General features: G+C 65.7%; 54 protein-coding genes (2 of these 54 cut by a window edge). 29 read left to right on the forward strand and 25 right to left on the reverse strand.

Going from position 1 to position 56666, the window contains the following annotated elements; translation table 11 throughout:
• On the forward strand, positions 1 to 216 hold the 3' portion of the coding sequence (locus ACIBJI_RS04530) for a YchJ family protein (RefSeq protein WP_364344069.1). The gene continues 171 nt to the left of window position 1, outside the view; only the last 216 of its 387 coding nucleotides appear in the window; its start codon lies off the left edge, out of view; its stop codon occupies positions 214 to 216.
• 17 nt (positions 217 to 233) lie between these two features.
• On the forward strand, positions 234 to 509 hold the full coding sequence (locus ACIBJI_RS04535; protein WP_364344066.1) for a SelT/SelW/SelH family protein: 276 nt from the start codon (positions 234 to 236) through the stop codon (positions 507 to 509).
• Between the two features lie 32 nt (positions 510 to 541).
• Here ACIBJI_RS04535 and ACIBJI_RS04540 read toward each other — a convergent pair whose 3' ends face one another.
• The gene (locus ACIBJI_RS04540) at positions 542 to 769 is read right to left on the reverse strand and encodes a zinc ribbon domain-containing protein (RefSeq protein ID WP_364344063.1); all 228 of its coding nucleotides are present in this window, start codon (positions 767 to 769) and stop codon (positions 542 to 544) included.
• A gap of 151 nt (positions 770 to 920) precedes the next feature.
• On the opposite strand from ACIBJI_RS04540, the gene ACIBJI_RS04545 reads away from it, so the two are divergent.
• Entirely contained in the window at positions 921 to 2498 is a 1578-nt protein-coding gene (locus ACIBJI_RS04545) for a carboxylesterase/lipase family protein (protein WP_396957118.1), read from the forward strand.
• Positions 2499 to 2711: 213 nt separating this feature from the next.
• Here the strand turns inward: ACIBJI_RS04545 and ACIBJI_RS04550 are convergent, their stop codons facing one another.
• The 3 genes from ACIBJI_RS04550 to rfbD all read right to left on the reverse strand — a co-directional run bounded on the left by ACIBJI_RS04550 (position 2712) and on the right by rfbD (position 5764).
• Positions 2712 to 3791 carry an NDP-sugar synthase gene (locus tag ACIBJI_RS04550; RefSeq protein WP_364344057.1) on the reverse strand — a complete coding sequence of 360 codons (1080 nt, stop codon included), beginning with the start codon at positions 3789 to 3791 and terminating at the stop codon, positions 2712 to 2714.
• A 115-nt stretch (positions 3792 to 3906) separates the two neighbouring features.
• Positions 3907 to 4806 carry a glycosyltransferase family 2 protein gene (locus ACIBJI_RS04555; RefSeq protein WP_364344054.1) on the reverse strand — a complete coding sequence of 300 codons (900 nt, stop codon included), beginning with the start codon at positions 4804 to 4806 and terminating at the stop codon, positions 3907 to 3909.
• A 91-nt stretch (positions 4807 to 4897) separates the two neighbouring features.
• Entirely contained in the window at positions 4898 to 5764 is an 867-nt protein-coding gene (gene rfbD / locus ACIBJI_RS04560; protein ID WP_364344051.1) for a dTDP-4-dehydrorhamnose reductase, read from the reverse strand.
• A gap of 201 nt (positions 5765 to 5965) precedes the next feature.
• On the opposite strand from rfbD, the gene ACIBJI_RS04565 reads away from it, so the two are divergent.
• From ACIBJI_RS04565 to ACIBJI_RS04575, 3 genes are all read left to right on the forward strand, one after another.
• On the forward strand, positions 5966 to 7483 hold the full coding sequence (locus tag ACIBJI_RS04565) for an LCP family protein (RefSeq protein WP_397083000.1): 1518 nt from the start codon (positions 5966 to 5968) through the stop codon (positions 7481 to 7483).
• A gap of 18 nt (positions 7484 to 7501) precedes the next feature.
• Complete coding sequence (locus ACIBJI_RS04570; RefSeq protein WP_364344048.1) at positions 7502 to 8224, forward strand: TIGR03089 family protein; 723 nt, start codon at positions 7502 to 7504, stop codon at positions 8222 to 8224.
• A 103-nt stretch (positions 8225 to 8327) separates the two neighbouring features.
• Positions 8328 to 9641, forward strand: coding sequence for a cytochrome P450 (locus ACIBJI_RS04575; protein WP_397083003.1), 1314 nt, complete (start codon positions 8328 to 8330; stop codon positions 9639 to 9641).
• Between the two features lie 3 nt (positions 9642 to 9644).
• Here ACIBJI_RS04575 and ACIBJI_RS04580 read toward each other — a convergent pair whose 3' ends face one another.
• Positions 9645 to 10667, reverse strand: a complete 1023-nt coding sequence (locus tag ACIBJI_RS04580) for an NAD(P)/FAD-dependent oxidoreductase (RefSeq protein WP_364344042.1) — start codon at positions 10665 to 10667, stop codon at positions 9645 to 9647.
• Positions 10668 to 10826: 159 nt separating this feature from the next.
• Between ACIBJI_RS04580 and ACIBJI_RS04585 the strand changes: the two genes are divergently transcribed.
• Positions 10827 to 11417: an XRE family transcriptional regulator gene (locus ACIBJI_RS04585; RefSeq protein ID WP_364344039.1), complete on the forward strand. Its 591-nt coding sequence runs from the start codon at positions 10827 to 10829 to the stop codon at positions 11415 to 11417.
• Between the two features lie 121 nt (positions 11418 to 11538).
• A complete protein-coding gene (gene bla, locus ACIBJI_RS04590) occupies positions 11539 to 12459 on the forward strand; it encodes a class A beta-lactamase (RefSeq protein WP_364344036.1) in 921 nt (306 codons plus the stop codon).
• Between the two features lie 89 nt (positions 12460 to 12548).
• Here the strand turns inward: bla and ACIBJI_RS04595 are convergent, their stop codons facing one another.
• Both ACIBJI_RS04595 and ACIBJI_RS04600 read right to left on the reverse strand, forming a co-directional pair.
• Positions 12549 to 13250, reverse strand: a complete 702-nt coding sequence (locus ACIBJI_RS04595) for a response regulator (protein WP_364344034.1) — start codon at positions 13248 to 13250, stop codon at positions 12549 to 12551.
• The gene (locus ACIBJI_RS04600; RefSeq protein WP_397083006.1) at positions 13247 to 14935 is read right to left on the reverse strand and encodes an ATP-binding protein; all 1689 of its coding nucleotides are present in this window, start codon (positions 14933 to 14935) and stop codon (positions 13247 to 13249) included. Before ACIBJI_RS04600 ends, ACIBJI_RS04595 begins: the two co-directional genes overlap by 4 nt.
• Before the next feature lie 109 nt (positions 14936 to 15044).
• Here ACIBJI_RS04600 and ACIBJI_RS04605 point away from each other — a divergent pair, with 109 nt between their 5' ends.
• Together ACIBJI_RS04605 and ACIBJI_RS04610 are read left to right on the forward strand one after the other, a co-directional pair.
• A complete protein-coding gene (locus ACIBJI_RS04605; RefSeq protein ID WP_364344028.1) occupies positions 15045 to 16403 on the forward strand; it encodes a cation:dicarboxylate symporter family transporter in 1359 nt (452 codons plus the stop codon).
• 27 nt (positions 16404 to 16430) lie between these two features.
• Positions 16431 to 16652 carry a hypothetical protein gene (locus ACIBJI_RS04610; RefSeq protein WP_364344025.1) on the forward strand — a complete coding sequence of 74 codons (222 nt, stop codon included), beginning with the start codon at positions 16431 to 16433 and terminating at the stop codon, positions 16650 to 16652.
• A gap of 74 nt (positions 16653 to 16726) precedes the next feature.
• On the opposite strand, the gene ACIBJI_RS04615 is transcribed toward ACIBJI_RS04610, so the two are convergent.
• Positions 16727 to 16942 (reverse strand): DUF4287 domain-containing protein, encoded by a 216-nt coding sequence (locus ACIBJI_RS04615; protein ID WP_396957102.1) that lies wholly within the window; start codon positions 16940 to 16942, stop codon positions 16727 to 16729.
• Between the two features lie 183 nt (positions 16943 to 17125).
• A complete protein-coding gene (locus ACIBJI_RS04620) occupies positions 17126 to 17551 on the reverse strand; it encodes a DUF4267 domain-containing protein (protein WP_364344022.1) in 426 nt (141 codons plus the stop codon).
• A 104-nt stretch (positions 17552 to 17655) separates the two neighbouring features.
• On the opposite strand from ACIBJI_RS04620, the gene ACIBJI_RS04625 reads away from it, so the two are divergent.
• Together ACIBJI_RS04625 and ACIBJI_RS04630 are read left to right on the forward strand one after the other, a co-directional pair.
• Positions 17656 to 18240, forward strand: coding sequence for a TetR/AcrR family transcriptional regulator (locus ACIBJI_RS04625; protein WP_364344019.1), 585 nt, complete (start codon positions 17656 to 17658; stop codon positions 18238 to 18240).
• 55 nt (positions 18241 to 18295) lie between these two features.
• On the forward strand, positions 18296 to 19759 hold the full coding sequence (locus ACIBJI_RS04630; RefSeq protein WP_397083009.1) for a phytoene desaturase family protein: 1464 nt from the start codon (positions 18296 to 18298) through the stop codon (positions 19757 to 19759).
• 82 nt (positions 19760 to 19841) lie between these two features.
• On the opposite strand, the gene ACIBJI_RS04635 is transcribed toward ACIBJI_RS04630, so the two are convergent.
• The 7 genes from ACIBJI_RS04635 to ACIBJI_RS04665 all read right to left on the reverse strand — a co-directional run bounded on the left by ACIBJI_RS04635 (position 19842) and on the right by ACIBJI_RS04665 (position 26529).
• Positions 19842 to 20762: a cation diffusion facilitator family transporter gene (locus ACIBJI_RS04635; RefSeq protein ID WP_396957098.1), complete on the reverse strand. Its 921-nt coding sequence runs from the start codon at positions 20760 to 20762 to the stop codon at positions 19842 to 19844.
• Positions 20763 to 21061: 299 nt separating this feature from the next.
• On the reverse strand, positions 21062 to 22282 hold the full coding sequence (gene manA / locus ACIBJI_RS04640; RefSeq protein WP_364344009.1) for a mannose-6-phosphate isomerase, class I: 1221 nt from the start codon (positions 22280 to 22282) through the stop codon (positions 21062 to 21064).
• Positions 22282 to 23505: a tobH protein gene (locus tag ACIBJI_RS04645; protein ID WP_364344006.1), complete on the reverse strand. Its 1224-nt coding sequence runs from the start codon at positions 23503 to 23505 to the stop codon at positions 22282 to 22284. Before ACIBJI_RS04645 ends, manA begins: the two co-directional genes overlap by 1 nt.
• Positions 23506 to 23746: 241 nt before the next feature.
• A complete protein-coding gene (locus tag ACIBJI_RS04650) occupies positions 23747 to 25117 on the reverse strand; it encodes a phosphomannomutase/phosphoglucomutase (RefSeq protein WP_364344581.1) in 1371 nt (456 codons plus the stop codon).
• Between the two features lie 60 nt (positions 25118 to 25177).
• Positions 25178 to 25558: a DUF3499 domain-containing protein gene (locus tag ACIBJI_RS04655; RefSeq protein WP_083898166.1), complete on the reverse strand. Its 381-nt coding sequence runs from the start codon at positions 25556 to 25558 to the stop codon at positions 25178 to 25180.
• 106 nt (positions 25559 to 25664) lie between these two features.
• The gene (locus tag ACIBJI_RS04660; protein WP_330249994.1) at positions 25665 to 26144 is read right to left on the reverse strand and encodes a metallopeptidase family protein; all 480 of its coding nucleotides are present in this window, start codon (positions 26142 to 26144) and stop codon (positions 25665 to 25667) included.
• 151 nt (positions 26145 to 26295) lie between these two features.
• Positions 26296 to 26529, reverse strand: coding sequence for a WhiB family transcriptional regulator (locus tag ACIBJI_RS04665; protein WP_029901515.1), 234 nt, complete (start codon positions 26527 to 26529; stop codon positions 26296 to 26298).
• Between the two features lie 528 nt (positions 26530 to 27057).
• Between ACIBJI_RS04665 and cofD the strand changes: the two genes are divergently transcribed.
• The 15 genes from cofD (at position 27058) to hpf (ending at position 42475) form a co-directional block, all read left to right on the forward strand.
• Positions 27058 to 28056: a 2-phospho-L-lactate transferase gene (gene cofD, locus ACIBJI_RS04670; protein WP_364344001.1), complete on the forward strand. Its 999-nt coding sequence runs from the start codon at positions 27058 to 27060 to the stop codon at positions 28054 to 28056.
• Positions 28053 to 29417, forward strand: a complete 1365-nt coding sequence (locus ACIBJI_RS04675; protein ID WP_364343998.1) for a coenzyme F420-0:L-glutamate ligase — start codon at positions 28053 to 28055, stop codon at positions 29415 to 29417. The genes cofD and ACIBJI_RS04675 overlap by 4 nt, the downstream gene beginning before the upstream one ends.
• Positions 29418 to 29493: 76 nt before the next feature.
• On the forward strand, positions 29494 to 30009 hold the full coding sequence (locus tag ACIBJI_RS04680) for an NUDIX domain-containing protein (protein WP_364343995.1): 516 nt from the start codon (positions 29494 to 29496) through the stop codon (positions 30007 to 30009).
• A 209-nt stretch (positions 30010 to 30218) separates the two neighbouring features.
• Positions 30219 to 31457, forward strand: coding sequence for an alkane 1-monooxygenase (locus tag ACIBJI_RS04685; RefSeq protein ID WP_364343992.1), 1239 nt, complete (start codon positions 30219 to 30221; stop codon positions 31455 to 31457).
• Between the two features lie 2 nt (positions 31458 to 31459).
• The gene (locus tag ACIBJI_RS04690) at positions 31460 to 31633 is read left to right on the forward strand and encodes a rubredoxin (protein WP_040694908.1); all 174 of its coding nucleotides are present in this window, start codon (positions 31460 to 31462) and stop codon (positions 31631 to 31633) included.
• Positions 31630 to 31812, forward strand: coding sequence for a rubredoxin (locus ACIBJI_RS04695; protein WP_364343988.1), 183 nt, complete (start codon positions 31630 to 31632; stop codon positions 31810 to 31812). The genes ACIBJI_RS04690 and ACIBJI_RS04695 overlap by 4 nt, the downstream gene beginning before the upstream one ends.
• A gap of 39 nt (positions 31813 to 31851) precedes the next feature.
• Positions 31852 to 32472, forward strand: a complete 621-nt coding sequence (locus ACIBJI_RS04700; RefSeq protein WP_396957344.1) for a TetR/AcrR family transcriptional regulator — start codon at positions 31852 to 31854, stop codon at positions 32470 to 32472.
• A gap of 278 nt (positions 32473 to 32750) precedes the next feature.
• Positions 32751 to 33821, forward strand: a complete 1071-nt coding sequence (locus ACIBJI_RS04705; protein WP_364343985.1) for an alkane 1-monooxygenase — start codon at positions 32751 to 32753, stop codon at positions 33819 to 33821.
• Positions 33822 to 33890: 69 nt separating this feature from the next.
• Positions 33891 to 35375 (forward strand): adenosylhomocysteinase, encoded by a 1485-nt coding sequence (gene ahcY, locus ACIBJI_RS04710; RefSeq protein WP_364343982.1) that lies wholly within the window; start codon positions 33891 to 33893, stop codon positions 35373 to 35375.
• 100 nt (positions 35376 to 35475) lie between these two features.
• On the forward strand, positions 35476 to 36123 hold the full coding sequence (locus tag ACIBJI_RS04715) for a dTMP kinase (protein ID WP_364343979.1): 648 nt from the start codon (positions 35476 to 35478) through the stop codon (positions 36121 to 36123).
• Between the two features lie 78 nt (positions 36124 to 36201).
• Positions 36202 to 36879 (forward strand): MtrAB system response regulator MtrA, encoded by a 678-nt coding sequence (mtrA, locus tag ACIBJI_RS04720; RefSeq protein WP_397083013.1) that lies wholly within the window; start codon positions 36202 to 36204, stop codon positions 36877 to 36879.
• 229 nt (positions 36880 to 37108) lie between these two features.
• Complete coding sequence (gene mtrB / locus ACIBJI_RS04725; protein ID WP_396957343.1) at positions 37109 to 38989, forward strand: MtrAB system histidine kinase MtrB; 1881 nt, start codon at positions 37109 to 37111, stop codon at positions 38987 to 38989.
• A 2-nt stretch (positions 38990 to 38991) separates the two neighbouring features.
• Positions 38992 to 40809 (forward strand): MtrAB system accessory lipoprotein LpqB, encoded by a 1818-nt coding sequence (gene lpqB / locus ACIBJI_RS04730; protein WP_397083015.1) that lies wholly within the window; start codon positions 38992 to 38994, stop codon positions 40807 to 40809.
• A 74-nt stretch (positions 40810 to 40883) separates the two neighbouring features.
• Positions 40884 to 41528, forward strand: a complete 645-nt coding sequence (locus ACIBJI_RS04735) for a ComF family protein (RefSeq protein WP_397083018.1) — start codon at positions 40884 to 40886, stop codon at positions 41526 to 41528.
• Positions 41529 to 41791: 263 nt separating this feature from the next.
• Entirely contained in the window at positions 41792 to 42475 is a 684-nt protein-coding gene (gene hpf, locus ACIBJI_RS04740; RefSeq protein WP_397083072.1) for a ribosome hibernation-promoting factor, HPF/YfiA family, read from the forward strand.
• A 176-nt stretch (positions 42476 to 42651) separates the two neighbouring features.
• Here hpf and ACIBJI_RS04745 read toward each other — a convergent pair whose 3' ends face one another.
• From ACIBJI_RS04745 to ACIBJI_RS04755, 3 genes are all read right to left on the reverse strand, one after another.
• On the reverse strand, positions 42652 to 43197 hold the full coding sequence (locus tag ACIBJI_RS04745) for a hypothetical protein (protein WP_364343970.1): 546 nt from the start codon (positions 43195 to 43197) through the stop codon (positions 42652 to 42654).
• Between the two features lie 79 nt (positions 43198 to 43276).
• The gene (locus tag ACIBJI_RS04750) at positions 43277 to 43699 is read right to left on the reverse strand and encodes a hypothetical protein (RefSeq protein ID WP_364343967.1); all 423 of its coding nucleotides are present in this window, start codon (positions 43697 to 43699) and stop codon (positions 43277 to 43279) included.
• 12 nt (positions 43700 to 43711) lie between these two features.
• Entirely contained in the window at positions 43712 to 44416 is a 705-nt protein-coding gene (locus tag ACIBJI_RS04755; RefSeq protein WP_397083020.1) for a helix-turn-helix domain-containing protein, read from the reverse strand.
• 417 nt (positions 44417 to 44833) lie between these two features.
• Between ACIBJI_RS04755 and ACIBJI_RS04760 the strand changes: the two genes are divergently transcribed.
• Positions 44834 to 46126, forward strand: a complete 1293-nt coding sequence (locus ACIBJI_RS04760) for an acetyl-CoA C-acyltransferase (protein WP_396957081.1) — start codon at positions 44834 to 44836, stop codon at positions 46124 to 46126.
• Positions 46127 to 46446: 320 nt separating this feature from the next.
• Here the strand turns inward: ACIBJI_RS04760 and bluB are convergent, their stop codons facing one another.
• The 6 genes from bluB to ACIBJI_RS04790 form a co-directional block, all read right to left on the reverse strand.
• Positions 46447 to 47091, reverse strand: coding sequence for a 5,6-dimethylbenzimidazole synthase (gene bluB / locus ACIBJI_RS04765; RefSeq protein WP_396957079.1), 645 nt, complete (start codon positions 47089 to 47091; stop codon positions 46447 to 46449).
• A 248-nt stretch (positions 47092 to 47339) separates the two neighbouring features.
• On the reverse strand, positions 47340 to 48587 hold the full coding sequence (locus ACIBJI_RS04770; protein ID WP_364343955.1) for a fatty acid desaturase: 1248 nt from the start codon (positions 48585 to 48587) through the stop codon (positions 47340 to 47342).
• A gap of 99 nt (positions 48588 to 48686) precedes the next feature.
• Entirely contained in the window at positions 48687 to 50102 is a 1416-nt protein-coding gene (locus ACIBJI_RS04775) for a fatty acid desaturase (RefSeq protein WP_364343952.1), read from the reverse strand.
• Between the two features lie 82 nt (positions 50103 to 50184).
• A complete protein-coding gene (locus ACIBJI_RS04780; protein WP_364343949.1) occupies positions 50185 to 51342 on the reverse strand; it encodes a ferredoxin reductase in 1158 nt (385 codons plus the stop codon).
• A 95-nt stretch (positions 51343 to 51437) separates the two neighbouring features.
• Positions 51438 to 51995, reverse strand: a complete 558-nt coding sequence (locus ACIBJI_RS04785) for a DUF6912 family protein (protein ID WP_364344568.1) — start codon at positions 51993 to 51995, stop codon at positions 51438 to 51440.
• Between the two features lie 7 nt (positions 51996 to 52002).
• Positions 52003 to 53415, reverse strand: a complete 1413-nt coding sequence (locus ACIBJI_RS04790) for a wax ester/triacylglycerol synthase family O-acyltransferase (protein WP_364343946.1) — start codon at positions 53413 to 53415, stop codon at positions 52003 to 52005.
• A 586-nt stretch (positions 53416 to 54001) separates the two neighbouring features.
• Here ACIBJI_RS04790 and secA point away from each other — a divergent pair.
• On the forward strand, positions 54002 to 56666 hold the 5' portion of the coding sequence (secA, locus tag ACIBJI_RS04795) for a preprotein translocase subunit SecA (RefSeq protein ID WP_364343943.1). 164 nt of this gene lie beyond the right edge of the window; the window shows 2665 of its 2829 coding nt (coding positions 1-2665); the start codon lies at positions 54002 to 54004; the stop codon falls past the right edge of the window.

Below are 56666 nucleotides of genomic sequence, written 5' to 3' on the forward strand. Positions count from 1 at the left end.
CGCACCCGACCGAAGACGCTCGACCTGGATCCGGACCAGCGCTGGCTGTTCCTGGAGATCGTGCGTACCGAGCGCGGCGGACCATTCGACGACACCGGCATCGTGGAATTCATCGCCCACTACAAGGCCGATCGACGCGGATCCCTGCACGAGGTCAGCACATTCACACGTGTGGAGGGCGTCTGGGTCTACCTCGACGGCGTCCTCGAACCATGACGGGTAGCGTGCCAACCATGCCACGTGTCGCGATCGAATACTGCACGCAATGTCGCTGGTTGCTGCGCGCGAGCTGGATGGCACAGGAATTGTTGAGCACCTTCGCCACCGAACTCGGTGAGGTGGCACTGATCCCCGGGTCGGGCGGTGTATTCCGCATCACCATCGACGGCGACCAGATCTGGGAGCGCAAGGCGGACGGCGGGTTCCCGGATATTGCGGTACTCAAACAGCGTGTGCGCGATCGCGTCGCGCCCGACCGTGACCTCGGCCACGTCGACAAGCGGCACTGACCCAACCGAGCGTGATATCGACCACGCCGGATTCAGGAACAGCAGCCGCCACCGCAGCATCCACCACCGGCGGGCCGCGGCGCGGGTGCAGGTGACGCGGCACCGCCGCCACCCCTGCTGACCGTGCCAAATGTGGTCAGCAGCTTGACCGTGTCATCGTGACCGTTCGGGCAGGCCGCCGGATTCGACGCCTCCGCCATCGGACGGTTTACCTCGAAAGTGTCGCCACAGCTGCGGCACCGGAAGCTATAACTCGGCATCGGCCCAGCGTAGCGCCAAGGGTGAGTGGTGCGTCCCACCTATCCCACTGTCCAACTGGACGTACTCTCGATAAGAGATCGCTAGGTGCTTGGACCCGGCCGGAGCAAACTCGCAGCGCACTGCCCGGGTCGTAGGCAGGAGGTGCGGAAGATGACCACGCAGTTCGATATCGAACCTGGCTCCGAGGTCGGCGACACCGAGCCGGTCGCGCAAACGACCTGGGGCCGCGTGAGTGGACGCTGGGACGGACCGGTCGCGGTGTGGCGCAGCATTCCGTACGCATCCGCGCCGTCCGGTCCGAACCGGTTCCGGCCGCCACTGCCGCCGCAGCCATGGGACGGCATCCGCGAGTGCACCACTTTCGGCGAGATCGCCCCGCAGACAATGGGCAATATGGTCCCGGTCGACTCCGACCTGCGGATGGGCGAGGACTGCCTGTGGCTCAATGTGTGGTCGCCGCGCAGTTCTGCCGATACCGGTGCGCCGCGCCCGGTGCTGGTGTGGTTGCACGGCGGCGCCTACTGCCTCGGCACGGCGGCCCAGGCGATCTACGACGGTCGCAAGCTTGCCGAAGCCGGTGACGTGGTCGTGGTGACGGTCAATTATCGCCTCGGCGCGCTCGGCTTCCTCGACTTGTCCTCGCTCTCCGACGATTTCACGCCGAATCTCGGTCTGCACGACCAGATCGCCGCGCTCGAGTGGGTCCGGGACAATATCGCCGCATTCGGCGGCGATCCAGGCAATGTGACGCTGTTCGGTGAATCGTCCGGCGCCGGATGCGTGACCGCACTGCTGACCTCACCGCACGCCGCTGGTCTGTTCCACCAGGCAATCGCGCAAAGCCCGCCCGCGACAACGGTTTTCGGCCAGGCGCGCGCTGCCGGTGTGGCTCAACGATTTCTGGAACTGATCGAACTCCCGTATTCGCGCGCAAGCGAATTGCTGGAGTGCCCGATCGAACGGATCGTGACCGCGGCGGGCGTACTGCTGGACGAGATTCCGTTGAAGGAGCCGGGCCGACTGGCAGCCGCGCCGGTGGTCGACGGCGATCTGGTGCCGACCTATCCGATCGACCGCTTCCAACAAGGCCGTTCACATCGTGTGCCGCTGATCATCGGCACCAATAAGGACGAGGCCTCGCTGTTCCGCGTCTTCCGCTCGCCGATCATGCCGGTGACCCCGGATGCGGTGAACGTCATGCTGCGCGATGTGGCCGCAAGCCATCCGGATATGTCGCCCGAGCGTATCGCCGAAATCACCTCGGCCTATCCGGATCTCGCGAAAACACGTGGCGCACTTGCCATGTCCACCGACGCGGCCTTCCGCATGCCCGCCCACTGGGTTGCCGACGGCCACGCTCAACACTCACCGACTTGGATCTACCGCTTCGACCATGCCACCCCCATGTTGAAGGCGGCCCGCGTCGGTGCCGGTCACGCCACCGAATTACCTTATGTATTCGGCAATTTCGGCACTCTGAACCATGACCCCACCTTCTGGCTCGGCGGCCGCAAGGTTGCCTTGGAAGTCTCCGGTCGCATGCAGCGCCGCTGGCTTGCCTTCGCCACCCACGGCGTACCGGCTGCCATCGACGGCTCCAAACACTGGCCCCCCTACCGCCCCGACACCCGCACCACCCTCCTCATCGACAACATCGACCGCGTAATCGACGACCCGGACCGCGACCTGCACACCGCCTGGGGCGAACAAGCCGTCGGCTTCAGCTGAGTCGCCGCACCTTCCGACGGGCAGCCAGGGTGTGGGGTGGCGGCCGTTGCTGCGGGAAACCTAGTGCCATGGTTGCCCCAGAGGCATCCGGTGCGGCAACCGTGCCCACGCCCCATGCGAGCTTGCGGGTGGTTCACCATGTGCTGCGTCGAGCTCGCGCACGGCTCACCGTGCGCCACCTCGCGAACGTCGAATGCCTTGTGCGCCTTACTATTACACGTCCGTGGAGAAGCGGATGCCGCCGTCCGGGATGTCGACGCCGGGCCAGATGCGGGCGCCGCGCAGTAGCTCGCAGCGGGCGCCGATGTTCGCGCCGTCGCCGATGACGGCGTCGCGGACGAGGGCGCGGGGACCGATGCGCGCGCCGAAGCCGATGATGGAGCGCTCCACGGTGGCGCCTGCTTCGATGCGGGCGCCGTCGAAGAGCACCGCGCCGTCGAGGCGAGCGCCTGCGCCTACTTCAGCGCCGCGACCGACGACGGTACCGCCGATGAGCAGCGCGCCGGGAGCGACGCCCGCACCCTCGTGGACCAGGGATTCACCACGCTGACCGGGCAGGGCCGGGGAAGGGGCGATGCCCCGGACCAGGTCGGCCGAGCCGCGGACGAAGTCCTCGGGAGTACCCATATCGCGCCAGTAGGACGAGTCGACATGGCCTTGGACGCGGGCGCCTTCGGCGAGCAGCGCCGGGAACACCTCACGTTCCACCGACACCGGCCGCCCGGCCGGAATCTTCTCGATGTATTCGCGCCGGAAGACATAGCAACCGGCATTGATCTGATCGGTGGGCGGATCCTGCGTCTTCTCCAGGAACGCGGTGACCCGCCCATCCTCGTCGGTCGGCACACAGCCGAATGCGCGCGGGTCGCTCACCCGAACCAGATGCAGGGTCACATCCGCGTTCGTGGACTCGTGGGTGTCCAGGATCGCGCCGAGATCGGTGCCGCCGAGGACGTCGCCGTTGAACACCATGATGTTGTCGGCGCGCAGCTTGGGCAGCACATTGCGGATGCCGCCACCGGTGCCGAGCGGTTCGGTCTCGGTGACGTACTCGAGCTCCAGGCCCAGGTCTGTGCCGTCACCGAAGTGTTCCTCGAAGACCTCCGCCTTGAACGAGGTGCCGAGCACGACGTGGGTGATTCCGGCGTCCGCGATGCGGGCGAGCAGGTGGGTCAGGAACGGCAGTCCGGCGGTAGGCAGCATCGGCTTGGGCGCCGACAGGGTGAGCGGACGTAACCGCGTGCCCTGGCCGCCGACCAGAATCACGGCGTCGGTGCCTACATTTCCTGCCATCATGCTCCCTGTTCACAGTGGATCGTGTGCTCGGTAGGTGCGCGCCTACAGACAGACACCAGTTTCGGTACCCAGCGACACGGGTTCGGCACCGTTGTGTGCCGAACTTGTGACGTTAGCTCTGGGCTTCCCGCGCCTGTTGGCGCAGCGCAGATCGAACCGCAATTCGGGAACGGATCGCAAGTCCGGCCCGCAACGCCAACCGCAACGGCGCCTGCCACCAGTGCGGATGCCGATCGGCCTGGAATCGGTACGCGCTCGCGTGGTGCGCGGGGAGCATCACCTCGGGATGGCGTCCGGCCGCATGCCCCTTGGCGTGGGTGACCTCGGCGTCGGGCACGAAGACGTTGTGCCAACCGGCCTTGCCCATCCGGTCGCCGAAGTCCACGTCCTCCATGTACATGAAGTAGCGCGAGTCGAAGCCGTCGATCGAATCGAAGGCCGCGCGCCGGACCAGCAGGCAGGAACCGGACAACCAGCCGACGGCACGCTCGGAGATCTGCTCGTTGTCCTGGCGGTAGCGCAGGGTCCATGGATTCGACGGCCATACCGTGCCGAGGATGGCGTGTCCGGCGCCATCGAGCAGGCCCGGCACTGAGCGCGCGGACGGGTAGACGCTGCCGTCGGGCTCGCGCACCATCGGTCCGAGCGCGCCCGCCCGCGGCCAGCGCTTGGCGGCGGCGAGCAGTTTGTCGATGGAATCGGTGCCCCAGCGAATATCCGGATTGGCGATGACGATGAATTCGACACTCGGATCGATCTCCGCGACCGCCCGGTTGATCGCGCCGCCGTAACCGATATTTCCGCCGGTCCGCAGCAGTCGCACGTGTGCGTTCGCCTCCGCCGCGAGCTCCGGCGCACCGTCCACCGAGCCATTGTCGGCCAGGATCACCTGCGGTTTTTCGCTGGTGGCAGCGGACAGGGTGGTGATGAAGTGCTCGAGGTGCTCGCCGGGTGAATAAGTCACCGTGACGACGACAAGGCCGCCGGGGGCCAAGGATCCGGAATCGCTCACGACTGCGCCTCGCTGACGCTCGGCTCCGTTGTGCGCGATTGCGCGCTGTGTTGATGGTTCACTCGCTGTGGCTCCCTCACGGGCAAGCAGCCTACTGTGACAACCTCGCCAGCGCGTCCCCGAGTGCGACCTTCCACGGCCGCAATGGCGTCAGCCCGGCATCGGCCCAGGAACGGTTGGCCAACACCGAATACGCCGGGCGCCGTGCGGGTCTCGGAAATGCGGTCGAGTCACACGGGCGCACCCGAGTCGGATCCGCGCCGATTCCGGCGAATATCGCCCGCGCGAATTCGAACCAGCTGACTTGGCCGGAATTAGTGGCGTGCAGCACTCGCGGCGCATCCGGTCGACCCGCCAATTCAAGGAGTCCGGCGGCCAGGTCGGCGGCGTAGGTCGGGGAGCCGAGCTGGTCCTCGACCACGTCGAGGGTGTCGCGTTCGCGTTCCAGCCGCAGCATGGTCGCGACGAAATCGCTTCCGCGCCCGGTGTATACCCATGCCGTGCGCACCACATGAGCGTGCGGCGCGGTTTCCAGCACGGCCTGTTCACCTGCCAATTTCGAGCGGCCGTAGACCGTGGCGGGTTCGGTCGGGTCGTCGGTGTCGTACGGCTTGTCGTGTGTTCCCGCGAACACGTAGTCGGTCGAAATATGGATCAATCGAGCGTCCACCTCCGCACATGCGGCAGCGAGTACGGCCGGTCCGGTCGCATTGACCGTGAAGGCGGCCTCGGGATCGGATTCGGCCTGGTCGACGGCGGTGTAGGCGGCACAGTTCAGCACGACATCGCCCGGTTCGATTGCGGCGCGCACGGCGGCCGCGTCCGTGATGTCCAATTCGTCGCGGGCGAAGGCGTGGGCGTCGGGTGCGCGGCGCAGGAGTTCGCGTCCCAACTGCCCGCCGGCTCCGGTCACGACGAGGCGCGCGGCTACGGTCGACAAGGGCGATATCGCGGTCACGGGCACGAGTCTGGCACGCCGTGGCACCTGCGGTTGAGGTCTGCCGCGGTAGCCGTCGGTTAGCCTCGGGGCGACGGTGACGGGGGCTACCGGAGGCGGGGCGGTCGAGTCAGCGACGCGTCGGCTTCGACGAAACCGGCGCTGCGCAGTCGGAATCAGCTGGGAGCGCGCGGGGCAAGCGCAGCATGGTGCTTGGGCAGGATGCTCGGTTTTTGGCGAGAGGATGCAGTGGTGCCGCAGAAGGTGAGGGCGACAGCGTCGTCGCGACTGTCCGATGCTGCGAGCGGCTTGGGGCCGCTGCGCACGTTCATCGCGGTCGGGGCGGTGCTGGTCCTGCTCATCACCGGATTCGCCTGGCACAGCGTGGACTCGCTGATCTCGAATATCGAACGCATCGGCGGCCTCGGCCTCGGCGGTGGGCACGACGGCGCCGTCGACATCCTGCTGGTCGGTGTGGACAGCCGCACCGACGCGCACGGCAATCCGCTCAGCGGCAATGAGCGCGCCATGCTGCACGCGGGCGATGAGGTCGGCACCAATACCGACACCATCGTGCTGGTTCGTGTACCGAACGACGGTCGCTCCGCCACCGCCCTCTCGATTCCGCGCGACTCCTATGTCGACATTCCGGGTATGGGCAAGGGCAAGATCAACTCGGCTTATGGCGCAACCAAGGAGGCCCAGCGGCTAAAGCTGACCAACCAGGGCGTTTCGGAAGCCGACGCGGACAAGCAGTCCACCCAGGCGGGACGGCAGGCGCTGATCAAGACCGTGGCCAATCTCACCGGCATCACGGTCGACCACTATGCCGAGGTCAGTTTGCTCGGGTTCGTGCTGCTGACCGATGCGGTCGGCGGGGTCGATGTGTGCCTGAACAGTCCGGTGGACGAATGGATGTCCGGCGCCGACTTCCGGGCGGGGCGCCAGAAGCTCGACGGCCCACAGGCTTTGAGTTTCGTGCGCCAGCGCCATGATCTGCCGCGCGGCGACCTGGACCGGATCGTGCGCCAGCAGGTCTTCATGGCGCGGCTGGTCGGCCAGGTGCTCAGCGCCAAGACGCTGAGCAATCCGGGCAAGTTGCATAATCTCAGCGATGCCGTCGGTCGCACCGTGGTGCTGGACGACGATTGGGACGTGCTGGCGTTTCTGCAACAGTTGAAGGACCTTTCGGGCGGTCAGGTCAGTTTCGCGACGATTCCGGTCGCCGATCTCAACGACACGACCAGCGACGGTGAATCGGTCGTGCGGGTGGATTCGAAGACGGTCAAGTCTTATGTGGCATCGCTGGTCGACGGCAAGTCGCAGGATCATGCCGAGCCGACAATCGATCCGGCATCGGTGAGCGTCAGCGTGTTCAATGCGAGCGGGATCGGCGGGCTCGCGGGACAGGTGGCACAGGCGTTGACGGCTAAGGGATTCCAGGAGGGATTGGTCGGCAATTACACCGGGCCCAGTGTCACCGGCAGTCGAGTCCTCGCGATGGATGCCTCCAATCCGAAGGCCAAGGCGGTCGCGCAGGCGCTCGGCGGGTTGACGGTCATCGCGGACAGCACGTTGTCCCCGGATTCGGTCAGCGTCGTGTTGGCAAGCGACTATTCTGGTCCGGGCTCGACCGCGGGCAGCATGTTCGACTTCTCCGGAACGTCGAGCACCGCGACGCCCGTACCACCGGCTCCACCGATCGACGCAGGCCAGAATGGACCGAAATGCGTGAATTGACCATGCGTGAATTGACCTATGCGTGACCACGACCAGGTACTGACCCTCACCGAGGCGGTGCTGGATCCAATCCTCGAGCGCGATCCGGCAGGTCCGCGTGTCACCTACTACGACGATGCCACCGGCGCCCGGATCGAACTATCCGGGCTGACCCTGGCGAACTGGGCGGCCAAGACCGCCAATCTGATCCGCGACGAATTCGGGCTGAGCCCGGGTGCGCGCGTCGCGGTGCTGCTGCCCGCGCACTGGCAGACCGCCGCGGTGCTGCTCGGCTGCTGGTGGGCCGGGACCGAGGTGGTGCTCGGGCCCGATGCGGATGCCGATCTGGCGCTCGCGACCGCCGAACGGTTGGACGAGACCGACAGTATTGCGGAGGTCGCGGCGCTTTCGCTGGATGCCTTCGGCATGCCGGTGCGCGATCTGCCGATCGGCATCACCGATTTCGCCACCTCCGTGCGGGTGCACGGGGACCAGTTCATGCCGCGCGGCGCCGGGGTGGCGCTGGACGGGATGCCGGTCTCCGAGGTTCTCGCCGAGGCGAGGAAATCCGCTGTGCTACAAGGGTTTTCCGAGGGTGACCGGGTGCTGTCGAGCGCGTCGTGGGATACCCCGGCCGAGCTGATCGACGGGTTCGTCTCGGTGCTCGTCGCGGGGGCCTCACTGGTGCAGGTGGTCAATCCGGATCCGGCGCTGCGCGAGCGACGCATCGAATCCGAGCGGGTCACCGCGCAGCGCGGCTGAGCTCCGACCCTGGTATAGGTCGGCGTCCGACCATGGGACGTTCCACCCTGGCCGGGGAGTCCGTACGGTGGAATTGTCGCGCAACGATGGGGTTGGTGAAGTGATGAAGCCGCAGTATTGGTTCCGGTGGTTATCGGTGCAGGGTGCGCCGCGGTTTGCCCTGCGCACCCAGGCGCGACGCGGCGATCCGTTCGCCCAACTCATGGGCGGACCGGACGGTCTCGCCGACCCCTATCCACTGATCGAGCGGCTACGCGGACAGGGCCGGGTGCAGCGCACCTCGATCGCGTGGGCGAGCTTCGACCACGACCTGTGCCGAGCCGTGCTGCGGGACAACCGATTCGGTGTGCGTACCACCGACTCCTTCAATATTCCGAAGCCGCTGCAGTTGCTCGCCAAGCGACTTCCCTTGCCGCCCAATCCGGTTGAGCCGCCATCCATGCTGGTCATCGACCCGCCCGAGCATACGCAGATGCGCAAGCCGGTCGCCGCGGCCTTCACTCCGCGCGCAATCGGACGATTGCGCGAACGGGTCGAGACGGTCACCGAGGAACTGCTCGGTGCGCTGCCCTCGGGCGGTTCGGCCGATCTGATCGAGTCATACGGCGCGCAGGTGCCGATTGCCATCATCTCCGAAATGCTCGGCTTCCCGGAAAGGGACCGAAAGTTATTCCTGGACTGGGGCGATCGGATGACGCCCCTGCTCGACGTCGGGATTTCCTGGCGGGCATTCCGGCGGGCGCTCGGCTCGATGGAGGTGATGAACGATTACCTCGACGGACATATCGCGCGACTGCGCCGCGAACCGGGCGATGACATCCTCAGCAGTCTGGTCACCGCGGGTGAACTCGACGATTACGCCTTGAAGGCGACCGCGAGCCTGTTGATGGGCGCGGGTTTCGAGACCACGGTCAACCTGATCGGCAACGGCGTCGCACAATTGGTCACCCACCCCGAACAATTGGATCGATTGCGGGCCCAACCCGATCTCTGGCCGAATGCGGTCGAAGAGGTGCTGCGCATCGATGCGCCGGTACAGACGACGGCACGAATCGCATTGACCGACTTGGAGCTCGAGGGTGTGCGGTTGCACAAGGGCAATACCCTGGTGCTGTCGCTGGCAGGTGCGAACCGCGACCCCGCCGTCTTCGCCGATCCGGCTGTCTTCGATGTCGGACGCTCGAATGCCAAGGAGCACTTGACATTCAGCAGTGGCCTCCACGCCTGCCTCGGTGCGAGCCTAGCCCGCATGGAAGCCACCTACGCGCTGCAATCGTTGTTCGAGCGGTTCCCGGACCTGCGACTCGATGGGACACCGCAACGGCGAGAACTGTTCACGCTGCACGGATATGAACGGATGCCGGTTCGGCTCGGTCGCCGGGCCAGCGCCCCGGCTCCCGAACCGACGACGGTCTGAGGGCTACATGCCGTGCCGATGGTCGCCCGTAACGGCTTCGCACAGCTGCGCTTCGGTTTCGGGTGAGAACGGTTCGCGGTAGGCGGCAACGGCTCGGCGGGTCTCCTCGTCCACCAAATCGGCGTTGATCTGGGCTGCGGCGGCTGCGCCCGCTGCCGCGGCCGCACCGACCTGGGACGTCAGGTCGGTAACATTGCCTGCGGCCCAGACACCGGGCACGTCGGTCCGGCCGGTGGCGTCGGTGGGGATGTATTCGCCGACGCCAGCCGGGTGCTCAGTTGGTTGCAGTCCGAGTTTTTCGAGAAAGTTCGCTCGGGCCACCATCCGTGAGCCGACCACCACGACCTCGCGGGGGACTACGGTGCCGTCGCTCAACCGGACTCCCGCGAGGCGGTCGTCGGTAATCTCCAGCGCGGTCACTTCACCGCGCACCATGCGAATACCGCGGGCATTCAACTCTTCGGCCTGTTCGGCGGTGAGTGGGATGGTGTGCGAGAAGTACGTGACATCGGCGGTGAGCTGACGGAACAGCAGTGCTTGGTGCACCCCCATAGGGCCGGTGCCCAGGACACCGATGGCCTGGTCGCGGACCTCCCAGCCGTGGCAGTACGGGCAGTGGATCACATCGCGACCCCAATGCTCCCGCAGTCCCGCGATCTCGGGTAGCTCATCGACCAGCCCGGTTGTCACCAAAAGCCGACGCGCCCGCACGGATCTGTCACCGAGGCATACCGCGAATCCCTCGGCATCCCTCGCGACCGTGACGACCTCGCCGTTCACCACATGCCCGCCATAGCCGCGAACCTCGGCCCGACCGCGTTCCAGCAACTCGCCGGGCGGTGTTCCGTCCCTGGCGAGCAGTCCGTGCACACCCTCGGCCGGGGCATTACGCGGCTGCCCCGCATCAATGACAACCACCGACCGGCGCATCCTGGCCAGTATCAGCGCACCGCTCAATCCGGCCGCGCCACCGCCGATCACCACCACGTCATAGCCGTCTTTCAGCTGATCGCTTCGCTCGGTCACAGGTGCGCCTCGCTGGCGCTCGGCTCCGCTGCGACCGTTGGTGCTGTGCTGATCGGTTCCCTCGCTTCGCTCGGTCACATGACCACCTCCTCCAGGCAACCATGCATGCTGGGCGGCGATAATGGCAAACAAACTTGCCGTTATGGCAAACTGGTGGGCATGGACAATGACCTCGGCCGAGCCCTCGACGCGGTCGGACCTCGGTTACGCGCGCTGCGTCGCCAGCGCGAAACCACACTGGCCGACCTGTCGACGGAAACCGGCATCTCGGTTAGCACGCTGTCGCGCCTGGAATCCGGTGACCGCCGCCCAACCCTCGAACTGCTGCTGCCGCTGGCCAAGGCGCACGGCGTCACTCTCGACGAACTCGTCGACGCCCCACCCACCGGCGACCCGCGCATCCACCTGCGCCCCATCACCCGCCACGGCATGACCATGCTGCCCCTGACCCGCCGAGCAGGCGGGATCCAGGCATACAAGCTCGTCATCCCGGCCTACAGCCCCCGTCAGGAGCCCGACCCGCGAACCCACGAGGGCTATGAATGGCTCTACGTCCTCAACGGACGCCTACGCCTCGTCCTCGGCGAACATGACGTGATTCTCGTGCCCAGCGAAGCCGCCGAATTCGACACCCGCGTCCCGCACTGGTTCGGCGCGGCGGACAACGAGCCGGTCGAATTCCTCAGCCTTTTCGGGAAACAGGGCGAACGCGCCCATGTTCGCGCCGCGCCGAAATCCGCCCGTCGGTAGGGCGTGCCGAGCAGTCGCCGTGCCGCCTGCCGCGCAGCTGAATGGTTGCCAGAACTCGCTCGACGGCTCGGGTCTTCGTTGCGAAGATCGAACAAGTGCCGCGATCTACGAAAGTTGTGACATGACTCATTCTGCCGGAACCGATTCCAGGCGGCGCGCGCTGCTCGGTATTGCTCTGCTGTCCACGCTGGCCGCCTGCGCGAAGGCACCCGCGCGCGAGATCGCCCCTGCACCAGTATCGGATTCAGTGGCGCGCCCGGACTCGACGGCGCACTTCGCCGAACTGGAGCGACGATTCGACGCTCGACTGGGGATCTTCGCTGTCGCGACCGGATCCGGATCCACGCTCGCGTATCGGGCGGATGAGCGCTTCGCGTTCTGCTCGACATTCAAGGCGCTTGCCGCGGCCGCGGTGCTGTCGCGAAATCCGCTGTCGCATTTGGATACTCGGATACGGTTCACTCGCGGGGACATCCGATCCATCTCACCGATCACCCAGCACCGGGTAGATTCCGGCATGACAATCGGCGAGCTGTGTGACGCGGCGGTCCGCTACAGCGACGGCACCGCAGGCAATCTGCTACTCGATGATATCGGCGGAACGGCTGGATTCACCGACTACCTACGCGGCCTCGGCGACCAGGTCAGCCAGCTGGACAACTACGAACCCGAGCTCAATAGCGTTGTCCCGGGCGATGATTCCGACACCACCACCCCGCGCGCGATCGCCGCCGATTTCCGGACGCTGATCCTAGGCTCGGCGCTACCGGATGACAAGCGCGCACTCCTGACGGATTGGCTCAGGCGCAATGTCACCGGTGCGAAACGCATCAAAGCCGCCACCCCCGACGGCTGGACTATCGCCAACAAGACCGGCACCGGCAACTATGGCCGTGCCAACGACATTGCCATCGTGACCCCACCCTCGCGCCCGCCGCTGCTGCTGGCGATCATGTCGGACCGCCCCAGCGGCTATGACGCACAACCCAGCGAAGACCTGATAGCCGAGGCCGCCCGACATATCTTCACCATCCTGAACTGATTTCCGGGTTCCGGTCCGAGGTCCGCACGCGGCATCGGTGCGGCAGCGAACGAAGAGTGTGCACATCCCATTCTCTCGCCGTGTCCGAGTCACTCTGGGCGCGGTTTCCAGGTGTAGCGGGTTTTGGGGCGGCCTGCGTGGCCGTAGTCGGACTTACGGTCGACCAGGCCGTCGTCGGCCAGCTTTTCCAAGTAGCGCCATGCCGTAATCCGCGAAACCCCGACGGTGCTGGCCGTATCGGCGGCAGTGAGTCCGCCTGGGGCGTCGCGGACCGTGCGGGAGATTTCGTCCAATGTTTGCGGGGCAACGCCTTTGGGTGCGGTGGCGCGTTGGTCGGAGGTGCGTAGGGCGCTGAGGGCGCGGTCGATATCCTGTTGGGAGATGGCGGTTTCGCCCGCGGGTAGGGCGGTGCGGAATTCGCGGTAGCGTTCGAGTTTGTCGCGGAAGGCGGCGAAGGTGAACGGTTTCAGCAGGTAGAGGACCACCCCGTAGGAGACCGCGGTGCGCACCATGGCCAGGTCGCGGGCCGAGGTGATGGCGATGACGTCGGGGCGGGGTGCGAGGCCGGTCAGGGCGGCGGCCACATCCAGGCCGCTGGCATCGGGAAGTCCGATATCCATGAGCACCAGGTCGATCGGTGCATTCTCGGCAGCCGCATCGGCCGCGGCGCGCATGGCCTCGCGACCGGTGTGTGCGACGGCGACCGCGCTGAAGCCCGGAATCCGTTCGACGTAGGCGCGGTGCGCCTCGGCGATCAATGGCTCGTCCTCGACGATCAACACTCGGATCATCGCGCATCCTTTCGTGGGATCGTCACGGTCACGGCACTTTCCGGATCGCGTTCGGTGTCGATTACGCCGCTGTGCCGGTCGACAAGGCGATGGACCAGTGCCAGCCCGAGGCCCTGATGGTCGGCCTTGGTGGAGTAGCCGCGTTCGGCGGCGCGGGCGAAGGCTTCGGCCGACATGCCGGGTCCGCTATCCGCGACGCGCAAATACAGTGCCGAATCGTTCGCCGGTCGCACCGAATCGAACGCCGCCGCCATCTCGATGGCCAGTGCTGGCTCCGGTGCCAGCGCCGGATCGGCAGCAGCCGACGCATCCTGCTGGCGCACAGTAACTTCCACCCATCCAGCGTCACCTTCGGCAGCCGCGTCGATGGCATTATCGATCAGATTGCCGACCAGTGTCACTGTCTCCTGCGCGGACAGCGGCGCGGTCGAGTCGAGCGCCGTATCCTCGGTGATCGTCAACTCGATGCCGCGCTCGGCCGCCTGGTTCACCTTGCCGAGCAACAGTGCCGCAAGCGCCGGATCGCCGACCGAGGCGAGTAGCCGATCGATGAGAGCTTGGGACAGTTGAAGTTCCGCGGTCGCGAACTCCACCGCCTCCCGATAGCGTCCCAACTCCACCATGGTGATCACGGTGTGCAGCCGGTTGGCCGATTCGTGCGCCTGTGCGCGCAGCGATTCCGCGAATCCGCGCACCGAATCGAGTTCGCCCATCACGGTACGCAATTCGGTGTGGTCGCGGATGGTGATCACGGTGCCGATCGGCCGCCGCTCCCAGGTGACGACATCCTGATTGACCAGCAGAATCCGGTCCGTGGTCACATGCATCTCGTCGCGAACCACCCCCCAACTCATCCGCTGCATCGAAATCGGCAGATCCGCACGCGCGACGGGTCCATCGGGCAGATCCAGCAACCTGCGCGCCTCGTCGTTGACGACCTCCGCGCCATCGGCGTTCGGACCGAACACCACCAGCCCCTCGTGGATCGAATGCAGCACCGCATCGTGCTGTTCGTACAGCGTGCGCAGCTCATCCGGCGCGAGACCGTGCGTCTGTCGACGAATCCGGCGACTCAACAGAAACGAACCCGCCGCCGCTACCACTAGACCCGCTGCGGCCACGCCGAGAATCAACGGCAATTGCGTACCGACCTGAGCGCCGATCCGTGCCCGGGTGACACCCGCCGAGACCAATGCGACGATGCGCCCGTCGTCATAGACCGGCGTGACCGCCCGAATGGAGGGCCCGAGCGTTCCGGTGTACGTCTCGGTGAACGTCTCCCCGGCCAGCGCCCGATCGATATTGCCGCTGAATGGTTGCCCGATGAGTGCGGGCGTGGTGTGGGTGTAGCGGGTCCGATCACGTGCCATCACCACGATGAAGTCCATCCCGGTCGCCATGCGGGTCCGTTCGGTCACCGGTTGCAGTAACGCGGTGGGGTCGGGGGTGCGCAGGGCCTCGATGGTGGACGGCGCGTCCGCCACGGCCAAAGCGACATCGGTGACCTCGCGCGAGGTGGTGACATCGCTGTCGTGCCTGGCGTCGAGTACGGCTAGCACCGCCCCGATGCCGATGACCAGCCCGAGCACCACCAGTTGCAGCACGAAGGCCTGTCCGGCCAGCGATAGCCGACCGCGTCCCCCGTGTTTCTCACCGCGCAACACTTGCTTTTCCCTCGTGCCCATTGAACGTAATGCACCAAAGCGTGACCGCCGTCACCCCTAGCAGCCAACATTGTGCACGTGAGGGCGTGAGCCACCTCACGCCGGTACCACTGAAGAGGACTTTCCCGATATGAGCGATGTAGCAAAACGACAGCCGCGCGACCGTACGCACTGGCTGTATCTGGGCGTGATTGTCGCCGTAATCGCGGGAATTCTGGTGGGCTGGTTGGCGCCTGAATTCGGTCAGGACCTCGCACCGCTCGGCACCATGTTCGTCAATCTGATCAAGATGATGATCGCGCCGGTCATCTTCTGCACGATCGTGCTCGGCATCGGATCGGTGCGCTCCGCGGCCAGCGTCGGCAAGGTGGGCGGACTCGCGATCGGTTACTTCCTGGTGATGTCGACGATCGCACTCGGCATCGGGCTGGTCGTCGGCAATCTGCTCGAACCGGGCTCCGGCATGAATGTCGCCACTACCGCCAAGCAGGGCGCGAAGCTCGCCGATCAGGCGCACGCCGCTGGCGGCACCTGGGATTTCATCCAGAGCATTATCCCGACCACACTGGTCTCCTCGCTGACCACCGGCAGCGTGCTGCAGGCGCTGTTCATCGCGCTGCTGGTCGGATTCGCGCTGCAGGCGATGGGTACGACGGGGGAGCCGATCCTGCGCGGTGTCGCATCGCTGCAGAAGTTGGTGTTCCGGATCCTGTCGATGATCCTGTGGCTGGCCCCGATCGGCGCGTTCGGCGCCATCGCGAATGTGGTCGGTAAGACCGGCCTGGACGCGGTGAAGCAGTTGGCGTTGTTGATGTTCGCGTTCTACCTGACCTGTCTGGTGTTCGTCTTCGGTGTGCTCGGCGTGCTGCTGTGGTCGGTATCGCGGGTGTCGATCTTCAAGCTGGTCCGGTACCTGGCCCGGGAATACCTGCTGATCCTCGGTACCTCGTCCTCCGAGTCCGCGCTGCCGCGGCTGATCGCCAAGATGGAGCACCTGGGCGTCGAGCGGACCACCGTCGGTGTCGTCGTACCGACCGGATATTCATTCAACCTGGACGGCACTGCCATCTACCTGACCATGGCGTCGCTGTTCATCGCCGATGCGATGGGCAAACCGCTCAACATTGGTGAGCAGGTCGGCCTGCTGCTGTTCATGATCGTCGCATCCAAGGGCGCGGCCGGGGTGACCGGCGCGGGTCTGGCCACGCTGGCGGGCGGGCTACAGAGCCATCGCCCCGAACTGCTCGACGGCGTCGGACTGATCGTCGGCATCGACCGGTTCATGTCCGAAGCCCGTGCGTTGACCAACTTCTCGGGCAATGCGGTCGCCACCGTGCTGGTCGGCACCTGGACCAAGACCATCGACATGGATTGGGTCCACTCGGTCCTCGACCGCAAACTGCCCTTCGACGAGCGGACCATGATCGACGACGACCACGAGCCGCGGACACCGCAGCAGCCAGACGCCGTAGACATGGTCAAGGCCTAGTGCCTCGCGCGGACGATGAGATAAGCCATGACCGCCGAACGATGGTTCCCGCCCGAAGATGATCTGCACCTGCGGATCTGGATGGCCGGTGTGGTCTTCGACTACGCCGCCACCGCGGCGGCGGTACACAATCTGATCCACGATTGGCGGCGAAAGCACTGGTGCACAATCGAATTGATTCGTGACACCGTCGAGAACTGCCGGCTGCTACCGCGCCTGCCGTGCGAACGCTTGTTCCTCGGACCGTGACCGGGCCGAGGCACCAGCGCTTCCCGAATACGAAGGGGCCCGCAGGATCTGCGGGCCCCTTCGTGGCGTGCGGCTCAACTGGCCCACTTCTCGGGGTTCAGGTAGTGCTGGGTAATCGCGGTCGCGTGCCCGTGCCCGAAGCCGTGCTCGGACTTCAGCCACTCGACGAGTTCCTTGTGCGACTTCTGGTTCGAGGCGACCATTGCGGCCTTCCACTCGTCGATCGTTCTGCCGTATTTGGCTTCGATCGACGGGAAGTAGGATGCGGGGCCTTTGGGTTCGGTCGCCATGCTCGTCTCCTGTATTCGCTGGACGTTCCGCAATATCGACGGGGCCGATTGCCGAAACTTATCGGTGCGCGCGGGAATGTGTGCCTGATCACGAACACCGGCGCCGACCTCGCGGGGTACGAGGTCGGCAAACGGGGATCCGGTTGCGGCGAAACCTGGTGTCGACCAGCGTGCTCCGGACAATCAGGCGTTGACGGCGACGCGCTGGGAGTCCTGCCGGTGCGCGACGGTACGCTCGCGGATCAGCAGGACGCCCGTGACGGCGACCAGCGCTGCGGTGAGGCCGTGGATGCCGAACGCGGCCGCGGCCGAGCCGCCCCAGCTGAGCACGGTGAGCATGTCGCCGATCGGAATCAGTGCGATCACCAAGGTGACGATGCCGAGGGCGTAGCGCTGCTTGATGGCGAGCAGCACCAGGATGATCAGCCCGGAGACGGTATCGCGGACGCCCTTGAGATTCATGAATGCGACCGCATCACCCGTGGGCCATTGCGGCAGGCCGAACCCGTTGGCGATGGTCTCCGGGGTGACCAGGTAGCTGATGCCGATGTAGAGGATGAAGGCGGCGCCGATCAGGGAAAGGGCGGTGGCGATGCGCGATATGGTCATGACGTGCTCCTCGAAATCGTGCTCTAGTTTCTAGCGTCGCTAGGTGTGATAGCAACGATAGCGAAGGCCCCGTTAGTTTGTCTAGCGATGCTAGAATTTCGAATATGACCACGCAGAACCGCAAAGAACGCGAACGCGCCGAACGCCACCAGCGCATCATCGACGCGGCCCGCGAACTCGCCGAAACATCGGGCTGGGAGGCGGTGACCGTGCGCCGCCTCGCGGAGAAGATCGAATACAGCCAGCCGGTGCTATACAGCCACTTCGCGGGTAAGGCTGCGATCGTCTCGGCCGTCGCCGAAGAAGGCATCGCCGAACTCACCGCACAGCTGCGCGAGCGGCGGGCCCGCGCGAAAACCCCGGTCGAGGCACTCGAGGCCATGGTGCGCGGCTATCTGGACTTCGCGACCGAGAATCCGGCGCGCTACGACGCGATGTTCGTCCTCAACACCGAACTCACCTTCGGCAACGACGCGCCACAGGTGCTGCGCGACGCATTCGGCGAGATCCAGAGCGCGTATGCGCCGTTCGCCGGCGATTTCAACCTACAGGCGGGCACCGAGGTGGCCTGGAGCACCCTGCACGGCATCGCCACCCTGGATCGCAGCGGTCGCCTGGTCGATGACCTGCGCGAGGACCGCATCCGGGTGCTGCTCGGCCAATGGGCACATCAGGGAGCGAATGGGTGACCGATACCTCGCAGGGGTGACGGCACAGCCCGGGTCGGCCCGGCAGAATCGAGGTATGCCCGATGTCGTGGTGGTCGGTTCCGGTCCCAACGGTCTCGCCGCGGCGGTGATCCTGGCCCGTGCCGGTCTCACCGTCGAGGTGTACGAGGCGCAGGGCACCGCAGGCGGCGGCAGCCGCACCGCCGAGCTGACGCTGCCCGGATACCGACACGATGTCTGCGCTGGTGCGCATCCGATGGCCTTGGCATCGCCATTCTTCCGCGCCTTCGATCTGGCCGCGCACGGTGTCGAACTGCTCGCGCCCGAGGTGTCATACGCGCATCCGCTCGACGGCGGCACGGCCGGTCTGGCTTGGCGCGATCTGGACCGCACCGCCGCCGGCCTCGGCCGGGACGGCACCGCATGGCGTGCGCTCTTCGAACCGATGGTCCGGCATTGGCGGCAGGTCGTGGATTTCGCGATGTCGGATCTGCGCCGCCCGCCTGCAGACCTGCTGACCGGACTGCGCTTCGGACTGCGCGTGCTCGAGCAGGGATCGCCCCTGTGGAACCTGCGATTTCGTGAACAGACGGCACCCGCGCTGCTGACCGGCGTCGCCACGCATGCGATCACGCCGCCGCGCGCCATTCCGGCGGCCGGAGCGGGCATGCTGCTCGCGACCCTCGCCCACGCCGGAGGCTGGGTGCTGCCACGCGGCGGGAGTCAGGCCATTCCAGATGCGCTGAGCGCCGAACTCGAACGGCTCGGCGGCAAGCTCGTCACCGGACACCGCGTCGATTCGCTCGACGAATTCGGCGGCGCGCGGGCGGTTGTGCTGGATACCGCGCCCACCGAACTGCTGCGCATGGCGGGAGATCGGCTACCGAATCATTACGCAAACGGGTTGCGCCGCTTCCGTTATGGCGGCGCGGCCTGCAAGGTCGACTTCGCTTTGTCCGGTCCGGTGCCGTGGCAGGCCCCGGGCTGCGAACTCGCCGGGACGCTGCATCTGGTCGGCACCCGCGCCGAGGCAATGGCCGTCGAAAAGACCATCGCCGCAGGACAACACGCGGATCGTCCGTATGTCCTTGCCATCCAGCCGGGCGTGGTCGACTCGACGCGGGCGCCGGCGGGCGGCCACACGCTCTACACCTACGCCCACGTTCCGAACGGGTCCACCCGCGATATCAGCGCCTCCGTCATCGCCCAATTGGAACGCTTCGCCCCGGGCTTCACCGACCTGATCCTGGCCAGGAACGTCGTCACCAGCGCCGAAATGCCGACGCACAATGCCAACTACATCGGCGGCGATATCTCCGCGGGCGCGATGACCCTGCGCCAGTTCGTCTTCCGTCCGGTCCCGCGCTGGAATCCCTACGCCACACCACTACCCGGCGTCTACCTCTGCTCCGCCTCGACCCCGCCCGGCCCCGGTGTCCATGGCATGTCCGGTTCGAATGCCGCGCGGCACGTGCTGCGCACGGAGTTCGGCATCCACATCAACCCATTGGATCTGCTGCGCACACCGAATCCGGCCTGAGCATGTACCTTTCGCCGGATCTGACAAAACCGCCGGATTTGGCGGAAAGTGCGCCCAGGCCGGATTACGCGGGCGATCCGACTCAGGCCCGCGGCGTCCGGTACAGGTCGGGTTCCAGATACATCACCCGCGCGGCGGGCACGGCCGCCCGCACCCTGGCCTCCGCGTCATCGATGGCCGCGGCGATATCGTCGATATCCAGATCCGGCACGATCGAGATCTTGGCCGCGACCAGGATCTCCTCCGGCCCGAGATACTGAGTCTTGAGGTGGATCACCCGGTCGATGCGGTTGCCGTCGACCAGGTTGGCGCGAATCGCCTTATCCTCCTCCGGCGTCGCGCCCTCACCGATCAGCAGGCTCTGCATCTCCACGATCAGGATCACCGCGATAATGCCGAGCAGCGCACCGATGGCCAGCGTGCCGATGCCGTCCCAGACCGGATCATCGGTGAGCATGGTCAGCCCGACCGCCGCGAATGCGAAGACCAGACCGACCAGCGCGCCGGTGTCCTCCAACAGCACCACCGGCAGTTCCGGACTGCGCGAATTGCGGATGAACCGCCACCAACTCGAATTGCCTTTGAGCGGGATGGATTCCCGCATCGCGGTCGTAAAGCTGTAGCCCTCGAGACAGATCGCGATGAACAGGATGACGATCGCGACTATCGGGTTGGTCAGCTCCTCCGGATGCTGAATCTTGTGGATGCCCTCGTAGATGGCATAGATCGAGCCGAGCGTGAACAGCACCAGCGCCACGATGAACGAGTAGAAGTAGCGATTGCGCCCGTAACCGAATGGGTGCAGTTCATCGGCATCCTGCGCGGCCCGGCGCTGCCCGAGCAGCAGCAGCCCCTGGTTCGCGGTGTCCGCGACCGAGTGCACCGCCTCGGCCAGCATCGATCCCGAACCGGTGATGAACGCGCCGACGAACTTCGCCACCGCGATCCCCGCATTCGCCGACAATGCGGCGAGAATCGCCTTTTTGCCACCACCAGCCGACATCTAGGTAGTTCCTCCTGTGTCCGAGTTGCCGCGCCTTCGGCGCTGCTCTGTCTAATTGCCGCGCCTTCGGCGCGTCGTGTTCGCGGCCCCCTGGTGTCTCGCGTCCGACCCTTACGAGCGACCTGCAAGCAGTCGCTGGCGGGTGTCGTCGAGACTCGCGCCTGCGGCGCGTGCGCTTCGACGACTCGGACGCGAGACGGGCCGCGAACGTCGCTCGTAAGACTCGCTCCGGTGTGGTCCGGTTAGGAGGCCGTCGAACGAACAGCCTAGGGCAGCACACGGGCAAACTGGGCGACAGGTCAGTTCGAGCCACCGACGCATGCGCAGAACAACTGGGCGTCAGCGTCTAGGGCCTGGGCGTGAATCTCGGTGTCGGCCGCCGATATCCACGCCGCCGCACCCCGCGCCAGCACCAGCTCACTCACCCCTTGCAACAGTCGCACCCTACCCGCGGTGCACAGCATGATTCCCGGCCCCGCGGATGTCAGCGGCACCTGCCCGGATTCGGTGGTCAGGTCGAACCGCCGCAGCGCGAACTCGGGCGCGGGCGTCCGATAACGCAGTGACCCATCGTCGACCGCTTCCGGTAGCACCACCGGCAGATCGATCGGCTCGAAATCCAGTACCCGCAGCAATTCCGGCACATCGACATGCTTGGGCGTGAGACCGCCGCGCAGCACATTGTCGGAGTTGGCCATGATCTCCACACCGAGTCCGCGCAGATACGCATGCAGATTGCCCGCCGCGAGGAACAGCCCCTGTCCCGGTTCCAGCGTCAACCGATTGAGCAGCAGCGCGGCCAGCACACCGGCGTCGCCCGGATATGCCTCGGCGAGTTCGAGCGCGGTGCGCGCCTCGGCGGTGAACTCACGAGTGCCCTTCTCCGAGAGATAGCGCACGCACCCGTCGAGCACCTGGGGCAGCAGGGTGCCGAGGACATTCTGCGGCAGCGTGATCCAGGTCGTGAACAGCGTGCGCAGTCCGGCCGAATCGGGTTGGGCGGCAAGCAGATCCGCATACGAACGCAGCCCGGGCACATCCAGTGCGCGCAGCAACTCGACCGTGCGCCGCGGATCCCGGAATCCGGCCAGCGCCTCGAATCGGTCCAGCGCCACAACCAATTCCGGCTTGTGGTTCTCGTCGCGATAGTTGCGCATCGGCGAATCCAGCGGCACCCGCGCGAGATTCTCTCGTTCGAACCCGGTCCGCGCCTGGGCCGAACTCGGATGCGCCTGCAGCGATAGCGGTTCCTCGGCGGCGAGGACCTTCAACAGGAACGGCAGCCGCCCGCCGAATTCCGGTGCGGCGGGACCGAGTTCGCGCTCCGGATCCTCGGCGACCAACTCCAGCAGCGAGCGGGTGCTGTTCTCCAAGCGGACATGCGCCGGATCGGCGGGATGCGCACCGAACCACAGCTCCGCCTCCGGATGCGCGGAAGGAACCGGTCGACCGCACAACCTAGCGAGTGCGGTGCGTGAACCCCAGGCATAGGAACGCAGCGCACCAACGAGTTCGTGCACTAGTAGTGTCCCCCGTCGAGCTGTTCGGTGGACGGTGCCGCACCGCCACGCGAGCCGATCAAGCGTAGATACGCAGCGGCCATTTCCAAGCGCACCGCGAGCACCGCGAGTTGTTCGAGTTCGCTGGCGTGGGCGATGGTGCCGGGCAGGGGTGCACCCGAATCATCCACTCGGGCAGGCATGGGCGCGGCCGGATCGTTGAGCGAGGTGTGCAGCAGTTCGACATCCGCACTCACCAGATCGGCGTCGACCAGACCCGATCCGGTGCCGCCGAAAACGGCGAGCCGGCGATGCGCCGCGGCCTGATCCAGATCCGCGCTGAGCACGAACACCCCGATGCGCTCCACCGGCGCGGGACCGTCGAGTTCCTCGTCGTGGAACAGCGGGTCGAAGTTCGGCGCGGATTCGCCTGCGGCCTCGACCATTCGGGGATTGGCGGCAACGGCCTCGGCCAGATGCACCGCGGTGGCCACCTTGCCCGCCGACTGCAACAGCACCTCGGCGCCGTGCTCGGCGAGCTCACTGGCGGCAGGGGAGTCCCCGGCCAGCACGATGGCGCGCTGCTGCATGCGGGCGGCCAGCGTCTTGGCCGGATTGCGGAAGACCTCATTGTGCGGGCCGTCGCGCAATGCCTCGGCATCGAGCACGTCGGCCAGCTCGGTCAGATCGGGTACGAGCGCACCTGCGCGGGTCGGATCGACGATGCGCAGCACCGCTATACAGGCGGAGAGGAAGCGCAGCAGCCGATTGTGGTCCAGAACCGGAATCCGGGGTTCCAGTAGGGACGTACGCCCGGCCGCGGCGGCCCGCAGCGGCCCCTCGTGCGGAGCCACGACCACGACCTCCGCGCCCCGGCGCCGTGCCCGGTCGACCGCATCGATCAGCCGGGGATCGCCGGCGTCGTCACCAGCGACGAGCACCACGTCCAGCGGACCGACCCATGGCGGAAGGGCGGCGACCGGGACCACGGGTAGGCCAGCGCGGTCGCCGAGTGCGGCGACGATCAGACTCGCGGCGCGTGCGGCTCGGCCCGCGCCGGAGACCAACACCACGCTGCGTGGTCGCAGATCCGCGAGGCGCGCGAGCGCGTCCTCACCGACCGCGGCCGCGGTCGCACGTACCTGCGCGCCGCCGGATGCCGCGGAGCGCAGGGCGCCGCCGACATCGGCAGCCTCGAGCGAAGCGGCATCATCGAGGTCGAGCACCGGTGTTCCAGCGATCATCGGGCATCCCACCTCCCCTCATCGCGCTGTGTGCGGTCCCGCCCTGCTCCCACCCGGGCTGTCGATTCGGAGGGATCGACAGGGGCACCCAGGTCGGGCGAATCCAACGTCTGTAATTCCACTATTCCAGTCAGGAGCAAACGATGCTCAGAATCTCGGTATCGGGCTGAGTCGTCTACTTCCTCGGGCGTCGAATCCTGAGCCTGCGTGTCCATTCCGGGCTGTGATTCCACTATCCCAGTCAGGACCGGACGATGCTCAGGATCTCGGTCACGAGTGCGGTTACTTCCTCCGTCGACCTGGCCTCGACGTTCAGCCGCAGCAACGGTTCGGTATTCGACGCGCGCAGATTGAACCAGGCGTCATCGGCGAGCTGAACGGTGACCCCGTCCAACCGGTCCACCGATTTGGCCCGATCACCGAATGCGTCCACTACAGCCATCGTCCGCTCCTTCGCGTCCGCCACTGTCGAGTTGATCTCTCCGGAGGCCGCATATGTTTCGTACGACGACATGAGCTCCGAGATCGGCCGGTTCTTTTCGCCGAGCGCCGCGAGCACGTGCAGGGCCGCGAGCATGCCGGAATCGGCGCCCCAGAAATCGCGGAAGTAGTAGTGCGCGGAATGCTCGCCGCCGAATACCGCGCCGGTGGCCGCCATCTCCTGCTTGATGAACGAGTGCCCGACCCGGGTGCGCACCGGGGTGCCGCCGAGTTCGTGCACGAGTTCGGGCACCGCATGCGAGGTGATCAGATTGTGGATGATGACCGCGCCCGGCTCCTTGGCCAGCTCACGCTCGGCGACCAGTGCGGTGATGGCCGACGGCGAAATCGGATCGCCGTTCTCGTCGACCACGAAGCAGCGGTCGGCGTCGCCGTCGAAGGCGAGACCGATATCGGCACCGGACTTGCGGACCAGAGCTTGCAGATCGACCAGATTCTTCGGATCGAGCGGATTGGCCTCGTGGTTGGGGAACGAGCCGTCCAGCTCGAAGTAGAGCGGCACCAGGTTCAGCTGCGCCACGGTGCCCAGCACCTCGGGCACGGTGTGTCCGCCCATGCCGTTGCCCGCGTCCACCGCGATGGTGAGCGGGCGGACCTTGTCGAGATCGACAAGCCCGCGCAGGAACTTCGCATAATCGGCCAGCAGATCGATCTTCGTGGCGCTGCCCGGTGTTCCGTCGTAGCCGGGTACCCCGTTGATCACCTCGTCCTTGATCGTCGCCAGACCGGTGTCCTGGCCCACCGGAAGCGCCTTCGCACGGCACAGCTTGATGCCGTTGTAGCGGGCCGGATTGTGGCTGGCGGTGAACATCGCGCCGGGACAGTCGAGGTCACCGGAGGCGAAGTAGAGCTGATCTGTCGAGGCGAGTCCGATGTGCACCACGTCGAGGCCCTGGCCGAGCACGCCGTCGGCGAAGGCGCTGGCCAGTTCCGGGGAGGACTCGCGCATATCGTGTCCGATGGCTACGCGGGTCGCGCCCTCGGCGCGCATCAACCGCGCGAACGCGGCCCCCACATCCTTGACGAATTCTCCGTCGATCTGTTCACCGACGACCCCGCGAACGTCATAAGCCTTGATCACCGCGTTCACGAATTCGGCAGAGCGGGCCACTGTCATGATGACCACCCTAGTGGCTCGCGCCGACACCCCTGACACGGTCCCATCCGAGTGCTAGCTGGGCGGGTCCGGGAGTACTCGAAGGTGGCCGCGCCGGCCGGTGCGCGTGGCGCGCGGTGCGGGCGGGGCGTAATCGGAATAGCCACGCTGATCGTGCTCCGGGGGACGGCGGCGCAGGCCCGCCTCGCGGACCGCTTCGGCCAATGCCGTCAGATCATCGTCATCCGGTGTGCTGGAAGAGAATCCGCCTTCGTGGCGAACCATTTCCCAACCCTTCGGTGCGGTGATGCGGGAAGCGTGTGTTTCACACAGATCCCAGGAATGTGGTTCGGCCACCGTTGCCAGTGGCCCGACCACCGCGGTCGAGTCGGAGTACACGTAGGTGAGCGTCGCAACAGCGGGATTCTTGCAACCTGGTCGGCAGCAACGACGCATGGGGATCACGCCGATGAGAGTAACGCGCTCGGCGTTGCGATGTGCTCAGACACGCTAAGGATTCGGCGATTTCGGGCGAGTTCACCCGCCCTCGGCGGTGTGTTCGTCACGCGCCTTCGGGATCGATGAGGTCCGGATCGACGCCGAGATAGGTGGCGATCTGTTGCACGAGCACCTCGCGCAGAAGATCGACCAGATCGTCGGGATCGCCCGCGCGCAGTTCGAGTGGCTTGCGGAACAACACAACTCGGGCGCGGGTGGCCACTCCGTGCCGGTCTACGCCCGCCGGAATGAGTCGGGAAAGCGGCACCGGTCCGTCGGCCACCACCTCATCCGGCCAGGTGACCGAATCCGGGTGCAGCGGACGGATTTTCGGCACATCGTCGACCGCGATATCGAGCTTGGTGAGTCGATCGTGCCACCGGGTGTCCAAGGGCGCGAAGGCCTCCAGGACCAGCCGGTCGAACTGCTGGCCCCTGGTGCGCCATGCCGGCACCGTCGGTGGGAGCATCGGCCCGCGCACTCCGCGCCCACGACGGATCACCGATCGTGCGGTCGGTGGACGACGATTACGTGAACGGGCCATGACTAAAACTTAGGCTAATCCGCCTCCCCCGACCTTCGGCGCCCCATTGGGTACCGCGTTCGCCGCGTCGGCGGCCGAGGGTCGGGTGCGGTCGACTTCTGGGCTTGCCCCCGGAGTTGCCCGAGGCAACTCCGGGGCTTGCCCCAAGTCTCTAGCCGATGCCGCGCTTCAGGCGGCGCCGCTCTCGTTCGGAGAGCCCGCCCCAGATACCGAAGCGTTCATCGTGTGCGAGTGCGTACTCGAGGCACTCGTCGCGTACCTCGCAGCCCATGCAGATCCGTTTGGCCTCACGGGTCGAGCCGCCCTTCTCGGGGAAGAACGCCTCCGGATCGGTCTGTGCGCACAGGGCACGTTCCTGCCACTGCTCTTCGATCGATTCGAACATCTCGTCGAAGCCCGTCACGACCAAGCTGAGCCGGGGTGCTGTCACTCCGTCGGTCATCTCAGGCCCGATCCGGTCCGGTTCGATCCGACCGATGTCTGCGCAGACGCCACGTGCTGCGCCTGCTGTGGAATCGGTTTGCGATACGCCGCCCGGCATGCCCGAAGGGGCCAGCTCATTGGCCATCGCTCCGCCTCCTCACTGTGTGTTAGCGCAGATTGATTCTTTCCGTCGGACCAACACGCACACCGACGGCCGTACCCCGCGACGTTGTCCCGCGGACATCCCCGAGCTTGCCACTCCGATGCGAACACTTGTTCGAAAAACTGTCCGCGCCTTGAACTCTCGCGCGAACCCGAAATGACATGTCTGTGATTAGACACGCCGGACGTGTCGATGGTCAAGCCGCCGTCGCAATTCCGTTACTATCCGCTACCGCTTTCCAGAGCTGATCTTGAACGCGGAATAGCAAATGAGCAGCAAATACGGCGTGAACCGAGGCCGCTCCGACAGCGCATAGGCTGTGTCGATGTGACTCCACAACAAGCGGACACCGCACCCGCAAGTGGGCCCAAGATCGCCGTCCTGGTGGGCGGGGTCGGCGGCGCGCGCTTCCTTCAGGGCGTCCGGGAACTACTGCCCGATGCGGACGTTTCCGCCATCGTCAATGTCGGTGACGACGTCTGGATGCACGGCCTCCGGATCTGCCCCGACCTCGACACCTGCATGTACACCCTCGGCGGTGGGATCGATACCGAACGCGGCTGGGGCCGGGTCGCCGAGACCTGGCACGCCAAGGAAGAACTCGCCAAATACCATGCCCAACCGGATTGGTTCGGTCTGGGGGATCGCGATATCGCCACGCACTTGGTTCGGACCGAAATGTTGCGCGCCGGGTATCCGCTCTCCGCGGTCACCGAGGCATTGTGCAATCGGTGGCAGCCGGGCGTAAAACTCATCCCGGCTACCGATGATCGTTGCGAAACACATGTCGTTGTCAGTGACCCCGACAACCCTGGCGAACGTCGCGCGATCCATTTCCAAGAGTGGTGGGTTCGCTACCGCGCGGACATCCAGACGCACGGATTCGCCACAATTGGGGCCGATGAAGCCAAACCGGCGCCAAATGTGACGCAGATCATAGCCGAGGCCGATGTCGTGCTATTGGCCCCCTCCAACCCCGTGGTGAGCATCGGTGCGATCCTCGCGGTGCCCGGCATTCGCGGCGCACTGCGCACCACCGCGGCCAAGGTGATCGGCATCTCCGGCGTGATCGACGGAAGACCGTTACGCGGCATGGCCGATGAATGCCTCTCGGTGATCGGCGTGGAAACCACCGCCGAGGCGATCGGACGGCACTATGGCGCTCGCTCGGCCACCGGCATCCTGGACGGGTGGCTGATCCACAGCACCGATACCGCGGATGTGCCCGGTGTCGACGTGCGAAGCGTGCCGCTATTGATGACCGATCCGCCGACCACCGCCGAAATGGTGCGGGAGGCGCTCGACCTGGCTGGGGTGAAACCATGACTACACAAGAGCCATTGACGGGTCGGGCCGACCACGCGGCGGGGGAGTTGCGGATCCTGCCGATTACCGGGCTGCCGGAGTTTCGGCCCGGCGACGATCTCGCCGAACACATCGCTGCCGCCGCGCCCTGGTTGGTCGAGGGCGACATCCTGGTCGTCACAAGCAAGATCGTCGCCAAGGTCGAGGGTCGGATTGTCGAGGCGCCGCTGGATCCGGAGGAGCGCGATACCGCGCGCCGCGCGCTGGTGGAACAGGAGGCGGTGCGCGTGCTCGCGCGCAGGGGCCGCACGCTGATCACCGAGAACAAGCTCGGCATCGTGCAGGCCGCTTCCGGGGTGGATGGATCCAATGTCGAGCAGGGTGAACTCGTTCTGCTGCCAGCGGATCCGGACGGGAGCGCGAAGGCGTTGCGCGCCGCGCTGTCCGAGCGGCTCGGGGTGGATGTCGCGGTGGTCATCACCGACACCATGGGCCGCGCTTGGCGCAACGGGCAGACCGATACCGCCATCGGCGCCGCCGGACTGCGGGTGCTGCACGACTATGCGGGCGCCGTCGACGGACAGGGCAATGAACTGCAGGTCACCCAGGTGGCGGTGGCCGACGAATTGGCCGCCGCCGCGGATCTGGTGAAGGGCAAGCTCGGCGGCGTGCCGGTCGCGGTGGTGCGCGGGCTGCCGATCACCGACGACGGCTCCTGCGCCGCGGACCTGCTGCGCGGCGGCACCGATGACCTGTTCTGGCTCGGCACAGCCGAGGCGATCGAGCGGGGCCGCTCCGAGGCACTGCTGCTGCGCCGCTCGATTCGTCAATTCGCCGATACCCCAGTCGATCCCGAACGCATCCGCGCCGCCGTGGCGAAGGCGCTCACCGCGCCCGCGCCGCATCACACTCGCCCGGTGCGCTTCGTCTGGGTGCGTAAACCCGGCATGCGCGCCGAACTGTTGGAAGCCATGGCCGAGAAGTGGCGGGCCGATCTCACCGCGGACGGTCTCGATCCGGAGCGAGTGGAACGCCGAATCGCCCGCGGCCGCATCTTGCACGACGCACCCGAGGTGATCATCCCATTCTGTGTGCCCGACGGTGCACACGACTATCCGGATGAGCGGCGGCGCGGCAACGAACGCACTATGTTCACCGTCGCGGTGGGCGCGGCGGTACAGGGCCTGCTCGTCGCGCTGGCCACCGAGGGCATCGGCAGCTGTTGGATCGGGTCGACCATCTTCGCCCCGGAGATCACCCGCGACGTCCTCGGCCTCGCCGACGACTGGAACCCCTTGGGCGCCATCGCGATCGGCTACCCCCTCGAAGAACTCACCCCCCGTCCCGTCTTCGGGCCGGGCCCCGGCCTGGTCGAGCTGTGAGCGAGTGCCGGCCAGTGAACCGTGAACACAGTGCGCCCGCGCGTACGACGGGGCGCAGCGCCGGCGAGGTGCGGTCATGAGCGCCAGTTCGCTGCACCTCTCGGCAACGCGGTTGCTCGAGGCGTGGAAGCCGACGGGTGTCGATGCCTCGCTGCGCGAGGCCATGCTGGCCTTCCTCGGATCCGCACCGCGCGGGTGTCTGCGCGAGCACGCACCCGGTCACATCACGGCCTCGGCCGTCGTCTTCTCGCATGACGAGCGCGAGGTGCTGCTGACGCTGCATCCGCGGGTCGGCCGTTGGATCCAACTCGGCGGGCACTGCGAGGAGGGTGACCAGACGGTGGCCGACGCCGCGCTGCGCGAGGCGACCGAGGAGTCCGGCATGAACGGCCTGCGCATGGCTACCGAACTCTATGGCGCGCAGGCTCATCCGATCACCTGTTCGCTCGGCGTCCCGACCCGTCACCTCGACCTGCTGTTCCGCATTGTCGCACCGCCGGGTGCGGTCCCGGTCCGCAGTCATGAATCCACCGATCTGCGCTGGTGGCCGATCGACGCACTGCCCGACGACGCCGACGTCCTGCTTCGTTGAATCCGCACAGTTCGATCGCACGTCGTCCGCAATCGACGGGATGGCGCGGCGATCGTCGTATCGGGCGTTCCGCGGCGTCCGATTCGCCGTTTCCGCCAGAGTTTACAAATTCATAAATTTGTCTAGACAGAAGACAAGTTGATCTCTAATGTCCAAGTAAGTGGTACTGCACATCACATGTGATGTGCCGCTTGAATGAGGAGACAACGATGTCCACGGAAACCCATGCGCCAGGCCCCCCGGCCGCGGCGACCGATTGGCGCGACCGCAAGCGATACCTGTGGCTATGGGGGCTGTTCGCGCCAACCGGCCTTTTCACCATCGGCCTTCCATTGGTCTGGGCATTCAACGAATTCGGCTGGCACCGGCTGGCCCAGGTGCCGTTCTGGCTGGGCCCGGTGCTGGTCTACGTGGTGATCCCGCTGGCCGATATCTTCTTCGGCCCGGACGGCGACAATCCGCCCGACGAGGTGATGGAGTACCTGGAGAACGACCGGTACTACCGCTATCTCACCTACCTCTACCTGCCGTTCCAGTATGCGACGCTGGCCATGGGGTGCTATCTGATCACGGCGGACAACCTGAGCTGGCTCGGCATCGACGGTGGGCTGCACATCGTCGACAAGATCGGCCTGGCCATCACCGTCGGCATGATCGGCGGCATCGGCATCAATACCGCGCACGAACTCGGCCACAAGAAGATCGATCTGGAGCGCTGGCTCTCGCGCATCGCCCTGGCCCAGTCCTTCTACGGCCACTTCTACATCGAGCACAACCGCGGCCATCACGTGCGCGTCGCGACACCCGAGGATCCCGCGAGTTCCCGTGTCGGCGAGTCGTTCTGGGCCTTCTGGCCGCGCACGGTATGGGGCAGCTTCGTCTCTTCGTGGCGGCTGGAGAAGACCCGCCTGGATCGGCTCGGCAAGAAGTCGTGGAGTCTGCGCAACGAGGTGCTCAGTGCCTGGCTGATGTCGGTGGCGCTATATGCGGTCTTGCTCGCGGTATTCGGAATCGGCCTGCTGCCGTATCTGATCCTGCAGGCGATCGTCGGCTTCAGCTTGCTGGAGGCGGTCAACTACCTCGAGCACTACGGGCTGGTCCGCCAGCGCACCGCGTCCGGGCGGTACGAGCGGCCCGCGCCCGTGCACAGCTGGAACAGCGACCACATCGTCACCAATATCTTCCTGTACCACCTGCAGCGGCACAGTGATCACCACGCCTACCCGACCCGCCGCTATCAGACGCTGCGCAGTTGGGACGGTGCGCCGAATCTGCCGAGCGGCTACGCGAGCATGATTCTGCTCGCCTACTTCCCGCCGCTGTGGCGGCGCGTGATGGACAAGCGGGTGCTCGCACACTACGGCGGCGATATCACCCGCGCGAATATCCATCCGGCCAAGCGGGACAAGGTGATCGCACGCTACGGTACGGCTGCGTCGGAGGCTTGACCATGAGCAGATTTCGTTGCCCTGTCTGCGATTACGTCTACGACGAGCTGAAAGGCGCACCGCACGAAGGGTTTCCGGCCGGCACGGCGTGGGAAAAGATACCCGACGATTGGTGCTGTCCGGACTGCGGCGTGCGCGAGAAGATCGACTTCGAACCGATGGGGGTTCCCAAATGAGTGAATACAAACTGTTCCAATGCATCCAATGCGGCTTCGAATACGACGAGGCCAAGGGGTGGCCGGAGGACGGAATCGAGCCGGGCACCCGCTGGGATGACATCCCGGACGACTGGACCTGCCCAGACTGCGGGGCCGCCAAGGCCGACTTCTATATGGTCGAGATCCAACGGTCGTGAATTTTGACTGCGGCAACCACCCGTGACAACCTCGCGGGTATGCCGCGCAACGGACCCAGAGTTTCCTATCAGGAGGCGGCGCGGGAACTCCTGCGCACCTCCGTCCTGGATTCGATGCGCGAGCTGCTCACCGAGCGGGACTGGTCCAAGATCACCCTCGGTGATGTGGCCACCCGCGCCGGTGTCAGCAGGCAGACCCTCTACAACGAATTCGGTTCGCGCGCCGGACTTGCGCAGTCCTATGCGCTGCGCCTGGCCGACGATCTGGTCGATCATGTCGGCTCCGCGATCGATGGCAATATCGGCGACGCGCGCGCCGCATTCGAAGAGGGGTTGCGCGACTTCTTCCAGGCGGCCGCAGCCGACCCGCTGGTCCAGTCACTGGTCGCAGGTGAGGTGAAGCTGGATCTATTGCGGCTCATCACCCTTGATGCCGAGCCGTTGGTCGAACATGCGACCGCACGGCTGTCCATCGCGTTCCAGCACAGCTGGGTACAGGCGACGGTCATCGAATCCGATGTGCTGGCACAGGCTCTGGTGCGTATCGCGCTGAGTTACATCCCGACGCCGCCCGCGGAAGGCCGCAATGCGCCCGCCGAATTGAGTGCCGTCTTCAGCCCGTATGTCGAGGCGATTCTGGCCGCGCGCGAACGGCACTGATTCCACCACTGGGAAATTGACTGTTTGCGGTGAGTGTGCCCTGATCATGGCGACATGTGAAGGTACTTGAAAACCGACCGCCACGCATGTAACGGTTGACAACTTTCGGTGCCAAGCTGCTGTGTAACGGACGTAAGGTCTGTATGTATTCTCATGCGTCGGAGTTAGGGAACTTATTTAGCGGGGCAAACGTGCAAACGGCTGGCAAACCGGCGGGGTCGCCCGACCCTAAACGCCATCTGTGGGTTCTCGGCCTGATCGCTCCTGCGATCGCGCTGTTGCCATCGCAGCTGGTCTTGCATACCGGCGCCCCGGTCTTCTGGTGGATCGGGCCGATCATCGTGTTGATCGTCATCCCGGTGCTGGACTGGGTCGTCGGTGTGGACGGCACCAATCCGCGCGACGAGGATTACGAGTTGCTGTCCAACGACCGGTATTACCGGTGGTGCACCTATCTCTTCCTGCCGGTTCAGTTGGTCGGCCTGGTCATCGCCGCCATCATGTGGGCCGGCGACGAGCTTGCCGTGGTCGACAAGCTCGGGCTGGCAATGACTCTCGGGTTCGTCAGCGGTATCGGCATCAACGCGGCGCATGAGCTCGGGCATCGGGTCGAACATCTGGAGCGCTGGTTGGCCAAGATTTCGCTGGCGCAATCCGGATACGGACACTTCTTCGTCGAGCACAACCGGGGCCATCACGCGCGCGTGGCGACACCGGACGATCCCGCCAGTGCCAGGTTGGGCGAGTCACTTTGGGAGTTCTTGCCGCGCAGTATTTCCGGCGGATACCGCTCCGCCATCCGGCTCGAACGCGAGCGCCTTACCCGCAAGGGCAAAGGCTGGTTCACCTTGGGCAACCACATCTTGCAGGCGTGGGCAATGAGCGTGGTGCTGTTCGGCACGCTGATCGCGATCTTCGGCTGGCGCGTGCTGCCGTATCTGGCGCTGCAGGCGGTGATCGGCGTCATGCTGCTGGAGACGGTGAACTACATCGAGCACTACGGACTGCTGCGGGCCCGCCGACCCAATGGCCTGTATGTGCGCTGCTCGCCGCGCGATAGCTGGAACAGCGACCACCTGGTCACCAACATCTTCCTGTTCCATCTACAGCGGCACAGCGATCACCACGCGAATCCGGGGCGGCGGTACCAGACCCTGCGCAGTTCGATGCAGGCGCCACAACTGCCCGCCGGATACCTGTCCATGATCGTGTTCGCGGCCATCCCACCGCTGTGGCGACACATCATGGATCACCGCGTACTGGCCCATTACGGCGGCGACATCACTCTCGCGAATATCCAGCCGCGTAAGCGCCGCCGGATCCTGATGTCCTATGGCGTGACCGCGTAGTCCGTCGGGTGCACTCAGCGGTTAGCCTTGACCCGGTACTGACGAACCAGGAGAGGCTGATAGAGGCAGATGACGACCTCAGAACTTCCCGCACGCACGTCCCTGACCGCCGATGTCCGCAACGGCATCGATTACAAGGTGGCGGACCTGTCGCTGGCCGAATTCGGTCGCAAGGAGATCCGCCTCGCCGAGCACGAGATGCCCGGCCTGATGGCGCTGCGCCGCGAGTACGCGGAGGTGCTGCCGCTGAAGGGTGCGCGCATCTCCGGTTCGCTGCACATGACCATCCAGACCGCGGTGCTGATCGAGACGCTGACCGCGCTGGGCGCCGAGGTCCGCTGGGCCTCCTGCAACATCTTCTCCACCCAGGACCATGCCGCGGCGGCGGTCGTCGTCGGACCGCACGGCACCGTGGACGAGCCCAAGGGCACCCCGGTCTTCGCCTGGAAGGGCGAGACCCTGGAGGAGTACTGGTGGGCCGCCGAACAGATGCTGACCTGGCCGGGCGAGCCGGCCAATATGATCCTCGACGACGGCGGTGACGCCACCATGCTCGTGCTACGCGGCGCGCAGTTCGAAAAGGCCGGCCTGGTGCCGCCGGAGGACGAGGACCACTCGACCGAATACAAGGTCTTCCTGAACCTGCTGCGCGAGCGCTTCGAAACCGATAAGACCAAGTGGGGCAAGATCGCCGCATCGGTGCAGGGCGTCACCGAGGAGACCACCACCGGCGTGCTGCGGCTCTACCAGTTCGCGGCAGCGGGTGAGCTGGTATTCCCGGCGATCAATGTCAACGACTCGGTCACCAAGTCCAAGTTCGACAACAAGTACGGCACTCGCCACTCGCTCATCGACGGAATCAACCGGGGCACCGACGTTTTGATCGGTGGCAAGAAGATACTGATCTGCGGCTACGGAGACGTCGGCAAGGGCTGCGCGGAATCGCTTGCGGGACAGGGCGCCCGGGTGCAGGTCACCGAGATCGATCCGATCAACGCACTGCAGGCGCTGATGGACGGCTACGACGTCGTCACCGTGGAGCAGGCGATCGGTCAGGCCGATATCGTCATCACCTCGACCGGCAACAAGGACATCATCACCCTCGACCACATGAAGGCGATGAAGGACCAGGCCATCCTCGGCAATATCGGTCACTTCGACAACGAGATCGATATGGCGGCGCTGGAGCGTTCCGGCGCAACGAAATTGAATATCAAGCCGCAGGTCGACCTGTGGACGTTCAAGGAGTCCGGCAAGTCCATCATCGTGCTGTCCGAGGGCCGACTGCTGAATCTCGGCAATGCGACCGGACATCCGTCGTTCGTGATGTCGAACAGCTTCTCCAATCAGGTGATCGCGCAGATCGAACTGTGGACCAAGCCCGAGGAGTACGACAACGAGGTCTACCGCCTGCCCAAGCATCTGGACGAGAAGGTCGCGCGCATCCACGTCGAGGCGCTCGGCGGCACGCTGACCAAGCTCACCAAGGATCAGGCCGAGTACATCGGCGTCGACGTCGAGGGCCCGTACAAGCCCGACCACTACCGCTACTGAGCCGCCGCGGATAGCGCTGAAAAGGCCTGTGCCCCGCCGACCGAGCCCGTCGGCGGGGCGCTGTCGCTCTATGTCGTAGCCTGGCGGTAGCCTGCTCGCCATGGGCGTGTTGATTGCGGTCGAGGGCCTCGACGGCGCAGGGAAGCGGACGCTGATCGACAGCGTTGTCGCGAACCTGCGCGCGCGGGGTCTGCGCGCGCAAACACTCGCGTTTCCACGCTATGACCGGTCCATCCACGCCGATCTCGCGGCCGAGGCATTACGTGGCGCCCACGGCGATCTCGCCGATTCGGTACACGGCATGGCGCTGATGTTCGCGCTCGATCGGGCGGCGGCCCGCGATGACCTGTCGAAGTTGTTGGCCGACAACGACATCGTGATCCTGGACCGCTACGTGGCCTCCAATGCCGCGTATTCGGCTGCGCGCCTCCATCAGTCGGCCGACGGCGAAATCGTGCGCTGGGTGGGCGAATTGGAGTTCGATCGGTTCGAGTTGCCGGTGCCGACGCTACAGCTGTTGCTGGATGTGCCTACCGAGGTCGCGGCCGAGCGTGCCCGGCTGCGTGGCGAACTCGACGACAGTCGCGCCCTCGATGCCTACGAGCGCGACGGCGGACTACAGTGGCGCACCGGCGAGGTGTACCGTGAGCTGGCCGAACGGGACTGGTACGGGCCGTGGTCGAGATACCGATCCGGTGACGATCCCGCGACGCTCACTACTCGTTTGGTCGAAATTGTTGCCGGATAAGGTTGGATGTGCGGCGGGATTGCACCAGTGTTGGCGTGGCGGCCCGTTCCGAGCGCGAGAGATGACAACATAGTACTTATGAAGCCGAAGATTCTGGTCGTCGACGACGATATGGCACTCGCTGAGATGCTGACGATCGTCTTGCGCGGGGAAGGGTTCGACCCGCATGTGGTCGGCGACGGCACGCAGGCGCTGGCGGCGGTTCGGGAGATTCGTCCCGATCTGGTGCTGCTCGACCTGATGCTGCCGGGCATGAACGGTATCGACGTATGCCGGGTGCTGCGGGCCGATTCCGGAGTTCCGATCGTGATGCTCACGGCGAAGACCGATACGGTCGACGTCGTGCTCGGTCTGGAGTCCGGTGCCGACGATTACATCGTCAAGCCCTTCAAGCCGAAGGAACTCGTCGCCCGCGTGCGTGCCCGCCTGCGGCGCACCGAGGAAGAGCCCGCCGAGCTGCTCTCCATCGCCGATATCGTCATCGATGTGCCCGCGCACAAGGTGACCCGCGGCGGTGCGCAGATCTCGCTGACACTGCTGGAGTTCGATCTGCTCGTCGCGCTGGCCCGCAAACCGCGCCAGGTCTTCACCCGTGAAGTACTGCTCGAGCAGGTCTGGGGCTACCGGCACGCGGCCGACACTCGTCTGGTGAACGTGCACGTGCAGCGGTTGCGCGCGAAGGTCGAGAAGGATCCCGAGAATCCGGAGATCGTGCTGACCGTCCGCGGTGTGGGGTACAAGGCCGGACCACCGTGAGCGAGCGTAGCGAGCGAACCATAGGCACGGCCGAGTCGCTCGGTCATGTCGGAGCCGAGCGCCAGCGAGGCGTAGGCATGAGCGAGCGCAGCGAGCGAACCATAGGCACAGCGTTCGCGAGAACGGCGCAGCCGAGCGCCAGCGAGGCGAAGCCGTGATCGGTGGCGATGCGGATCGTTCGACCGCCTCGCCCGGACTGGTGCAGCGTCTCGAACAATCCCTCGCGCCGGTGGTCGCTTGGCTCAAGGAGGTCGGCAGCGCCCTCGGTCATGTTTGGCGGCGTTCGCTGCAGTTGCGCGTCATCGTGTCCACGCTCACCCTGTCGCTGATCGTCATCACGATCCTCGGTGTGGTGCTGACCAGTCAGATCACCGATCGATTGATCGACGCGAAGATCAACGGCGCGGTCGAGGAGATGGATCGCGCCCGCAATACGGTGGAGAGCCAGCTGGCCGGTGTGCACGATATCGGCACCCAGCAGCAGCGCCTGATCGATGCCCGCAATGCGCTGTCCAACCGCGGCGGTACCGGTCAATCCACTGGTGTCGCAGGCAGTTTCGATTCCGCGTTGAGCATTGTCGGCAGTACCCCACAGCAGCCGATCTCGACCGGGCCGATCCAGGAGGTGCCCGAGGAACTGCGCCGCTTCGTCGCGCGCAACCAGGTCAGCTACCAGTTCGCCACGGTCGCGGATCCGGACGGCTACCACGGCAGGGCGCTGATCATCGGCAGCCCGAGCGCGGAGATCCCGACACTGCAGATCTACCTGATCTTCCCGCTGACCAATGAGGAGCGCAGCCTGTCGCTGATGCGCGGCACCATGTTGATCGGCGGCGTCGTACTGCTGGTGCTATTGGCCGCGATCACCGCACTGGTCACCCGGCAGGTGGTGCTGCCGATTCGGTCGGCCGCGCGGATCGCGGGACGCTTCGCCGACGGCAGGCTCAAGGAACGCATGCTGGTGCGCGGTGAGGACGATATGGCGCGGCTGGCCCAGGCCTTCAACGAAATGGCCGAAAGTCTGTCCAACCAGATCAACGAGCTTGCGGAGTTCGGAAATCTGCAGCGCCGCTTCACCTCCGATGTCAGCCACGAGCTGCGCACCCCGCTGACCACCGTCCGCATGGCCGCGGATCTCATCCACGGCAGCAGCGACGATCTCGATCCTGCGCTGGCCCGCAGCTCGGAATTGTTGGTGACCGAACTCGACCGCTTCGAGGGTCTGCTCAACGATCTGCTCGAGATCAGCCGCCACGACGCCGGTGTGGCCGAACTTCAGGTCGAATCGCTAGACGTGCGGATGTGCGCGCGGGCGGCGATCTCCACCGTGCGGCATCTTGCCAAGGAATCCGGTGTCGAGGTGGTCATCGATATGCCGGATGAGCCGCTGGTCGCCGAGGTCGATCCGCGACGGGTGGAGCGGGTGCTGCGCAATCTGCTGGCCAATGCGATCGACCACAGCGAGGGCAAGCCGGTGCTGATCCGGATGCGCGGCGATGTCGAGGCCAATGCGGTCGCGGTAATCGTGCGCGACCAGGGTGTCGGCCTGCGGCCCGGTGAGGAGAAGTTGGTCTTCAACCGGTTCTGGCGCTCGGATCCGTCGCGGATGCGGCGTTCCGGCGGCACCGGACTCGGTCTGTCGATCAGTGTCGAGGACGCCAATCTGCATGAGGGCAAACTCGAGGCCTGGGGCGAGATCGGTATCGGCGCGAGCTTCCGGCTCACCCTGCCGCTGGTGCGCGGCAAGAAGATGGGCGCGAGCCCGATGCCGCTGGAACCGGTGTTGCGCAAGGCATTGCCGGCGCCGCGGGTCGATCCGCAACCGCCCGAGGATCCGAGCACCGATGAGGCGACCGAAGCGACAGTCACGGACCTGTCGATGATCCGCGTCGAGACCAACGGTGGCGAATCGGCCCCGAGTGAAACCGATGCGGTCGCGGAGGATTCGACGGACACCGACGCGGCGGATGCGAACGACTCGAACGGCGTCGGTCCGATCGGATCCGTGCCGACCAATGGCACCGGAGCGGAGGCCGAGCAAACCGAATCCACCGAGCCGAAGCAGACCGGGCACAGCGTGCCGGGTGACGGCGGGGACGTACAGTCATGAGGATGCGTAGCTCGTATCCGAGGCGCAAAACGCTACGGCTGTCCGCACTGGGCGCAGCCGCCGTGGCCGCGCTGTTGGTACTCACCGGATGCGCGAGCCTGCCGGAATCTTCCGCACCGCAGGCGCTCGGCACCATCAACCGCCAGCCCACCTCCGAGGGCCCGCCGGCGCCCATCGGCGGTCGCGATCCGGACCTGCTACTGCGCGATTTCCTGCAGGCCACCGCCGATCCGACCAACCGACATCTGGCCGCACGCCAGTACATGACGCCGTCGGCGTCGTCGCAGTGGGACGACGCGGCGGGCACCCTGATCGTCGACAAGGCCGATACCCTGCGCGAATCGCGCTCGGGCGATAAGGCGACCTATGTGATCCGGGCGCACAAGGTCGGCGAACTGGCCGCCGACGGCGCCTATCGGGCCATCGACGCGCCCCTGGAAAACAAGATCGAAATGAGCAAGGTCGGCGGCGAATGGCGCATCGACGAGCTGCCCGACGGCGTGGTGATGGAGCAGACCGCCTTCGCCAAATCCTACCGCCGCTACATCCTGTACTTCGTCGACCCGACCGGTACCAGCGTCGTCCCGGATCTGCGCTGGATTTCGGTGGCCAAGAACCAGCTGGCCCAGCGCCTGCTCGGCCTGCTTGCCGAGGGCACCCAGCCCGCACTCGCCCCGGTCGTGCGCAATGAATTCGCACCACCGGTGACTCTGCGCGGCCCGATAACCAAACCGAACAACGATGACAACGATGTCGGCGTCGGGCTCGGCGGGGTGCGCATCGACTTCGCAGGTGCTTCGGGATTGTCTCCGCGCGATAAGGAGTTGCTGGCCGGACAGGTGGTGCTCACGCTCGCGAGCGCGGAAATCCTCGGCCCGTACATGCTGCTCGCCGACGGCAAACCGTTCGACGATCGCTTCGCCGCCAACGGCTGGTCGGTCGCCGATGTCGAACAGCTGAGCCCAGCTGTCTACGCGCGCAACCAGATCGGGCTACACGCGCTGCGCAACGGCTCGCTGGTGCAGGTCACCGACAGCGGAATGATCACCCCGCCCGGCTACTTCGGCGCGGTGAACAATCTGCAGTCGGTCGCGCTCTCCCCCGACGGCCAGTTGGTCGCCGCGGTCGCCGATGCCGGACGGCCGCCACCGGAGCCGCCGCGCACTCTGATGGTCGGCAGCTACGGCGGCAACGCCTTCCCGGTCGCCGCGGGTTCCACCATCAGCCGGCCGTCCTGGAATGCCGACGGAACCGCCGCCTGGGCTGTGATCGATGGTGAGCGGGTCATCCGCGCGGTCAACGATCGCGCCACCGGAAATGTCTCGGTGCAGGATGTGGACATCTCGGCACTGATGGCCTCGGCGCAGGGATCGGCGCTGCGGCTGCCGATTACCGAGTTGCGGGTATCGCGCACAGGCGTGCGTGCGGCGCTCATCGCCGACGGCAAGGTCTATGTGGCGGTGGTCGAACGACGCCCGGACGGCAAGTACGCCCTCACCTCGCCGCTGCAACTAGCGCTCACCCTCAGCACGCGAGCGGTGTCTTTGAGTTGGCTCACCGCGGATGCGATCGTCATCGCGAGGGAGGGCAATGTCGATCCGCTGACGACTGTTGCGATCGACGGATCGCAGCCGACCCCGCAGATCAGCCAGAATCTGACCGCGCCGGTTCGGGTGGTCAGTGCCTCTCCGGAAGCCGAGTACGTGGGAGATTCGCGCGCGGTGCTCCAACTCCAGTACAGCGATCAGACCTCCGACCGCTTCTGGCGGGAGGTGCCCGGCCTCAACGGCGACAACTCGGTCCCGGTGCTCCCTGGCTGATCGTCGGGCGCCGAAACGAGTACCGCGACACCGTTATTCGCGAATCTGTCGGTGGGCGGGCGCAGACTCGGGCGATGCGAACCCTGTTGGATCTGATTCTGGCCGCCGCCTGTGCCGGATGCGGTGTGATGGGGGTGGGCTGGTGTGCGGACTGTGCGGCCACTCTGGCCGGGCCGCCGACGCGGGTGCGGCCGCGCACCGATCCGGGTGTGCCGTGCTGGGCGCTCGGGACGTACGCGGGTCCGGCGCGGCGGGCGGTGCTCGCGGCGAAGGAGCACGGGCGTCGCGATCTGGCAGAGCCGCTGGGGCTGGCGCTTGCCGACGGTCTGGCACGGTTGCGCGATGACCAGCGGCCGCTGATATTGATCCCGGCACCGAGTCGACGGGCGGCCGCACGTCGCCGCGGCGGGGATCCGGTGGTGCGCACGAGCCGGGCGGCGGTGCGGTGGCTGCCCGATAGCCGGGTGATACCGATGTTGCGTGTGTGGTGGGGTGTGCGCGATTCGGTGGGCTTGACAGTCGGTGAGCGGCAACACAATCTGCGCGGTCGGATCGTGGCTCGACCCGGTGCCGGAGCCGGCTCGGAGATCGCGGCGAATGCCGAGTTCGTACTGGTCGACGATGTGCTCACGACCGGCGCTACCGCTCGCGAATCAGTACGCGTTCTCGACCGGATCGGGGTGCCGGTACGTGCCGTGTTGGTGACGTGTTCGGCTTGACTCCGGGAAATTTGCGTGAACAGTGGCGGACCGCCCGTTGACGTACTAGCGTCGCGATCACACACCCGAACCGGGAGTTTGGAGGTGGCGCCTCGGACATCATGTGCCGAGAGATTGTCTATCGGCACGGCTCATCCCGCCGCACGCACGCTGGTTTGTGCGGCCATATCCGGGAGGTACGCGTGACGACTTCTTCACGACCTTCAGTGAAAGACGCCCTCACTGTGAAAGAAACACAGGCCCCGGTGCTCGATGACAGCACCCTGGATGCGACAGAGCAATCCACAGCGGACCGACCTCGCGCGCCGCGCGGCGATGTCGTGGTGAAAGGCCGCAATGTGGAGGTTCCCGATCATTTCCGAATTTACGTCGCGGAGAAACTCTCCCGTGTCGAACGCTTCGATCCGTCGATATTCATCTTCGATGTGGAGTTGTTCCACGAACGCAATCGTCGTCAGCGCAAGGCCTGCCAACGCGTCGAGATCACCGCACGCGGCAAGGGCCCGGTCGTCCGGGCGGAAGCATGTGCGGACAGCTTCTACGCTGCCCTCGAATCGGTGACCGCGAAGCTGGAGAGCCGACTGCGTCGAACCAAGGATCGCCGCCGCGTCCACTATGGGGACAAGACCCCGGTCTCGGTGGCCGAGGCGACCGCCGATCTGATCGATGAATCACTGTTCGCGCAGGCGGAGGGCGCCACCGCACACGAGCATCCCGAGGCCGAACGGACCCGGCCCGAAACGGAGTCACCGGATTACGCGGCCGGCCCTGGCCATATCGTCCGAACCAAAGTCCATTCCGCGACCCCTATGTCGGTCGACGACGCCCTCTACCAGATGGAGCTCGTCGGGCACGACTTCTTCCTCTTCCAAGACAAAGAGACCGACCGACCGTCTGTTGTCTACCGTCGCCACGCATTCGACTATGGACTGATCAGGCTCGCATAGTCATTCGCCACACTTGTTCTCCGGGTATTCAGCCCATGAGTTGGGTGCCCGGAGAGTCGCGCTGTCTGCCTGCTCGGCGTCACGACAGATTTCGCAAGCACATGGGTAACTGATCGGGTACGTCCAAACCTCGGCCAAGCTTCGATCGCCGGTCCGCGACGTTGGTGTCGTGGCACTCAATCTCCGGCGTGAGGTCCGGGGAGGCGGGGGAGCCGTTCGCGGAAAAAGGTTCTGTGCAGCAAGGAATCTCGGCGTCGCGGGCGCATGGCCTGCAGCATGACCAGGTCGGCGAAGGTTTCGGCATCGCGTTCGCGGGCGGTTGTGTAATCGCTGCGCCCGAGCACATAGGCGATTGACTCCGGGGAGATCGAGGGGAGCAGTTCCGCGAGGGCCGACATCGGTTGTGGCGCGGGCGGTTCGGTCGCCGATTCCGGTCCGTGGCCGAGCAGCATATGACCCAGCTCATGGACGATGATGTGCTCGGCATGCCATTCGGTGGTATCGGCGCCGTAGACGATGATGTCGCTGTCGCGCTTGGCAATCCACAGACCGCTGCCGGTACCGCAGCCGGTGCCCGCGAGTAGTGCGGTATCGACCGGTTGCAGGGTGATGGTGCGACCGCGATGATCGGCAATGGCATCGAGGTATGCCGTCAGATTCCACGGGGACGGTATCGGTACGTCCCGGGAAACTTCCCGGAACCGGTTCTCCATACCGGGCATTCGTCGGCAATCTCCTACAGCGCTGCGGTCCCGCCCCATGCAACCGACGATGCTACCGAGTCTTCGGAAACTGCCCGGTCTATGGTCGCTCGACCGGTTGATCCGAGCGATGGATGAGCGCGGTCAGCGTGGCGAGATCGACATCGGATCCGCGCAGCGCGATGCTGGCGACATTCGCATCGCGCATGGTGGCCAGCAATTCGAGTTCCCGATCGATCGCGGCCGCGGCCGCGCCCGTTGTGGTCAGGTAGTCGGCGCTCACGCCGAAGCACTGCGCGATGGCGGTGAGTAGTTCGGATCCGACCGGCGCGGAATCGAATTCGCCGCGCCGCAGCCGGTCGAGTTGGTCCTGCGGGATGGTGCGGCCCAATTGCGCGCCGATCTGTTCGGCCACCGCGGCCGTCGTACGCTCGGGCTGCGACCGTGGGTGCACGGTCGCGAATAGTCGATTCACCTTGTGGCTGAGCGTCAGTCGCGCTCGGCTCGTCGCATCGTCGGTCATCTGTACTGCCCTCTACTGCTTGCCGTTTCGAATCGATGCCGCACCGGGATTGACCGCCAGCCAGCGTGCGCGGAAGCGGCCCTCGGTGCCGGCGTCCACATCCTCCGCGCGTCCGGCCAGCCAGCGACGATAGCGGCGTTCCTCCAGGTCGGCGGGATCGCTGGACTCGGCGGGCACGTCGAGTAGATGGGAGAACGCCATCGCGACCAACGGGTGCAGGGTTTTGCCGGGTCCGCCGTTGCGTTCCAACATCGCGGTGGCATAGCGGGCGGACAGCCGCGAGACGACCCCGTTGAGATCCGAAATGGCCGACACCAGATGGGGTTCGGTGGTCCGACCGCGCTCGACCGCATCGTTGAGCCGACCGGCGGCGGCGAGCAGTCCGGTCAGGTCGGACAGTTCGAAGCGGATCGAATCGGGTCCGGAGACGATCGACTCGTCGGTGTTCGGGGTGTGCGTGGCGACCTCATGCGGGGTCGGATCGCCGCCCGCATAGGTGCGTGCCGCACTCCCGGGCAGCCAGCGCAATGGGGCGTCGAGCTTGTTCAGGGTGTGCGTGCTGATGGTCGCATCGCCGTCTTCGATCTTGCGGATCGTCGGCGCGGAGGGCCCTCCCAGATCGCCGATCTGCATCTGGGTGAGGCCGAGTTCGTCCCGGCGTTCCTTGATGATTCGGCCGAAGCGCTTATGTCGCGACAGCTCCGAAGGGCTTTGCATAGTGAGCCTCATGGTAGAGCTCTTTTGGGAGAAAAGACAACTTCATAGAAAAAGTTTGAAAAACTGATGGAAAGATTGCTACTGTTCCTACGCGCCGAGTGGTGTCGACGTCGACCTTGCGGGTTCCGAGACGAGCAGGGGCGTTCGCCGGGACGGGCGCCGCTCATCCGCCTCCGCGGGCCTTTGTCGGCCGTGGGTGCCCCGACAGTGTCGTCGCGGGCTGGCGGTTGAGTGCCGGGCTGCTTTTGGGCCCGATGGAGTTACCCATGTGCTTGCGAAAGTGGGCGCAGCGGGTCTGTGGAGAACGCCCGGCTCAGCGGCGATGGAGGGGATCGCTGAGCCGGGTACTCTCGGGTCTGGACCTGGAACTTACTTCCAAGTAAGTTTGTGGGGTAGATCTCTCGAGGAGGAGACCCCGTGGCTACCAGTGCTGCTCGCCGTGCCGTCATCGTTTCCGGAGCGCGGACGCCGTTCGTCAAGGCGTTCGGCGATTACACGCGAATGGATTCGATCGCGCTGGCCGATGCCGCGGTGCGTGGATTGTTGGAGCGGACCGGGCTGCCCGGTGCCCAGGTGCAGGCGATCGTGTGGGGTGGCGTAATTCTGCCGAGTGCCGCGCCGAATATCGCGCGTGAAATCGCCTTGGATCTCGGTCTCGACCCTGGGTGTGAGGGCTACACAGTGACGCGGGCCTGTGCCTCCGGACTCCAGGCGATCACATCGGCGGTGGCGGCCATCGAGCGCGGCGAATACGACATCATGATCGCCGGTGGCAGCGATTCGACCAGCAATGCCGAGGTGAAGTTGCCGCAGAAGCTGGTGCATGCCGGTGCGCCGCTGGCACTGGGCAAACCGAAGCCGAAGGACTATCTCGCGGCGGCACGTCAGCTCGCGCCGTTCACCGATCTGCTGCCGAGCCGACCGAAAATCGCCGAACGCACCACGGGCGAGGTGATGGGGGAGTCGGCCGAGAAAATGGCCCGCATCCACGGCATCAGCCGCGCGGATCAGGACGAATTCGCGGCGCGCTCACACCACCGGGCCGCCGCGGCCATCGATTCGGGCCGCTTCGACGACGAGGTGCTGCGGGTGCGCACCCCCGAAGGTGCGGATGTCACGCGCGACGGACTGGTGCGCGCGAATACCAGCGTCGAGAAGTTGGCGAAGTTGAAGCCGGTCTTCGCCCGCGACGGCAGCGTGACCGCGGGCAATGCCAGCCCGCTCACCGACGGTGCGTCCGCGGTATTGCTGATGAGCGAGGAGCGGGCGCACGCCCTCGGCTACCGTCCGCTGGCCGCCTTCCGCTCCTGGAGCTACGTCAGCGTCGACCCCACCGATCAGGTGCTGATCGGCCCGGCCATCTCTATGCCGCGCGCCCTCGACAAGGCCGGAATGTCGCTCGGCGATATCGATTTGGTCGATATCCACGAGGCATTCGCGGCCCAGACGCTGTCCGTACTCGCCGCGCTGAACAGCGACGAATGGGCCAAGACCCGCCTCGATCGCGATACTGCGGTCGGCGAGGTCGATGTCGACAAGCTCAATGTGCACGGCGGTTCGGTTTCGCTCGGGCATCCATTCGGCGCGACCGGCGCACGCATGGTCACCACAATGGCCAACGAGTTGGCCCGCACCGGAAAGAACGCCGCCCTGCTCGGCATCTGCGCCGCTGGCGGAATCGGCGCCTCGGCAGTACTGGAACGCGTCTGACAGCCCCGAGCATCCTTCCCATAGATTCGACCGTGCAAGGGCCAAGACTATTGCGGCAGTGGGCTTCTCTGAGCGTGCTGCGGTGGGTCCTGTTGTCTTGCCCTCGGGTCTGCCGCCCCTGGGGTGTTAGCTGTCCCGCGGTTTTGTAGTCGCAGTGCTGGGCGCGTCGGTGTCGTACCCGGCTCATCTCCCGCGGACCGGCGGGCAGGCCCGCAGCTCTCAGCTCGGTCGACCGGCCGGGGTTGCATTCTCGAGCATTTGTCGAGGGGAGTCGGATGTTGCTGGCGCAGCCATTTGACTACGCTCGGTGAGCATTCGACTCAGCTCGGTGGCGTGCGGAACGTTTCCTGGTGGACGGCGTCGGTGAGGGCGCGGCCGGTGCGCCAGCCGAGGCGTTCCAGGTCGGGTACCTGTTGGAATTCGTGCACTGGGCCGACGCACAGCCAGGCGACGGGGCGGATGCTGTCGGGTAGGCCGACCAGATCGGTCAGGAATTCGGCGTCGTAGAACGAGACCCAGCCGACGCCGACCTGCTCTGCCGTGGCGGCCAGCCAGAGGTTCTGGATCGCGAGAACCGCTGAGTAGATGCCGGTTTCGGGGACGGTGGCGCGGCCGAGGACCTGCGGGCCGCCGCGGTCGTGGTCATAGGTGACGACAATGCCGGTGCCGCTCTCGGTAATGCCCTCGATCTTGATCGGTTCGAAGGTTGCCGCCCGCTCCGGCGGCAGTGCATCCCGGAATTCGATCCGCTTCTGTGCGACGTGATCGGCGAACTTGCGCAGCGTCGCGGTCTCGCGCACCACCACGAAGTCCCACGGCTGTGAATTGCCGACACTGGGCGCGCGATGCGCGGCATCGAGGATCCGCCACAGCGTCGCATCCTCGACGAGGTCACCGGTGAACTCGGCCCGCACATCCCGCCGCATCCGGATGGCCTCGTAAACGCTCAGATCTTCAGCACACACGGCCCCAGTCAACCAGCCGCAACCTTTCGCTCTCGCCGACACCCGAGAGGATGCGCTTGCGCGCCAACCTGCACCCCGGCTGACTCGGGCCGCACGACTCGTCAACGGCTGCCCGCGCTCACCGGCTGTGGCCGTCGTGACAGCATCCGGCTACAAGCAGCCGGATGCTGTCGGTACTCGCTTCCGGATACTCGAAAGACTGAGGCGCCCACGGACTTCCGTGGGCACCTTCGCCTACGAACTGTGCGTCAGCCAGCGGCGACGGCCCGCCGGGCGAACCGGCGGCGGCCATCCTTCAGCGCCGTGCGCAGGCCGCGCCGCTTACCGGTGACCGGATCGAAGCTCGGCATGATGGCGCCGTCGAATTTACGCTCCGAGGCGGTCTCGGGGGCGTCGTCGGCGGTCGCGCGCAGGTACTTGTTCGGCAGTGCCAGCTTCAGGATGGTGCGCCAGGCCTTGAAGTACTGCACCGGAAGCGAACCGGTGGTGTAGGGCAGGTCGTACTTCTCGGCCAGGGCGCGCACCCGCACCGCGATATCGGCGTAGCGGTTGCTCGGCAGATCCGGGAACAGGTGGTGTTCGATCTGGTGGCTCAGATTGCCGGTCATGAAGTGCATGACCGGACCACCCGAGATATTGGCGCTGCCCAGCATCTGGCGCAGGTACCACTGGCCCTTGGATTCGCCGTCGATATCGGCCTTGGTGAATTTCTCCGCGCCGTCGGGGAAGTGGCCGCAGAAGATCACCGCATTGGTCCAGACATTGCGGATGATATTGGCGGTCAGGTTCGCGGTGAGCGTCGAGAAGAAGGCGGGCCCGGTCAGCAGCGGGAACAGCAGGTAATCCTTGCCGACCTGCTTGCCTATCTTGACCAGCACCTCGCGGCGCTTGACCTCGAATTCGGCCCGCTGCGGCGAACCCTCCTTCAGCCGGTGCACCTTGCCCAGCTCCAGATGCTGGATCGCCACGCCGTATTCGAAGAACAGCTGCAGCAGCAGGTTGTAGGCCGGATTGCCGATATTGAACGGCTTCCACCGCTGATCCCGGGTGACGCGCAGCAGGCCGTAGCCGATGTCGTCATCCATGCCGAGCACATTGGTGTACTTGTGGTGCAGATAGTTGTGCGTCTGCTTCCAGTGCTTGGACGGGCCGGTGTTATCCCATTCCCAGGTGCTGGAGTGGACCTCCGGATCGTTCATCCAGTCCCACTGCCCGTGCATGACGTTGTGCCCGATCTCCATGTTCTCGATGATCTTGGCCGTGCTGAGCAGGGCCACACCGGCGAACCAGGCGGGCGGCAGGAAACTGGCGAACAGCACCGCGCGGCCGCTGATCTCGAGCGCACGCTGCAGTCGGATGACATTGCGGATATACCGCGCGTCCCGAGCACCGCGCGTGGACTCGATATCGCGCCGGATCGCGTCGAACTCCGCACCGAGCGCCTCCACATCGGCTTCGGTGAGGTGCGCGTATTCCTTGACATCCGAAATCGCCATGGTGGTTACAGTACCGTAAGTTACGAGACCGTAGGTTGCGAGGTGTGTCTCCGGAGTGTGGCAAATCCCCCATTGCGAATGCGGCTGGGGGATGCTAGGTCACTTACGGCGGCGGATGCGGCGGATCGCCCGCTCGCGCATGGCCTTACGCTGCAATGTCGCCTTCTCCTGACGGGCCTTTTCCTGCAGCGCCAGCTTGGCCTCGCGCAGCACTTCCTTCTCGTGCCGCGCCGTCTCCCGCAGCACCACCTTGGCCTCGTTGAGCGCCGAACGCAGGCCGCGCCGCTTACCGGTCTCGGGGTCGACGGGCAGCCAGTGCGTCTCGTTCCACTTGTCGGCCCAGCGCTCGGCATTGGGCATCGACGGCATGGCGGGCAGTGAGATACCTGCGAACTTGTGCTCCGAGGAGGTCTCCGGTGCGTCATCGGCGGTGCGCTTGAGGAAACGGTCCGGCAGTGCGAGCTTGTGGATGGTCCGGAAGGCCAGCAGATACTGCTTGCCGAGGGAGCCGGTGGTGTAGGGCAGGTCGTACTTGTCGCACAATTCGCGGACCCGCTCGGCGATTTCCGGATACCGGTTGCTCGGCAGGTCGGGGAACAGGTGATGTTCGATCTGGTAGCAGAGGTTGCCGCTCATGAAGGCCATCGCGGGTCCGGCCTTGAAGTTGGCGCTGCCGAGCATCTGGCGCAGATACCACTCGCCGCTGGTCTCGCCCTCGAGCTGCTCGATGGTGAATTTCTCGGCGCCATCGGGGAAGTGGCCGCAGAAGATCACCGCATATGCCCACAGGTTGCGCACCAGGTTGGCGGTCGCGTTCGCCTTGAGCGTCGACATGAAGGCCGGTCCGGTGAGCGCGGGGTAGAACAGGAAGTCCTTGGCCACCTGGCGGGCTATCTTGCGGGCGAACTCCTTGTTCGGCTCCGACATCCGCTCCTTGGGCGGCGTGCCGGAGAGCTCCTTCTCGATGCTCAAGTCGTGCAGCGCGATACCCCATTCGAAGGTGGCCGCGAGCAGGATATTGGCCAGCGGCTGGATCAGATGGATCGGCCGCCACTGCTCGTCGCGGGTCATCCGCAGGATGCCGAAGCCGAGATCCTCATCCTTGCCGAGCACATTGGTGTAGGTGTGGTGCGAATAGTTGTGCGCCCGCCGCCACTGCGCCGAGGGCCCGGTCATATCCCATTCCCAGGTGCCGGAGTGGATTTCCGGATCGTTCATCCAGTCCCATTGCCCGTGGCTGACGTTGTGCCCGAGCTCCATATTCTCGATGATCTTGGCGACCGACAGGAGCGCCGTCCCGGTCAGCCAAGCCCACCGATTGCGGCTGCCGAACAGCACCGCGCGCGCTAGCACTTCCAGGCCACGCTGTGCCGCGATGGTGCGCCGGATGTACTTTGCGTCACGCTCGCCGCGGGACAGTTCGACGGACCGCCGAATGGAATCGAGTTCCTGCCCCAGTGTTTCGATGTCAGCCGCCGTGAGATGGGCGAACGCTTTGATATCGGCGATGGCCACCGGGGTCCTTTCCCTGACTGAATTTATCTCGAGGGTACCTGGCGGATCCCCCGGGGACGGTGCGTCTGCGAGTGTCGGTGTCTCAGATGTCGAGTGTGCAGTCGCCCGCTGCGGCCGAGATGCAGGTCTGCACCTTGTCACCCTCGCGGCGCTCGTCACCATTGCGCAGATCGCGGGTATGTCCGGAAGTCAGTGTGATGACACAGGTTTGGCAGATGCCCATCCGGCAGCCGAACGGCATCTGCACACCGGCGGATTCGCCAGCCTCCAGCAGACTGGTCGCGCCGTCGACCTCGACAGTGCGCCCGGTATTGCCGAATGTCACGGTGCCGCCCTCACCCACGGCGGAGCGCTCGATCTCGAAGCGCTCGACATGCAACCGGTCGCTGATGCCCGCCTCGCGCCAGTGCTGTTCGATCTCGTCGAGCATGGCGGCCGGACCGCAGGCCCAGGTCTGGCGCTCGCGCCAATCCGGGAATTGTTCGTCCAATGTGGTCAGGGAGAACCGGCCCTGCTCATCGGTGAGGTGCAGATGCGAGGAGAAACTGGGGTGGCGATCGTGCAGATCGCGCAGTTCGGCGCCGAACATCACATCGTCACGGGTGCGCGCGGAGTGCACGTGCACCACATCGGTGACCACATCGCGGCGATCCAGCGCGCGCAGCATGGCCATGACCGGGGTGATGCCGCTGCCCGCGGTGAGGAACAGCACCTTCTCCGGCGGCGGCGACGGCAGCACGAAACCGCCCTGCGGTGCGGCCAACCGGACGATGGTGCCCGCGGCGACCCCGCTGACAAGGTGGCTGGACAGGAACCCCTCGGGCATCGCCTTGACCGCGATGGAGATCAGGCGCTTGCCGCGATGTTCCGGATCGGTCCAGTTCGGCGGGCAGGTCAGCGAGTAGGAGCGCCAGTGCCAGCGGCCGTCGACCAGCATGCCGATACCGATGTACTGACCCGGCTCGTATTTCCAGTCGAAGCCCCACCCCGGCTTGATGACCAGGGTGGCCGAATCGGCGGTTTCCTTGCGCACCTCGACAATTCGGCCGCGCAGCTCACGCGCCGACCACAGCGGATTCGCCAGATGCAGATAGTCGTCGGGCAGCAGTGGCGTGGTGACGCGCGCGACGGCGCCGCGCAGCACGTTCAGCCGTCCACCGCGTTCGGCGACGTCCGCCGCCGGAGCCTCCAGCCACTCCCGGACTGTGCGCACCGAGAGTGCCGCTTTTTTCAAGACCATTGCCGCCGTTCGTCTCCCTGTCGTAGCGACCGGTGAGGCCGCCTCGCAGCCAGGTTACGGCATCGTAGGTTACTACGTGACGTGTAGGTTGCCCGTCACAGTAATTCGAGCAGGAACGGCAATTCCTGGGCCGCGTACCAGGCCAGCTGATGGTCCTCGGCATCACCGAGCACGAATTCGGCATCGGCATCGCCGAGGTCGGCGGCATCGATGACATCTACCGCCTTGGCTACCTCGGGTTCGGCCTCGGCCAGGTCGACGTGCACCGACGCGATCCGGTCGTAACTGATCGATCCGGCCAGTCGGACCACTGCGTCGTCGAGATCGGGGCGCAGCTTCGCGCCGGTCACATCGGCGGCGATTACCGCGCGTCGATAGACCGGGCTGTGATAGGTCGTGGCGGTGTCGTCGGCGTCGGTGTCCTCGTCGTCGGACGCCTCGGTGGCCTCCTCGCGCTCGGCGGCCAGTAGGCGCAGCGAGGCCCGCGCAGCCTCGGCCATCGCCACCTCGGCCAATTCATCGTCGTCACCGGAGGCGTAGGCCTCGCGCAGCGTCGGCGTGACCGCGAAAGCGGTTCCGCCGGTCGGTCGCAGTTCCCGGTTCGCGACGAGCTCCCGCAGCATCGGCACGGTGGCGGGGATATAGACCCGCATGATGTTCTCAGACGCAGGCACCGAGCATCTCCTCCATGGACTCGTGCACCGACGCGGCCAGCACGCCGATATCGGCCATCGCGTCGCGGTCGGCATTGAGTCCGTAGAAGACGCGTCCGTCATAGGACGTGATCCCGATGCTCGAGGCCTGGTTGCGCAGCAGCGGCGACACCGGATACATCTCCAGCATCCGCGCGCCGCCGATATACATCGGGGTCTGCGGACCCGGTGCGTTGGTGATCACCAGATTGAACGTGTGCTCTGCGAACGTACTCGCCGCCCGCACACTCATCGCATGCAGGCTCGCCGGAGCGAAGCCGGCAAGGTGCACCAGGGTGCGCGCCCGCACCCCGCGCCGATGCTTGATATCGGCCTCGGTGGCATGGGAGATGTGCGATAGGCGCATCACGGGATTCGGTTCGCCCACCGGCAGATCGATCAGGAACGAGGAGACCTCGCTGGCGGGTTTCAGCTGGTCGTCGATGCCTTCGACATAGACCGACATGGGCACCACCGCGCGCAGCACGGTCGATTCGGTGAGTGCCTCACCGCGCGAGAGCAGCCAATTGCGCAGCGCCCCTGTGACGACGGCCAGGATCGCATCGTTGATCGAGCATTCGAAGCGCTTGCGGATCTTGCGGTAGTCCTCGAGATCGGTGCGCACCACATCGAAGCGGCGGTTGCGTGAGGTCTTGGCGTTCAATGGGCTGTCCGGTGCGCCGATGGTGGCCGCACGCACGGCCGAAACCATCGAATCCACCGCCTTTCCCGCGGCCTCGACCACCGAGAACGCCTGCGCGCTCGCATCGCGCGCGACCTCGAGCGCCTCGCGCGGCTGCGCGGCCAGGTGGGTGAGCGCGCCGATCATCAGTTCCATCTCGTTGGGTTCGCGTGGGGCCACCCAGGCGTCATCGGCGATACCGCGCGGTGATGCGCTGGTATCGAGGATGACGTGCCCGATCTCGAGTGCGGTATCCCCGTCGACGAGCGCCGAATGGGTTTTGGTGAAGATCGCGGACCGGCCCTGCGCCAGGCCCTCGATCAAATACATCTCCCACAGCGGGCGGCTCTGATCGAGCGGTCGCGACGCCAGCCGCGCCACCAGATCGTGCAGCTGGCCGTCGTTGCCCGGAGCGGGCAGTGCGGAGCGGCGGATGTGATAGGTGATATCGAAATGGCTGTCCTCCACCCAGACCGGGCGGCCGAGCGCGAACGGGATTTCGCGCACCTTCCTGCGATAGCGGGGGACCAGCGAAAGCCTGCTCTCCACCAGATCGACCAGTCTGTCGTAGTCGAGTGCCGTTTCCTCCTGTGCGGAGTCGCTACCTCGGACGATCGCGAGAGAGCCGATATGGATCGGATTGCTGCTCGACTCGAGCCGATAGAACGACGCGTCCTGCGGCGTCAATCTCGTGATCACGCTGCCCGGTGCTCCTTCCGATGTGGCTCCCACCCGAGCCGTCTCACCGCCCATTGTGGTCGCCCACAACGGTTCGTCCTGCCCCCTGTGGCATATCCAGCGATATTCGCGCATCCCTTTACCCACGCTTGGTTCCGTGGAAGGCTGCCTTGGATCGAGACCGGAGGAACTCGATCCGCTCACATTAATCGGGTGCCGTATAACGGATGCCTTTGAGCCGCGCTGCCCTTTGGTGTCGTCACGTGCCGTCGGATAACGGGTTGCCCCTGGTAGATCAGGTTCACGGCGTCCGGCACGACGGACGACTCATATCGTATGACACCCGCGCTGAAACAGGTTCCGGTCCAGCGGATTCCCACCCGCTCCGACGGCCGACACACGGGTACGGTGAGAAGAAACGGCTATCGCCTCGGCGGTAGCGGCGGATGCGGCGCGATGTCGCTGGTCATCGGCACCTACCATGGATGCCGCATTACCATGAAGCGTGCTGCGGATTCCGCCGTGCTCGGCGGGGGCCATGTGCACACTGCCCGCCCAGGGTGACGGCCGAACATTTGACACACCGACCAGAGGACTGACGAGACCCGTGCCTGCGCTGACACTGACGAGGTTGCTACGGATTGGTGAGGGACGCACGGTCAAGCGGCTCGCCCATCTCGCGGAAGAGGTCCTCGCGCTCGGGCCCGAGGTCGAGGAGCTCACCGACCACGAGCTGCGTGCCAAGACCGACGAGTTCAAGGACCGCTACGCGGACGGCGAATCGCTGGACGATCTGCTCCTGGAGGCGTTCGCGGTGGCCCGTGAGGCGTCCTGGCGGGTGCTGAACCAGAAGCACTACAAGGTGCAGATCATGGGTGGCGCGGCGCTGCACCTCGGCAATATCGCCGAGATGAAGACCGGTGAGGGCAAGACCCTGACCTGTGTGCTGCCCGCCTACCTGAATGCGATCTCCGGCGACGGCGTGCACGTGGTCACGGTCAATGACTACCTGGCCAAGCGTGATGCCGAGTGGATGGGCCGCGTGCACCGCTTCCTCGGGCTGAGTGTCGGGGTGATCCTGTCCGGTATGACCCCGGCCGAGCGTCGCGAGTCCTACAACTCCGACATCACCTACGGCACCAACAACGAATTCGGCTTCGATTACCTGCGCGACAATATGACTCACTCCCTGGACGATCTGGTCCAGCGTGGGCACAACTTCGCCGTGGTCGACGAGGTCGACTCCATCCTCATCGACGAGGCCCGCACGCCGCTTATCATCTCGGGTCCGGCCGACGCCTCCTCGAAGTGGTACGCCGAATTCGCCCGCATCGCACCGCTGTTGAAGAAGGACCTGCACTACGAGGTCGACATCAAGAAGCGCACCATCGGTGTGCACGAGGCGGGCGTGGAGTTCGTCGAGGATCAGCTCGGCATCGATAACCTCTACGAGGCGGCCAATTCGCCGCTGGTGAGCTACCTGAACAACGCCATCAAGGCCAAGGAGCTCTACCACCGGGACAAGGACTACATCGTCCGCGACGGCGAGGTCATCATCGTCGACGAATTCACCGGCCGCATCTTGGTCGGGCGCCGCTACAACGAGGGTATGCACCAGGCGATCGAGGCCAAGGAAGGCGTCGAGATCCAGCCGGAGAACCAGACCCTGGCCACGATCACGCTGCAGAACTACTTCCGCCTCTACGACAAGCTTTCCGGAATGACCGGTACCGCCGAGACCGAGGCCGCCGAGCTGCATCAGATCTACAGCCTCGGCGTGGTCCCGATCCCGACGAACAGGCCGATGGTCCGCGCGGACCAGTCCGATCTGATCTACAAGACCGAAGAGGCCAAATTCGCGGCCGTGGTCGACGATGTCACCGAACGGCACGAGAAGGGCCAGCCGGTGCTGATCGGTACCACCAGCGTCGAGCGCTCGGAGTACCTGTCGAAGCAGTTCACCAAGCGCGGCATCGCACACAACGTGCTGAACGCGAAGTTCCACGAGAAGGAAGCCGAGATCATCGCCGAGGCCGGTCGCCCGGGCGCGGTCACGGTCGCGACGAATATGGCCGGTCGTGGTACCGACGTCGTGCTCGGCGGTAACCCGGACATCATCACCGACATCATCCTGCGCAAGGAGGGTCTGGATCCGGTTGAGACGCCGGAGGAGTACCAGGCCGCCTGGTTGCCGACGCTGGAGCGGGTCAAGGAGCAGACCGCCGAGGACGCCGACGCGGTGCGCGATGCCGGTGGTCTGTACGTGCTCGGCACCGAGCGGCACGAATCGCGGCGTATCGATAACCAGTTGCGCGGTCGTTCCGGTCGTCAGGGTGACCCGGGCGAGTCCCGGTTCTACCTTTCGCTGGGTGACGAGTTGATGCGGCGCTTCAACGGCGCCGCCCTCGAGGCCATCATGACCAGGCTCAACCTGCCGGATGATGTGCCGATCGAGGCGAAGATGGTCTCCAAGGCAATCAAGAGCGCGCAAACCCAGGTCGAGCAGCAGAACTTCGAGATCCGGAAGAACGTGCTCAAGTACGACGAGGTGATGAACCAGCAGCGCACCATCATCTACGGCGAGCGCAACCGGATCCTGCGCGGTGAGGATATGGAGGGCCAGGTCCAGGAGATGATCACCGACGTGGTCACCGCCTATGTCGACGGCGCCACTGCCGACGGCTACGTCGAGGACTGGGATCTGGACAAGCTGTGGAGCGCGCTGAAGACGCTGTATCCGGTGAGCCTGGATTACAAGGAGTTGACCGGTGAGACCGGTGTCGGCGAGGCGGGCGACCTGACCAAGGACGAACTGGTCGAAGCGCTGCTCGATGACGCGCACAACGCCTACGAGAAGCGTGAACAGCAGATCGACGGTCTGGCCGGCGAGGGTTCGATGCGCAATCTCGAACGCCAAGTGCTGCTTTCGGTGTTGGACCGCAAGTGGCGCGAGCACCTCTACGAGATGGATTACCTCAAGGAGGGCATCGGCCTGCGTGCCATGGCGCAGCGCGATCCGCTGGTGGAATACCAGCGCGAGGGCTTCGATATGTTCGCCGCGATGCTGGACGGCCTGAAGGAGGAGTCGGTCGGCTTCCTGTTCAACCTGCAGGTCGAGGTGCAGCAGCCGCAGCCCGAGGGCGTCGGGATCGATCCGGGCCTGCGCTCGCCGGTCGGCGCCGCCGCGCCGCGTCCACTGCCCACCCAGGAGGCGCCGGTAGCCAATGGCGCGCCGGCGGCGTTGCGCGCCAAGGGGATCGGTGATTCCCGGG

Source organism: Nocardia sp. NPDC050408 (assembly GCF_044458905.1).
GTDB lineage: Bacteria > Actinomycetota > Actinomycetes > Mycobacteriales > Mycobacteriaceae > Nocardia.

Excerpts from the sequence above, each read along its gene's own strand:
- ACIBJI_RS04535 (WP_364344066.1), top strand. The coding sequence starts at position 234 with ATGCCACGTGTCGCGATCGAATACTGCACGCAATGTCGCTGGTTGCTG.
- ACIBJI_RS04540 (WP_364344063.1), bottom strand. The coding sequence starts at position 769 with ATGCCGAGTTATAGCTTCCGGTGCCGCAGCTGTGGCGACACTTTCGAG.
- ACIBJI_RS04545 (WP_396957118.1), top strand. The coding sequence starts at position 921 with ATGACCACGCAGTTCGATATCGAACCTGGCTCCGAGGTCGGCGACACC.
- ACIBJI_RS04550 (WP_364344057.1), bottom strand. The coding sequence starts at position 3,791 with ATGGCAGGAAATGTAGGCACCGACGCCGTGATTCTGGTCGGCGGCCAG.
- ACIBJI_RS04565 (WP_397083000.1), top strand. The coding sequence starts at position 5,966 with ATGCTCGGTTTTTGGCGAGAGGATGCAGTGGTGCCGCAGAAGGTGAGG.
- ACIBJI_RS04570 (WP_364344048.1), top strand. The coding sequence starts at position 7,502 with ATGCGTGACCACGACCAGGTACTGACCCTCACCGAGGCGGTGCTGGAT.
- ACIBJI_RS04575 (WP_397083003.1), top strand. The coding sequence starts at position 8,328 with ATGAAGCCGCAGTATTGGTTCCGGTGGTTATCGGTGCAGGGTGCGCCG.
- ACIBJI_RS04585 (WP_364344039.1), top strand. The coding sequence starts at position 10,827 with ATGGACAATGACCTCGGCCGAGCCCTCGACGCGGTCGGACCTCGGTTA.
- bla (WP_364344036.1), top strand. The coding sequence starts at position 11,539 with ATGACTCATTCTGCCGGAACCGATTCCAGGCGGCGCGCGCTGCTCGGT.
- ACIBJI_RS04595 (WP_364344034.1), bottom strand. The coding sequence starts at position 13,250 with ATGATCCGAGTGTTGATCGTCGAGGACGAGCCATTGATCGCCGAGGCG.
- ACIBJI_RS04600 (WP_397083006.1), bottom strand. The coding sequence starts at position 14,935 with ATGGGCACGAGGGAAAAGCAAGTGTTGCGCGGTGAGAAACACGGGGGA.
- ACIBJI_RS04605 (WP_364344028.1), top strand. The coding sequence starts at position 15,045 with ATGAGCGATGTAGCAAAACGACAGCCGCGCGACCGTACGCACTGGCTG.
- ACIBJI_RS04610 (WP_364344025.1), top strand. The coding sequence starts at position 16,431 with ATGACCGCCGAACGATGGTTCCCGCCCGAAGATGATCTGCACCTGCGG.
- ACIBJI_RS04615 (WP_396957102.1), bottom strand. The coding sequence starts at position 16,942 with ATGGCGACCGAACCCAAAGGCCCCGCATCCTACTTCCCGTCGATCGAA.
- ACIBJI_RS04620 (WP_364344022.1), bottom strand. The coding sequence starts at position 17,551 with ATGACCATATCGCGCATCGCCACCGCCCTTTCCCTGATCGGCGCCGCC.
- ACIBJI_RS04625 (WP_364344019.1), top strand. The coding sequence starts at position 17,656 with ATGACCACGCAGAACCGCAAAGAACGCGAACGCGCCGAACGCCACCAG.
- ACIBJI_RS04630 (WP_397083009.1), top strand. The coding sequence starts at position 18,296 with ATGCCCGATGTCGTGGTGGTCGGTTCCGGTCCCAACGGTCTCGCCGCG.
- ACIBJI_RS04635 (WP_396957098.1), bottom strand. The coding sequence starts at position 20,762 with ATGTCGGCTGGTGGTGGCAAAAAGGCGATTCTCGCCGCATTGTCGGCG.
- ACIBJI_RS04645 (WP_364344006.1), bottom strand. The coding sequence starts at position 23,505 with ATGATCGCTGGAACACCGGTGCTCGACCTCGATGATGCCGCTTCGCTC.
- ACIBJI_RS04655 (WP_083898166.1), bottom strand. The coding sequence starts at position 25,558 with ATGCGTCGTTGCTGCCGACCAGGTTGCAAGAATCCCGCTGTTGCGACG.
- ACIBJI_RS04660 (WP_330249994.1), bottom strand. The coding sequence starts at position 26,144 with ATGGCCCGTTCACGTAATCGTCGTCCACCGACCGCACGATCGGTGATC.
- ACIBJI_RS04665 (WP_029901515.1), bottom strand. The coding sequence starts at position 26,529 with ATGTTCGAATCGATCGAAGAGCAGTGGCAGGAACGTGCCCTGTGCGCA.
- ACIBJI_RS04675 (WP_364343998.1), top strand. The coding sequence starts at position 28,053 with ATGACTACACAAGAGCCATTGACGGGTCGGGCCGACCACGCGGCGGGG.
- ACIBJI_RS04680 (WP_364343995.1), top strand. The coding sequence starts at position 29,494 with ATGAGCGCCAGTTCGCTGCACCTCTCGGCAACGCGGTTGCTCGAGGCG.
- ACIBJI_RS04685 (WP_364343992.1), top strand. The coding sequence starts at position 30,219 with ATGTCCACGGAAACCCATGCGCCAGGCCCCCCGGCCGCGGCGACCGAT.
- ACIBJI_RS04690 (WP_040694908.1), top strand. The coding sequence starts at position 31,460 with ATGAGCAGATTTCGTTGCCCTGTCTGCGATTACGTCTACGACGAGCTG.
- ACIBJI_RS04695 (WP_364343988.1), top strand. The coding sequence starts at position 31,630 with ATGAGTGAATACAAACTGTTCCAATGCATCCAATGCGGCTTCGAATAC.
- ACIBJI_RS04700 (WP_396957344.1), top strand. The coding sequence starts at position 31,852 with ATGCCGCGCAACGGACCCAGAGTTTCCTATCAGGAGGCGGCGCGGGAA.
- ahcY (WP_364343982.1), top strand. The coding sequence starts at position 33,891 with ATGACGACCTCAGAACTTCCCGCACGCACGTCCCTGACCGCCGATGTC.
- ACIBJI_RS04715 (WP_364343979.1), top strand. The coding sequence starts at position 35,476 with ATGGGCGTGTTGATTGCGGTCGAGGGCCTCGACGGCGCAGGGAAGCGG.
- mtrA (WP_397083013.1), top strand. The coding sequence starts at position 36,202 with ATGAAGCCGAAGATTCTGGTCGTCGACGACGATATGGCACTCGCTGAG.
- lpqB (WP_397083015.1), top strand. The coding sequence starts at position 38,992 with ATGCGTAGCTCGTATCCGAGGCGCAAAACGCTACGGCTGTCCGCACTG.
- ACIBJI_RS04735 (WP_397083018.1), top strand. The coding sequence starts at position 40,884 with ATGCGAACCCTGTTGGATCTGATTCTGGCCGCCGCCTGTGCCGGATGC.
- ACIBJI_RS04745 (WP_364343970.1), bottom strand. The coding sequence starts at position 43,197 with ATGCCCGGTATGGAGAACCGGTTCCGGGAAGTTTCCCGGGACGTACCG.
- ACIBJI_RS04750 (WP_364343967.1), bottom strand. The coding sequence starts at position 43,699 with ATGACCGACGATGCGACGAGCCGAGCGCGACTGACGCTCAGCCACAAG.
- ACIBJI_RS04755 (WP_397083020.1), bottom strand. The coding sequence starts at position 44,416 with ATGCAAAGCCCTTCGGAGCTGTCGCGACATAAGCGCTTCGGCCGAATC.
- ACIBJI_RS04770 (WP_364343955.1), bottom strand. The coding sequence starts at position 48,587 with ATGGCGATTTCGGATGTCAAGGAATACGCGCACCTCACCGAAGCCGAT.
- ACIBJI_RS04780 (WP_364343949.1), bottom strand. The coding sequence starts at position 51,342 with ATGGTCTTGAAAAAAGCGGCACTCTCGGTGCGCACAGTCCGGGAGTGG.
- ACIBJI_RS04785 (WP_364344568.1), bottom strand. The coding sequence starts at position 51,995 with ATGCGGGTCTATATCCCCGCCACCGTGCCGATGCTGCGGGAGCTCGTC.